Below are 57,671 nucleotides of genomic sequence, written 5' to 3'. Positions count from 1 at the left end.
ATACCGCAGATTTTTATGTGCATAGTCTGCCTCCTTGCATCGTAATACTTTTCAAATCCTTCACATCTGTTAGTGTTGTTCTATTATAATTCCAATCCGCTCCTATCTTCCATCAAACAACAACCGTCAGGTCCTGAAAACTTTCCTCCAGGCTACCGCTCGTCATTAAACTTTCGCCTACCAGGATGCCACGGGCGCCTGCTTCCTTTACCCGGATAACATCATTCCGTGTCTTAATACCACTCTCACTGATGAAAAATACGCCGGAATTCTGTAAAAGACGGCCGATTCTTTCAGTGGTCCCCAAATCCACTTCAAAGGTTTTCAGGTCACGATTATTAGCCCCGATAATTCTCGCTCCCACCTTTTGGGCGGCTTCTAATTCGGCTTCACTATGAACTTCCACCAAAACATCCAAACCTTTATCCCTCGCATAGCGGTATAGCATATTCAAGCGTTCCTCCGTAAGGGCTGCGACGATCAAAAGCACTACATCCGCACCGGCTTGTTTAGCCAGGTCAATTTGTATCTCATCGATGATAAAATCCTTGCACAGAATCGGCAGATTTACATGAGGCCTAACCTCTGCTAAATCAGTAAACGACCCTTTAAAGAATGTTTCATCTGTTAAAACTGATATTGCGGCTGCGCCATTTTTTTCATAAAGCGCTGCCTGCAAGTAAGGAATCACAAGTGGATTAATATCCCCTTTAGAAGGGGAAGCCCTTTTAATTTCAGCAATAATACTTAGCGTTTTAGCTTTCGCCAGTTGGTTGTACAAGGAAATCGTTTTTCTGGAAGCTATATTAATAGAAGGAAAACCGCCTTTTTTCAATTTTTCTACTTCTCTTTGTTTTTGATGAATTATTTTATCCAGTATAGTCACCATTTACATTACCGCCTTTACTTTTTTGCTGTAACCAATGAGGTATTCCAGTTTGGATAATGCTTTACCTGTATCAAGGCTTTCTTGTGCCAGCCTGATGCCTTCCTGAATGGTAGATGCCCTTCCATTAGCAAAAATTCCAAGCCCGGCATTTAACAGGACGGTATCCCGATGGGCCCCTTTTTTCCCCTTTAATACACCAAGCATAATTTCCGCATTTTCTGCAGCAGTTCCCCCACGGATCGCTTCATTCGAATAAACAGGCAACCCCGCCTCTTCCGGATGTAAAGAAATCATCTTTATCTCTCCATCCTTTAGCAGCGCGAGGGAATTGCTTCCCTGCAGGCTCGCTTCATCCATAAAGCCGGCCCCATTAACAACGACTGCCCTTTTTCTGCCGAGTCTTTGAAGAACGGAAGCAAATAACTCCAGCATATCTCTTCTATAAATTCCAAGAAGCTGTGTTTCAAGATTTACCGGATTGGTAAGCGGGCCGATTAGGTTGAAAATAGTTGAAATCTTTAAATCTCTTCTTACCTTCATAATTCTTGAAATCATCGGATGAACATTTGGGGCAAATAAGAAGGCGATGCCGTTTTCATGCAGCAGCTCTTCTGTTTGTGATGCATCCAATGATAATGAAACTCCCAGTATTTCGAGGACATCAGCACTGCCTGTTTTACTTGAAACACTTCTGTTTCCATGCTTGGCAATCTTTATCCCCGCTCCCGCAATAACAAAAGCAGAAGTGGTGCTGATATTAAAGCTGTTTGAACCGTCACCCCCGGTTCCGCAATTATCCATCACATCGGCCAGCCCTGGTTTCACCGGAAGAGCTTTTTCCCGCAAAACCTTAACCAGGCCTGCAATTTCTTCTGCCGTTTCACCCTTGAATTTAAGGGCAACCAAAAAAGCGGCAATTTCACTGTCAGTAATAACTTCAGAAAAAAGATATTGTGCCGCCTCTTCCATCTCAGTTTCAGATAAAGCATGGTTTTCAGCTAATTTTTGCAGAAATGTCTTCATTAAACTTCTCTCCCTTCACTTGTTGAACAAATTGCTTTAGCAATTTTTTACCTGTAATTGTTCCGATTGATTCCGGATGAAACTGAAGCCCATACAGCGGGTAGCCCCGATGCTTCATTGCCATGATTTCACCGTCATCCATGGAAGTGGCCAGGATTTCAAACTCTTCCGGGACCGTTGCTAGGTCGACAACAAGTGAATGATATCTCATGACCTCAAGGGGCTGGGGCAAATATTGAAACAACTCTGTCCCTTTATGCGTAATAAGCGAGGTTTTTCCGTGTTTAATTGTTGCTGCACCGACAATCCTTGCCCCAAAAGCAGCGCCAATTGCTTGATGACCGAGGCAAATTCCGAGGATCGGAACTTTATTGCAAAAATACTTGATTGCTTCAATTGAAATGCCTGCATTTTCAGGGCTTCCGGGTCCAGGTGAAATAACAATTCCCTCAGGTGCAAGTTTTTCAATTTCAGGGATTGAAATTTTATCATTGCGGACTACCATAATATCCACATCGAATTCACTTAGATATTGATAAAGGTTATATGTAAAAGAATCATAGTTATCAATAAGGAGAATCATCCGCTTACCTCCAGCAAGGCCTTAGCCTTATTTAATGTTTCTTCAAATTCGGTTTCAGGAACAGAGTCGTAAACTATCCCTGCACCCGCCTGCACAAATGCCGTGTTATCCTTTATTACCATCGTGCGGATTGCAAGTGCGAAGTCTAAGTCTCCATTAAAGGAAACGTAGCCTACAGCCCCAGAGTAAACGCCCCGTTTACTGTCCTCGAGCTCACTGATCAAGCTCATTGCGCGGATCTTCGGAGCCCCGGAAACCGTACCAGCCGGAAGGCAGGCAGCAAGTGCATCCAGCCCGCTCATATTTTTTGTCAACATTCCGGATACCTCTGAAACGATATGCATCACATATTTATACCGTTCAATTTTCATATAGACAGGAATTTCGATGGAACCTACCTCACAAACCCGCCCGAGATCATTTCGCCCAAGGTCAACTAGCATTTTATGTTCTGCAAGCTCCTTCTCATCTTCCAGCAAATTGGTTTCAAGGCACATATCCTCTTCCTTCGTCTCCCCCCGTTTTCTTGTGCCGGCAATCGGGTTTGTTATTACTTCTCTATTTTTTACTTTGATCAGACTTTCGGGGGATGACCCGAGAACAACATAATCCGCAAAATCGATATAAAACATATAAGGCGAGGGGTTAGAAAGCCTAAGCTTTCTGTAAATTATAAACGGGTCTGAGTGATAATCCGCCTTAAGACGCTGTGACAGCACTACCTGAAAGATCTCTCCAGCAATGATCGCCTCCTTCGCCTTTTCCACCATTTGCTCAAATCGATGTTGAGAAATTGAAGGTTTGAATTCCAGCCTCTCAAGCTTCAACGGCTCTTCACCCGAAGAGTTTCCAAGAATTTGCTTCTTTTTTTCAGCAATTCGTGCGAGTAAATCTTCCTTCTGTTCATTCCTAGTTTTAAGTGCGATAATATAGACGCTTTGTTCAGCATGGTCATAGCAGATGATATCCCGGTAGAACATAAAATGCGCCTCAGGCATTTGCAGCTCATCAGCTGATACACTGCCGATTTCTTCATATTGGCGAATCACATCATAGCCTAGGTATCCTACCGCTCCGCCAAAAAAGGGAAGCTGTACGTCAGGGATTTCAGCTTCGTCTAGCATCCCCTTCAATACGTCAAGAACCCGGCCTTCCTTTACTGTTTGCTCTCCGGTTTCCAAATCATCGATCACAGCGTCCTTTCCCATTGATGTGACCTGCTTGTATGGATCAGCCCCAATAAAAGAATAACGCCCCTTTTCTTCATGCTTTAATGAGCTTTCAAGCAGGAACTTTTTTTGCCCTTGTATTCTTTGAAAAATAGCGATAGGTGTCAAAGTATCACCCTCCAGCTTCGCTATTTCAACTAATGCACTGCTTTTTACTGCGACCATGGTGTTTCCCCCTTTTTAAGAATAAAAAAATCCTCTGCAAACACAGCAATTGTGCTTGCAGAGGACGATTATTGGACCGCGGTGCCACCTCAGGTTGGACGGGCAAATAACGTTAACCCTTCCCACTTTTAAGTAAAGTACATATTAAGTACCATACACTCCCTTTAACGGTGGAATCCGGATCCCCCTACTATTGTTCAAGGAATCTCTCGTAAGCCCATTCCTCTCCTTCACCGTACCGGGTTCACAGCTTCTCCGGCTCTCTGGAACGGCTTTAAGAGAGTACTATTCTTACTCAGCGATTTTGCCTGTTCAATTTAGAAATTTCGTTTGTACCGAATGAAAAAACACAAAAAGGGCCCTCATCCAAAGGACGAGGAACCCGTGGTACCACCTTAATTAGCTTTAAAAGCTCACTTTACAGTACCCCGATAAGCGGAATACCTGTCTCAGATAACGATGAGACCATCGCCAAAGCCTACTCCATTAGTTTCGGTTTGGGGCTCAGAAGTCCATTCACATAAATTCCCACACCGATTTGCACCAACCATCGGCTCTCTGCAGTGTTCCCTTAAGCTACTTCTCTTCTTCATAGCCATATTTTAAATAATTCGATTTCTTGTTAGATTTCTTGTTACTCATAATAATATGGGACAGGAAGGAAAGTCAACTATAAATAATTATAAATTTTAGAAAACCCAGTCCCAGCTACTAATAAGGGGATCAAATATTTTATCACCATATATTTTTGAGACAGATTATTAACAAAAACCATGTTCAAAATAAACGGGTAAATCTCATTTGCTGCAAAAAGCTTTTCACATGGCACTCAAGAAGAAATAATCCTTTTTAAGCTGCCGACCGGTATGAATTATTTTTTCCCTGCTGACAGAGATATCATTTCACCGTCATCGCTGTCTTTCGCTTTTTTAATAGCAAGATAAGCAGAATAGCCGCTAATTTCCTCAAATTCGTCTGTAAGTTTTTTTTCATCTGCCTTGCCGGGTACAACCTTTTTAAAGCGGCGGTAAGCCTCCATAAGTTCATTTTTGCTGATTTTTTGTTCGTATGCTTTTTCAATGCACTCATAAAACTGGATTACATCTACCGTTTCTTCAGTAGACCAATCATAATCAATTGGGTATTGATATTCCATTACAGTCACCTGCTTTGTTTATTTTGGGCCGTTTTATTTTGTCCATTTTCCGGCAATTTGTTCCGAATCTTTGATCATACGTTCAAATAGCTCCTGCACTGGCGGCACATCTGAAATAAGCCCCATTACCTGGCCAGCCCAAGCAAAGCCTTCAGCTTCTTTCCCTTCATGGATAAAGCGCTTATTTGCCTCGCCGCTTATGTATTCCTTCAATGATTCATATGTTCCTTGTTGTGCTTCCAGCTCCAATATCCTGTCGGTCCATGTATTGGAAATCACCCGCGCAGGTGCGCCGATGGAACGTTTAATCACGGAAGTACCAGTCTCCTCACCATTAATTAATGCCTTTTTATAAGCTTCGTGAGCATGAACGCATTCTTTTGTAGCAATGAAGCGGGTTCCCATTTCAATACCTTCTGCACCAAGGGCCAATGCTGCCATAAAACCCCTTCCGTCCCCAATACCACCTGAAGCAATGACCGGGATGCTTACAGAGTCGACAACCTGGGGAATGAGCACCATCGTGCCAATATCACCCCTGCCAAGGTGCCCGCCTCCTTCCTGGCCGACAACCATTACCGCATCTGCACCAAGTTCCTCTGCCTTTTCAGCCTGTCTCTTGGCTGCAACAAGAACCAATTTCTTAACATCTGTTCCTTTCAGCATTTCAAAAAAAGGAGCCGGATTTCCTCCTGTAATAGACATAACCTTTACATTTTCGTTAAGGGCTGCTTCCACATAGTGCTCAAATTTTCGTCCATGCTGACCAATCGCAAAATTGACTCCGAAGGGTTTATTAGTCAAGCTCTTTGTTTTACGGATTTCACTGACTAATTCTTCAGGGGTATTAAGGGACATTGCCGTAACCTGCCCCAGCCCGCCTGCATTTGACACCGCTGATGCCAATTCGGAATAAGCAAGATGGGCCAGCCCGCCCTGTATAATCGGATATTTAATGCCAAGAAGTTTTGTCACTCTTGTTTCCCACTTCATAAATTAGTTCCTCCTCTTTTTAAAAATCTCTCTTTAACATTTATTTTATCTTACTTTCCCCCACTGGTAAAACTTGCTTGTCAATGCCCATAAGCATGCTAATTGTTGGTACCTGAATAATTCATACATTTATTTTTATTTCCCGGGCAAAATGAGCAGCGTAAAATGTACTGGCTAATAACAATGAACTGGCATACTATGCAAAGAGTGCCAAAAATGCTATAATGCATTTGTTTTATGTCCTTAAAACTAACTACTTATTGATAAAGAGGTGTGAGGGAATATTGTCACAGAATGAAACACCCTTGTTCACAGGCCTTCTGGAACACGCTAAAAAGAATCCAATTCAATTTCATATACCCGGCCATAAAAAAGGCAGGGGCATTGACCCGGAATTTCGGGAATTCATAGGTGAAAATGCTTTATCTATTGATTTGATTAATATTGCACCTCTGGATGATCTTCACCAGCCAAAAGGAATGATCAAGAAAGCACAGGATCTGGCAGCGGAAGCATTTGGTGCCGACCATACATTTTTCTCTGTACAAGGAACAAGCGGAGCGATTATGACAATGGTCATGGCTGTCTGCGGACCTGGGGATAAAATTATCGTCCCCCGCAATGTCCATAAATCAGTTATGTCAGCAATCGTATTTTCCGGTGCAGTTCCAATTTTTATCCATCCTGAAATTGATAAAAATCTCGGAATCAGCCATGGGATTACAACCAGTTCAGTCGAAAAGGCACTGGAACAGCATCCTGATGCAAAAGGACTTTTAGTCATTAATCCTACTTATTTTGGGGTTGCTGCAGATCTTCAAAAAATTGTGGAAATTGCTCATTCCTACAAGGTTCCAGTACTCGTTGATGAGGCACATGGAGTCCATATTCATTTTCATGAAAAGCTTCCTATGTCTGCAATGCAGGCGGGTGCTGACATGGCTGCAACCTCAGTGCACAAACTTGGAGGTTCGATGACCCAGAGCTCCGTATTAAATGTTCGGGAAGGTCTTGTTTCCCATGAGCGTGTCCAGTCGATCCTGAGTATGCTGACAACAACCTCAACCTCCTACTTGCTTCTTGCCTCCCTTGATGTTGCGAGAAAAAGGCTAGCGACAGAAGGACGAGAATTGGCAGAACAAGCAATTAATCTCGCCAATTATATAAGGGATGAAGTAAACCGTATAGAAAATATTGTTTGCATCGGTAAAGAAATTCTCGCAAGTAAAGCAACATATGACTATGATCCAACGAAATTGATCATTACCGTTAAACAGCTTGGAATTACGGGTTACGATGCTGAAAAGTGGCTTCGTGAAACATATAATATTGAAGTAGAGATGTCTGATTTGTATAACATTCTTTGCCTGGTCACTCCAGGAGACACAAAGAATGAAGCTGATATTCTGATATCTGCTTTAAAAGAAATGAGCGAAGCTTTCAAGCATTATAAAGAAGAGCATGATTCTAATCTAGAGGTGTTATTGCCAAACATTCCAGTTCTGGCTCTTTCACCGCGCGATGCGTTTTATGCTAAAACAGAAGTGGTGCCGATTGAAGAAAGTGTAGGCAGAATTATTGCTGAATTCGTAATGGTGTACCCTCCAGGCATTCCTATTTTCATCCCTGGTGAAATCATTACAAAGGAAAACATTGTTTATATTAATAAGAACATTGAAGTCGGACTGCCAGTCCAGGGACCTGAAGACAGCGAATTAAAATATCTTCGTGTCATAAAAGAACAGAAAGCAATTATATAAGTAAAGCGTAAGCGCCCTGACAAAAGGAACGTCGACTATGTCCCTTTTATCAGGGCGCTTTGTCTTCCGAAGCTATCGGCTTATGTCCAAGGCTTTATCTATACGTGGTCCTGCTAAGATCTCAAGTTTGCAGGATAACCTTTTCCCTGCCTCCTTCGCCTTGCGGCTGCGCTGAACTAGTACGTACTCCATAGTATTTCTGGTCCTATTCGTAGAGGCTTTACTTTTTCTGTGGAAAAGGGGCGGTGCTGCGCCGATTGTTCTCCGTAAATCATTAATTAAATTAATAAGTAAAATCTCTTAGGAAGTTGTATAGTGCAGCCTCGCTCACACCGCCTTTATTGAGTGAGCATGTGCAAACTACATATGCTTATTTTCCAGGGATAGGCTGGAGTTAAAACTCATGAATGTTTTCTGCGTAAAAAAATGACTTGGTGCTGGATCCAGATATCTGGACTTCACCTAAAAAAACTGCAAAAGAAAACCTTGCTGTCTTCAATCTTCAGCAAGGTTATTTGGTGTATAAACAAATATTCTAACAGCTTTCCATAAGAAAGGTGAAACTGTCCTATTAAGGCTCGCTAATCGCGAGTTTTCTAATGTCCAGCCTTTTAAGCGCTATCGAGATTAACAGATTAGCGTTTATTCTTCGTCAGATTGGCCGGAATGACATCCATCACATTTAGAGTAAATTACGTGTACCTTCTCATTCTCGTAATGTTCGATTGTACTGTTGCATGATTGACATACAATTGTTCCCATCATTCAAGCTCCTTTTCTGTTGGTTTTTTGTAAGCGTTTTATCTTATGGTTTTATAATAATATAACACAATTAAAAAATCAAGCCTAAACTGTATGTAACATTTATTCTATTTTTTGTTTAGCTAGCATATATGGGCGCATTTAAAATCGGTAATTAGTATAACACTATTTTTCATCACACCAAAAAAAGAGCCTGTTTAAAGGCTCTCCTATTCTACTCATATTCCGCCTGAAATGGAGTTTCAGGCAGTGTTTCAAAGAAAAATTCCGCCAGGTCTGATGCGTGTTTTCTTTCACGCAATTTAAATACAGACATTAAATGCTCAATATCTTCTAAGTCCTTTTGTTCAAGGAGGGTTGATCTGCCCGTTTGCATACAAATCACCAAAGGCTTCCCAAAGAACATATTCGTATAAACAATGCCAAAATCAAATCGGATCTCACCTGTTGTAAAACCAACAAAACGGACCTTGACTTTTTCCTGCTCATCATAAAATTTATCGAACAGTTCCATACTTTTTCCTCCTTTGAATATTCTGAATATTATTATAATTGAAAATTCAAGACCATTCAAGTTGTATGCATTCTACACTGAATTAAGTTGTATGTTACTTTGTGAAAATGCTAGAATAAAATGAATGATGGGCCTATGGTAATTAGGAATACATAGAAAAAGATTTTAAGACTGTGTAAGGGGGATGAAAGGATGTCTGAAAGCGCTTATATTAAATTAGTTCCTGGTTCATCACAGGAAACGATCACTATCGATGAGATCAAAGAGCTTTTTGCTTATTATAAAAAAATTACTGTAAAAACCGGCGATCAGCTTGACTGGGATTACGGAAGTAATGCATTTCCATATGATATTATGGAAACGGCGGAAGGCAAAGGCAAATGGATATATTTTCAATCAAAAGCCGATCGTTATAATGTAATCTTGCTTGGTGTTGATCAGGAAAAAATTGTCGACAGCGATCTAAGTGAACGAATCCAAACCTACATTCAATTAACATTACCGGAAGCTTCCACATATGGGGATAAAGGAAAGGCAAACGAATTCTGTAAATTCCTCGCGAAAAAGCTGAAAGGCGAATTACATCTTTTCAATAACCGCATTATGTATTTTTATCCAAGAAAATAATAAGGAAAGCGCAAGTGTCTTTGAAAAAGGAACGTCGACTAATTCTGGCACGTCCTGTGCCAAACTTGGAGATAAAAAACTGCTTTTTTCATAATACGATTTATTTTACCTTTTTATTACAAAATTTTTTACAAAGGCAAAAGGCAACCCTGAGGTGCCTTTTGCCTTCCTTCTCTTAATTTGCCGTTGTCTCTATTAATGCTGGGTCCAGCATCTCAAAGCCTTTAGCCTGGAGGCCTTTTATGATTTGCGGCATGGCCTGGCTTGTCCAAGCCCGGTCATGCATAAGCAAATTTGCACCACTCGTTAAATACGGACTGTTTACCATAATATTTTCCAAAGCCGCTTTGTTTTGATATTCTTTTTCCCAGTCATATCCATACGTCCAATTCATCAAAAGCATTTTTTCATCTGCCACCACTTTCCGGGAATAATCAGTATTAATCCCAAAGGGTGCCCTGAAGAACTTTGGCCTTTTCCCGATAATTTGTTCAACAGTATCATTTAATTTAACAATTTCATCATATTGCTCTTGATCTGTTAATTCTTTCAAAGTTTTATGATTATATGTATGATTGCCAATCATAAAACCCATTTGATCAATTTGCTTTAGAACCAGTTTTTCCTCTTCAGAATCAATAAAATGGCCGTTTACAAAGAAAATGGCCTTTACGTTCAGGGATTTTAGCGTCTTTGCGATTTGAAGTGAATTCTTATCCGGGGCGTCATCAATTGTAAGAAGAGCTACCTTTGGATTTTGCCCAGCAATTGGCTTTAATGACCAGTTTGCAGTATTTAACCGATAGGCAGGCATGAGAGGAAGAGCTGTTTCTTCTGCAGGCTCCTCTTTCTGAACTGCCTCTTTTTTCGGTTCTCCGTTCTTACCTTCATTGCTTGCTGTTTCATTTACTGCCTGGGGTGTTTTTGTTTTTTGGGGATTTGCGCTTTCCTCATTGGTGCCACACCCGGCAAGCAGAAAAAAAGCTGCTGCAGCTGTTAATGTCTTCAGTTTCAATAGAGGTCCTCCTTGATGCATTGAATAGTTACCTGGCACTGCTACATTTGTCTTTTCCTATGATAACGCTACCTATCCGGTTTTAGCAATTAATTTGGAAGAAATGTACGAAACAGGAAATGCATCCCTGCATAGCTTATTAAGCTAATAATTGTAATGTAAACCGTCTTCTTTCCCGATTTAAGTATCGCTTTTCCAGTAAAAACAGCAAGGTATGAAAAAACTAGGAACATGCCTGCATTAAAGAATAATCTATCGTGATCAGACATCCATTCCACTACAGAATACCCGCTCCATATCATCAATTGAAACAAGAAAACGATATAGCTCTTCACAACGGCCATCTCCTTACATTTCTCTAGTAAATTGAATTATATGTACAGGCATGGCTTTTAATGTTAAATAAATTGGAATACAAAAAAAGCCGGCCGCAGAATCCACAATTTGTGGTCTCGACCGACTGGTACAGATTATATTATTTTACGATGTGAATAGGATTGCCAAGTGCAACTTCAGCAGCTTCCATCGTGATTTCACCCAATGTTGGGTGAGCATGAATGGTCATAGCGATATCTTCAGCTGTCATGCCCGCTTCAATTGCCAAGCCTAGCTCAGCAATCATATCAGAAGCGCCTGGTCCGGCGATTTGGGCACCAATTACCAACCCGTCTTCTTTACGGGTAACAAGCTTCATAAATCCGTCTGTCATGTTTAAGGACAGTGCACGGCCATTTGCTGCAAACGGGAATTTAGAAGCTTTTGCATCGATTCCTTCATCTTTTGCCTGCTTTTCAGTATATCCTACAGAAGCGAGTTCAGGCTCTGAGAATACGACAGCCGGGATTGCCAGATAGTCGATTTCAGAAGAATGGCCTGCAATCGCTTCAGCAGCAATCTTACCTTCATAAGATGCTTTGTGTGCCAACGGGGGGCCTTGCACGATATCACCGATTGCATAAATATTGCTGACGCTTGTGCGGCATTGCTTGTCGATTTCAATTATGCCCCGGTCAGACAATTTAACGCCTACCTGCTCAAGGCCTAGTTCGTCAGTGTTTGGACGGCGTCCAACAGTAACTAGTACATAATCAGCTTCTACCTTTATCTCTTCACCTTTTGCTTCATACGTAACAACTACGCCATTTTCTGTTTCCTCAACACTCTTGGCTGAAGCCTTTGTAATAATTTCAGCACCTTTTTTCTTCAGATTACGCTTTACCAGTGCTGACATTTGCTTTTCAAAACCGGATAGAATATCATCCATGCCCTCTAAAATAGTAACTTTTGTTCCAAAGTTGGCATATGCTCCGCCGAGCTCTGTACCAATATACCCTCCGCCTATAACAACCATTGATGACGGAATTTCCTGAAGGGCAAGGGCACCTGTTGAATTGATCACACGCTTGCTGTATTTAAATGCAGGCAACTCAATAGGAGTGCTGCCTGTTGCGATAATTGCATTTTTAAACGTGTAAGTCTGTGCTGAGTTTTCAGTCATAACGCGGACAGAGTTTGCATCAACAAAGTAAGCTTCACCACTGACGATGTCTACTTTGTTTCCTTTCAATAAACCTTCCACTCCGCCTGTCAGCTTCTTAACTACAGTACCTTTCCAGGCTTGTACTTTTGAAAAGTCTACAGTCACGTTTTCAGCAGTGATACCCATATCGTCGGAATGCTTAGCATGCTCATAACGATGGCCTGCAGAAATCAAAGCCTTTGAAGGGATACATCCGACATTTAGACAAACCCCTCCAAGTGTGCCTTTTTCAACGATAGTTACTTTTTGCCCAAGCTGTGCAGCACGAATGGCAGCTACATATCCGCCAGGACCTGCACCTATGACAAGAGTGTCTGTTTCAATTGGAAAATCTCCTACTACCATGAATTATCCCTCCATTAACAAAAGATCTGGATCGTTTAACAAACGCTTGATGTGGTTCATTGCGTTCTGTGCAGTTGCACCGTCAATCATACGGTGGTCAAAGCTTAATGAAAGAGCCAATACAGGAGCTGCTACAATTTCGCCATTTTTCACGATGGCTTTTTCAGCAATGCGCCCGATTCCAAGAATCGCTACTTCCGGATGGTTGATGACAGGAGTAAACCATTGTCCGCCTGCAGATCCGATGTTTGAAATTGTGCAGGAAGCACCTTTCATTTCATCAGGAGCAAGTTTGCCGTCACGTGCTTTTCCAGCCAATTCGTTGATTTCATTGGAAATATTGAATACTGATTTACGGTCTGCATCCTTTACTACAGGAACTAATAGGCCTTTTTCAGTATCTGCAGCAATGCCGATATTGTAGTAATGCTTATGAATGATTTCACTGGTTGCGTCATCAAGTGAAGTATTCAAAGCAGGGAACTCACGCAATGCGCTTGTTAATGCTTTTACCACATAAGGAAGGAATGTAAGCTTGATTCCTTTTTGTGCAGCAACATCCTTGAATTGCTTGCGGTGGGCAACAAGCTTTGTCACTTCCACTTCATCCATCAAGGTAACATGCGGAGCAGTGTGCTTGGAGTTAACCATAGCCTTGGCGATTGCTTTACGAATCCCGCTCATTTTTTCACGAGTTTCAGGATATTGTCCAGCTGGAATAGCTGCTGCTGCCGGCGCTTTGGTTTCCTTTGCTTCTGCTGCCGGTGCTGCTGCTTTTTGCTGAGCAGGAGCAGGAGCTGCTGAAGCTTGTCCGCCTCCAGCTGCAAATGCCTCGATATCTTCTTTCATAACACGTCCGTTGTCACCTGAACCTGCAACCAGACGGATATCAACACCTTTATCACGCGCAAATTTACGGACAGAAGGCATAGCGATAATTCTTCGGTTAGGGTCCGCTTCAGCCTGCGGCTGTGCACCAGCACCGGTAGCTGCCGGCTGCTCTGCAGCTTGTACTGCTTCTTTTTGAACATCCTGGCCAGCTTCTAGTGTAGATTGCACTTGTGCTTCCGTCTTTTTCTCGCCTTCTTCATGATCGCCTTTAAATTGAAGATCTTCATAGCCAGGTGCGTCGAATTTAACAAGAACATCCCCTACTATTGCGACTGTGCCTTCTTCCACAAGAATCTCTTCTACTGTTCCGGCAACAGGAGATGGTATTTCAACTACCGCTTTATCGTTTTGGACTTCACAAAGGACGTCATCTTCTTGTACTTTATCTCCTGGCTTCACGAACCACTTAACAATTTCACCCTCATGGATACCTTCACCGATATCAGGGAGTCTAAATTGGAATGACATGGATTCAACCTCCTATTAAAAATCGTTAAAATTTAAGTACTTTAGTAGCCGTTTCAATAACGTCTTTATAATTTGGAAGCCATACAGACTCAGCCTGGGAGAACGGGAACACAGTATCAGCTGCTGCTACACGCAATACTGGGGCTTCAAGGCTAAGGATTGCACGCTCATTAATTTCTGCCACAACTGAAGCTGCGATACCAGACTGGCGCTGCGCTTCCTGTACAACGATTGCACGCCCTGTCTTTTCAACAGAAGCTATGATTGTATCGATATCTAGTGGAGCGATTGTCCGCAGATCAACCACTTCTACAGAATAACCTTCTTTTTCCAGCTCCTCGGCAGCTTTAATGGATTCTTGCACCATTGCACCGTAAGTAATGATTGAAAGATCGCTTCCTTCTCGTTTTACGTCCGCTTTCCCGATAGGAATTGTGTATTCGCCTTCAGGAACTTCCTGGCGGAAAGAACGGTAAAGCTTCATATGCTCCAGGAATATAACCGGGTCATTATCACGGATGGCAGAAATAAGCAACCCTTTTGCATCATAAGGAGTTGACGGGATAACTACTTTAAGACCTGGAGACTGAGCCATTAACCCTTCAAGATTATCAGCATGCATTTCAGGTGTATGAACACCGCCGCCAAAAGGAGAGCGGATAGTTACAGGTGAGTTATAGCGTCCGCCTGAACGATAGCGCATACGCGCCATTTGTCCTGCGACGGAGTCCATAACTTCAAAAATAAACCCAAAGAACTGAAGTTCCATTACAGGTCTAAAACCTTGAAGTCCAAGACCAATTGCGAGTCCGCCGATTCCAGATTCAGCCAATGGAGTATCAAACACTCGTTCTTCACCGAATTCATTTTGCAAGCCTTCTGTCGCACGGAATACCCCGCCGTTTACACCTACGTCTTCACCGAAAACAAGAACCTTTTCATCCTTGCGCATTTCAGTACGCATTGCGTCCGTAATTGCTTGAATCATTGTCATTTGAGCCATGGCTTACTTCGACTCCTTTTCTCTATAAATTTCATATTGCTCTTTTAGGTTGTGAGGCATATCTTCATACATAATATCCATAAGGTCAGTAACCTTTTGCTTTGGTGTTTCATCAGCTTTTTTGATCGCTTCTTTAATATCATCCTTAGCCTGTTCGATAACTTTTGTTTCCATTTCCTCGTTCCAGATTCCTTTCTTTTCAAGGAATTTACGGAAACGGACAAGCGGATCCTTTTGTTCCCACTCATTATCAAGTTCAGATGTGCGGTATCGGGTCGGATCGTCTCCGGCCATAGTGTGCGGGCCATATCTGTATGTTAACGTTTCGATGAGTGTAGGGCCTTCACCGTTTACAGCGCGTTCACGAGCTTCACTAACAGCCTTGTATACTGCCAACGGATCCATTCCATCTACCTGAATGCCTGGGATACCAGCTGCAACTGCCTTCTGGGCGATCGTTTTGGCAGCAGATTGTTTTTCAACAGGTGTTGAAATTGCAAAACGGTTATTTTGCACAACAAAAATAGCTGGAGCTTTGAATGCACCTGCAAAGTTGATCCCTTCATAGAAGTCACCTTGAGAAGCGCCTCCGTCACCTGTGTAAGTTATTGCTACAGTCTTTTTACCGTTTTTCTTCATCCCTAAAGCAACACCAGCAGCTTGTATGTACTGGGCACCAATGATAATTTGCGGAGAAATTACGTTCACGCCTTCAGGTATCTGGTTACCCTGGAAATGACCGCGTGAGAATAAGAATGCCTGGTGTAATGGAAGGCCATGCCAGATAATCTGTGGAACATCCCGATAACCTGGTAAAATGAAATCTTCTTTTTCCAGCGCGAATTGTGATGCCAATTGAGAAGCTTCCTGTCCTGCAGTAGGCGCATAAAAGCCAAGGCGCCCCTGGCGGTTAAGAGAAATAGACCGCTGGTCAAGAATACGGGTATACACCATGCGTCTCATTAATTCCTGCATTTGCTCGTCTGATAGTTCAGGCATAGCTGCTTCATTTACAACTTCGCCTTCTTCATTTAAAATTTGCAAGGTTTTAAATTGTTCACTTACATTTTCAAGCTGAGTCTTGACGTCAAATTGAGCTTTTTGTTCTTTAGAAGCCATCTCTAGCCACCTCTTCCTTTCAATAAAAAGGTTATATTTTGCGATAAAGCATTTTCACTTCCAGTTAAAAACGCAGAAAACCAACCAAATGACGAGCGTATCAAGCCAGTCAGAGGTAAAATTGAGGCACATACAATGTTCTCCAATAGAGCAAGCTGTTACGGGTTAGGTCACAGCCCGGTGCACAGATCTGTATATGTTTTTACGGGTTGAAGTCAAATATATTTATATTTTCCTTTCCACAAAAAAACAAGCCATAGGTTATTTTCCACGCTAACCAGCACTGAAACATGTTTATTCTTTGCACCATCCAGGCTATGCATTCTGTACTAATAAAATTGTTTGCTAAAATGATACAATGCTTTATTCCATTTTTAAGTTTACCTAACAACATATTTTAAGTCAAATACTACGTATTACAATTTTATAGCATTAAAACAAGAATATTTTTTTTAACATTACCATCCCCTTTTCCCTTCTGTTACATAATAGTATGGATAACTGTACTATAACTAAATAAATACTTTGGTCATCATCTCTGCTGTTAAAAAACAATAATCCGCTTACGGTTTATCTTTCCTATATTCGGCTATTTTTACACTTGCCAATTTTGTTTTTATACATTTGTTGGCAAAAGCCTTAATTTTACATATTTTACTCTTTAATTATTACCAAAAAAAGCCGTTTTAAGGAACTGATACCACTCGGAAATCCCGCGGCAGTCCCTAAAACGGCTTTTAGCTGTTTCTTATTAATTTGTTGGCTGCATACGCGTCTGTTTCTTTTGTTAAGACACTTTTAGCCCAGCACTTTTATAAAACTCTATTTTCTCTTGATTGTATTCTTCTGTCAGCTTGTTGAACTTATCATTTTCTTTCATTACTTTATCATAGGCTTTATTTACTTTATCAATTTGCTTTTGAAGGTCCTCCATTTTTAAATCCTTTTGTTTAAATAAACCATAAAGCTCCCGGTCTATTTTCATGCTTTCAATATATGCCTTATAAAGAGTTTCGTGGGCATCAAAACGATCATTCATTGTGTTATTTAAGTTTATTGCCTTATTCCTGATATCTTCCTTTTCTATTTCCTTGACTATATCCTCAACTTTTTCGAATTCCTTCTTTGCTTCGGCAATACTATCGTGTTCTTTTTTTATATGTTCTTCCCGTTTGTCGATATTTTGAAGAGCTTCATCTGAAAGAGAAACAATTTTATCATAATCCTTTATTCCAAGCTTTATGATTTGAGAATAGATGTCTGCTTCTTTCTTTTCCAAATCAACAAGTGGTGTCTGCTGATCCTTGAATCCATTTTCTTTGTCTACTACATCCTCCAGAATGGTATACATTTGTTCTTCCGGAGACCCGTTCAGGCAGCCTGTCAGTATTGCGGCTGAAAATAGGATTAGTGCTAAAGGCATTAGATGTTTATACACTGGCCATTCCCCCTAAAATACTATATCTACTATAACGGCTTCTCAACCATTTGACAATATTAAACCATCCATATCGCCGGCTCCAGCCGAGCATGTCCGACAATCAGAATTTATGTAAACCATTATATTCAGCAGGCTAATCATTTATGATTAGGCATCCGCCTACACATACCCCATAGACTGGGCATAGGCTATAAAGAAAGCCTTACGGCAGGGCAGGCTGGAAATGCAACGAACTTTTTGCACAGTTATGGAAAGCATGATTGTGGTTATCCCTCCCTTATGTACCAAGCGAACAGATCTACTTTTGATTTCATACTCAAAATATTGCTTCATCCTGCTGATCATTGAAGGCAGATTCTATTGTTATTAACTACAAAGCTTAATGACAAAGAAGATATACCCTTAAAACTCCCTCTCAAAAACTCGTTTTGAAACTGAGGCCTCTATCCTATTAAACGAGAAGAAAGATGTGGTTCTTGCAAATCGCAGAAAATTATATTTAAATATCCTCTGATTTTGGTAATTAACATTTTACCTGCATTTTGTTAGACTAAATCATATGAATTCTGATGGAACTTATACTGAGGTGAAAATAATGATTACAATGAAGGATATTATTAAAGAAGGGCACCCGACGCTTAGGAAGGTTGCAGCGGAAGTCCATCTGCCTGCATCAGATGAAGATAAAAAAATACTGACGAGCCTTATGGAATACGTTCAAAATAGTCAGGATCCGGAAATTTCCGAAAAATATGGGCTTCGCCCCGGTATCGGTCTGGCCGCACCGCAAATTGACGTGGCTAAACGGATGATCGCTGTCCATTTAACAGATGAAAAGGGCAATTTAGTCAGCTATGCACTATTTAATCCTAAGATTGTCAGCCATTCAGTCGAGAAAGCCTATTTAACAGCAGGTGAAGGCTGCTTGTCTGTAGACAGGGCAGTTCCCGGCTATGTGCCAAGGTATTCCAGGGTAACAGTATCTGGAACAACCCTTGAAGGTGAAAATGTTAAAATTCGTTTAAGAGGACTTCCAGCCATTGTTTTTCAGCATGAAATCGACCATTTGAATGGGGTAATGTTTTACGATCATATACAAGAAAATGATCCTTTTGCTGTGCCGGAAAACGCCTCAGCTGTTGAACGCTAATTAAGAAGTATGTCAATAAAAATAAAAACCTTGCTGTCGGCCTATTCCAGTCATCAGCAAGGTTTTCGTTTTTTATAAAATTGTCTCTTGTACACAGCTTATCTTTTAATAAAAGCATACACGCTTTTTGCGAACTTCCTTTACTTGATCAGCTTCATTTCTTTTAATCCGTGCAGGATGCCGTCTTCTCCTACGTCCTTCGTTACATAATAAGCATGTTCCTTTACCTCTTCTCCTGCATTTCCCATTGCAATGCCGTACCCTACAGCCTTAAGCATTTCAATATCATTTAAGCCATCACCAAAGGCATAAACATCCTCTAGCTTAAAGCCCACTCTTTCCATCAGAATTTTAATTCCCTCTGCCTTGGATCCGCCTTTTGGCAGCACATCAATGGAATATGGATGCCAGCGGATAAAATGAAATTCCGGAAAAACATCCGTATATCCTTTTTCTTCATCATCGGTGCAAAATAAAAGCGATTGGAAGATGTCTCTGTTTTTATAAAATTCTTCGTCCTGTTCCGGATGAGGAAACCTTAGTGACGCCAATGATTCCTCAATCCGTTCGCTTCCCCGGACGGTCGCTTTCATAGTCGCCTCATTCATATACACGAGCGGGGTGCCCCGTTTCTTTGCTTGAACGGCGAGCCTTCCGATCGCATTCTCCGAAAGCGGATTTCTGTATACCACCTCATCCTCAAAGACCACATATTGTCCGTTAAAGCTTACAAAGGTGTCAATATCCAGCTGTTTTCTCAGCGGTTCAAACATAAAAGGTGCCCGGCCGGTGGCAATAGCAACAAATACCCCATTTTCCTGAAGCTCCTTTATCGCAATACGCGTTGAATCTGGCAGTTTTTTATCCTGGTCGAGTAGCGTACCGTCAATATCAAAGAAAACAATTTTCTTATCCAACCGTTTCACATCCTATTTGATAATTTGTAATTCTGATTCGGTTTCATTATTCTGCTACAATTAAAAGCCCAGTTCAACTTGATGTCAAGAAGCGCGGTTTTCTTTGATTCTTTCTCCTTTATTATTTCCAGAAAACGCCATGAAATAGTTTGTACCAATTGTCATATCCTATTATCAAAGAACTTATTACTAGAATAGGCATTATAGCGTATATACTTCCTGGCAGCCAGCAAATTCCATAATGATAATGTCACTTTCAGCAGTTTTATGTATCATAAAAAGAAATTACCCGTAAAGACATATTTACATTCTGCAATAATGGTATAAAATATAATCAAAGGGAGTGATCAGCCATGTTAAAAAAGCTGCGCAAGAAGCTGCTTAAACAATGGAATGATCTTTTAAGAAAAAAAACAATTGCATAATTTATGCTAAAAAAAGCCCTTCAAAACTTGCGAAGGGCTTCTTCTTTATTGTAAAGTTTTCAAGTATCTATCTTTTTCCAAATCAATTAATTTTTACATAAAATTAACTGGATGTTGTAAAACATGAAATAATTGTGTTTTTTATATATAATGAAAAAAGCAATTACTATAAGTGAGGGGCGATACTAATGATTTTTAAGGTATACTATCAAGAAAATGCAGCACAAGTGCCAGTTCGTGAAAACACAAAAACTATTTATGTAGAGGCTGAAACGGAACGAGAAGTCCGCTTGAAAATTAAGCATGAGCCTTACAACATTGAATTCATCCAGCCAGTAACTGGTGATCATTTGGAATATGAGAAACAGAATAATGAAGATTTTAAAGTATTGGAGCAATGATAATTTATGAAATTTGTTAAAAATGACCAAACAGCTGTTTTCGCCCTTGGCGGACTTGGCGAAATAGGGAAGAACACTTATGGTGTACAGTTCCAGGATGAAATTATCCTGATTGACGCAGGAATTAAATTTCCGGAGGATGAACTTCTCGGTATTGATTATGTTATACCTGATTATTCATACCTAGTAAAAAACGTTGATAAAATTAAGGGGTTATTTATTACACACGGCCATGAGGATCATATCGGAGGAATTCCATATCTGCTCCGGGAAGTGAATATACCTGTATATGGCGGAAAACTTGCACTTGGCCTCTTGCGGAACAAACTGGAAGAGCATGGACTGCTTCGCCAGACAAAAATGATAGAAATCCAGGAAGACGATATCATTAAATTCCGAAAAACTTCGGTTACCTTCTTCCGGACTACTCACAGTATTCCAGATTCGTATGGTATTGTAGTCAAAACTCCTCCTGGACAGATTGTCCATACCGGAGATTTTAAATTTGATTTCACTCCAGTCGGTGAACCTGCCAACTTGATTAAAATGGCTGAAATCGGAAAAGAAGGCGTTCTTTGCCTGCTTTCTGACAGCACAAACAGCGAAGTACCTAATTTCACAATGTCCGAAAGCCGTGTTGGGGAAAGCATCCAAGATATTTTTAGGAAAGTGGACGGCCGTGTGATATTTGCTACCTTCGCTTCTAACATTCATCGCTTGCAGCAGGTTACAGAAGCAGCAGTCCAAAACGGACGTAAAATAGCCGTTTTTGGAAGAAGCATGGAAGCCGCTATCACAATAGGCCAGGAGCTTGGCTATATTCGCGCTCCTAAGGAGACATTTATTGAGGCAAATCAAATCAACCGCCTGCCTGCAAACAGAGTTACGATTCTTTGTACCGGAAGCCAGGGTGAACCAATGGCAGCCCTGTCCAGGATTGCAAATGGTACTCACAGGCAGATTCAGATTATACCTGGTGATACTGTAGTATTTTCTTCTTCTCCTATTCCAGGAAATACAATTTCTGTAAGCAGAACCATCAATATGCTTTTCAAGGCAGGCGCTGAAGTTATCCATGGAAAGCTTAGCGATATCCATACCTCTGGTCACGGCGGTCAAGAAGAGCAAAAGCTTATGCTTCGCCTTATGAATCCAAAGTTTTTCATGCCGATCCACGGGGAATACCGGATGCAGATGATGCATGCCCGCCATGCGGTTGATTGCGGCGTCCCTGAAGAAAATTGCTTTATCATGGATAATGGCGAAGTACTGGCGCTAAGCGAGAGCACTGCCCAAGTCGCAGGAAAGATTCCATCAGGATCAGTGTACATTGATGGAAGCGGTATCGGGGATATCGGAAATATTGTTCTTCGCGACCGCCGCATTCTTTCTGAAGAAGGTCTTGTAGTGGTAGTTGTAAGCATTAATATGAAAGATTTCAAAATTGCAGCAGGGCCGGATATCATTTCCCGCGGATTTGTCTATATGCGTGAATCTGGTGACCTGATTAATGATGCCCAGACACTGATCACTAAACACCTCAACAAAGTCATGGAAAGACGTACAACTCAGTGGTCTGAAATCAAAAATGAAATCACTGACACACTTTCTCCTTTCCTTTATGAAAAAACTAAACGCCGCCCTATGATCCTGCCGATTATCATGGAGGTTTAATAACGCTTGTTTGGGACAACCTGTCGTAAACAACAAAAAAAGTGCTCTTCCTTTCCAGAAGAGCACTTTTTTTGATAAAGCAACGCTATAGTACTTGTCTTTACACCTCTGGTGTTGCTGCAGACGTTTAAGTAATATTATTAATACAAGAAGAAATGCCGCACCCATTTAGGGAGCGGCATTTCTATTTGTTCGTTATGAAAAGGTTTTTGTTATTCAACTATCCGTTTTTCAAAACGGTTGATGTCTGTATCGGCACCAATGACAATCAGAATGTCACCTGTTTTAATTATTTCATTGGCCTGGGGTGAAACAATAATATCCTGGCCACGTTTAATGGCAACGATATTGATTCCATATTTTGCACGAATATCGAGGTCGATGATTGAATTACCATCCATTTTTCTGCTTGCGACAATTTCTACGATGGAATGTTCTTCAGAAAGCTCCAAATAGTCTAGAACATTATTGGAAACGACTTTGTTGGCAATTCTTCGGCCCATATCCCTCTCTGGATGCACAACATGGTCGGCACCAATTTTACGAAGCACCTTTTCATGATAATCATTTTGTGCCTTTACCGTAATATTATTGACACCCAGCTCTTTAAGCATCAAAGTAGTTAGGATGCTGGACTGAATATTATCGCCGATTGCTACTATAACATGATCGAAATTACGGATTCCCAGGCTTTTTAAAACATTTTCATCCGTTGTATCACCTACAACGGCGTGCGAGGCAATCATTGCGTATTCGTTTACTCTGTCTTCATTATTATCGATTGCCAGTACTTCCATCCCTTGCTCGGCAAGAGCCTTGCAAATGCTTCCTCCAAAACGGCCCAAGCCAATAACTACAAATTCTTTTTTCACTCAAAATTCCTCCACAAATGCTTGCTATAAGCTTTAGTAGTAATTGCGGCAAAAAGGACAACTTTCACTAAGGATATCCCTGAAGCACTTATCTACTTTTGAACTTAGATCCTTAATTGTATTGTATCACGATAAGCAAGGAACTCACACTGAAGTCTACTGTTGCTTAGGGCTCTCTTTTACTAATTCTGCATGCACAGTAAAGCTCGCAAACTTTTGCTGGCTTACCGTAACATCAATGCGATATCTGCCTTCCTTATCAAATCCAAACTTGGCGCCGCTTTGGGCATCAGCATTTATCAATGGATTCATATTGCTTGCAATCTCCCATTCATAAAGCTGGGCGCTCTCTCCTGTCACTTCGTGGGTAGCTATCATTTTATATTTCTTTCCTATCAAAGCATCTTTTTCACCCCAGAAATAAGTCACATAATGACCACCTCTTGACCCCGCTGGAAATTCAGGATCATTACTGCCATTCATTTTTCTGATTGCAAACTTATTTTTAATGCCGTAAAAGGTTTCACCATTTATCTTAAAGGATTCATTTAGATCAGTCTGCTGCGTGATTTCACCTTGTTTCTGCTGAATTTGAGTATCTTTTATTGCCGTAACAGAGAGTAGCAGAAACAGACCCAATGCAGCGGCAGCTGCGAAAACTCCGATAACGCTTCTTTTAACATCACCTTTTCTTCTCGAAGATATTTCTTTAGAATTCTCCTTTTCAAGTAAATGGTACATTTCATTTCTTTTTTGATTATTTAACTCCGGAAGAGGCATAGACGCTAGTTTTCTATCCAACTTATTACTCTTCATCGAACAACCCTCCCAATTGTTGATTTAATGCCTTGCGCGCCCTATGGTAGGTCGAGCGTACCTTTTTTTCACCCCAGTCAAGTGCAAGTGCTGCTTCAGTTACCGAAAGCCCCTTAATGCCCCTAAGGATAAGTACTTCACGATAACTTGGTCTTAGAGACTGAATAGCTAGAAATAAACTTCTGTTTTCTTCATTTACCAGCAAAATTTCCTCAGGTGATTTACAGCCGATTGGATAAACCTCCGATTTTAATCGGATTTTTTTCTTCCAAAATCTATTCCTTTTTCTGACTTCATCTGCGGCTACATTACGGGCGATACTGTATAGCCAAGTTTTTGGATTGGATTTCTCTTGGTAGGAGTTTTGCCCTTTAATGGCTTTTAAAAATACCTCTTGCACAAGGTCTTCTACATCCGCAGATCCAACACGATAGAACAAGAACTGATATATATCATCGCTGTATAATTCAAACCATTCCAAAATGTCCGCATTGTTCAATCCGTCTCCCCCCTCTTTTTTGATCTATATACTTAATTAGACGTTCTTGTTTTCGTTTTATCGCACGTTAATTAAGATTTTAATAAATAGCTCTGTTATAGATACAGTATTAATTTGTTCTTTTTATCCTAAAGAGGCATAAAAAATAGCCAGGCAGATTGCCTGGCTATCCTTATAATATAATTATTGTGCTGCTTCGGTTTCATCCAAAACTCGGTTCACACGCTTTTCAAGCATTTTCATACCGCTTCCGCCAGCCTGGAAGTGACGTAGCTTTCCTTCCTTATCAAACACATAGTATGCGGGTACATACTGATTTTCGAAAGCATCATTAAGCTTTAACTCACTGTCAACGAAGATTGGCTGAGTTATTCCATGCTCTGCAGCCGTCTTCTTTATGTCTTCCATATTTAAATCCTCTTCCGAACGAGGCATATGGACAGCTACAACGTTAAGCTTGCCTTGGTATTTGTCCCTGAATTCATTAACCTGCGGCATAGCTTCTTTACATAAATAACAGCTTACTGACCAGAAATGGATAAGCGTTGGTCTTTCGCCAACCAGCTCTTCTTTTGTTACTTGGCCATTTAACCAATCAGTTGCTCCCTGTAATTCAGGCATTTGTTCACGTAATTTCATTTTGCACCTCCGATGTTTTTTTCAATTCTTATCCAAAAAGAGACTATCCCATAGAGGGACGGCTTGGCAGACAGATCCTGGCGAGGACTCCCTCGCCTTACTCTTGTCTTTATAAGCAGCACAAACCCTTATGGAACAGCCTCAATCAGTTCAAATCTGGACGATTAAGCGTTAAGAGTAGCTTGTCCAGGTCTCCAGTTAGCCGGACAAAGTCCGCCGGTTTGAAGAGCTTGAAGAACGCGAAGTGTTTCGTCAACGTCACGTCCAATATTGTTGTGGTTAACAACAGAGTACATTAACTCACCTTCAGGACTGATGATGTATAGACCGCGAAGAGCAACACCTTCTTCTTCGATCAATACGCCATAATCACGTGAAACGACATGGTTTGTATCTGCAGCAAGTGCATAGTTAAGGTCGCCTAAGCCGTTTTCTTTACGGTCAGTGTTTATCCAAGCTAAATGTGTATGGATTGTATCAGTAGATACACCAATTACAACAGCATCTAGATCATCGAATTCGTCATTACGGTCAGACATAGCAGTGATTTCTGTCGGACATACAAAAGTGAAGTCCATTGGATAGAAGAAAAGAACTGTCCATTTGTCATTCTTCATGTTTTCTTCAAGACTAACTTTACCAAATTCCTTGTTTGCTAAAACAGCATCCATTTCGAAACGAGGTGCTTGTTTTCCTACCATACGTTCTGGCATGAATAAATCCCTCCAAAATTAAATTTTAATTGAGAAAAATAGAATATATTTCTCATTAGTTTTTTTAACACAACATTTATTATAGACAAGTCAGGTATTACCGTCAACACTTAATTAAAATTAATTTAAAGAAGTATTGATTATTAATAAAACAAAGTCTGCCTTTATAAGGTTGCCCTTGACTAAAAAATTCTAAACAAAAAAACAAGGTTTTTTTCTTCTCCAACATATACCAGTTTACCACTGTTCTTTTTCTTAACAAAATAATACGCTTTTAATTAGGCAAAATTTTTGGACATTTGTGAAGCGTTTATTCTATAGGACAAAAGAGAAAGGTTTTAGGTCATGAAATCCATTTTCAAAAAAAAATCCCTGAAAGACAGAGTCTTACAGAGACTATATTCATTAATAAGATTCATTCCCTTTGAAGCTTAAATACGGGATAAGGAGGCTGATAGCTGTTTCAATAGCTGATTCATCAGGATTGATTTTAGAGTGGTGCAGGCCATATCCTGAATTCGCCCCAAGCCAAAACATAAACCCAGGGATTTCTTTAAGCATAAAGCCAAAGTCCTCACCGGTCATTTGCTCGCTGCATTCAAATACAGTTATGTCCTCATGGCGGTCTGCAAACTCCATGAACTCACGGGTTAAGGAACTCTCATTATTAACCTCATGGTACATGCAGCCAAAGTCTATCGCTGCTTCACATTGATAACCGATTTCCACACCTTTGATTAACTCCTGAACCCTTTGTTTCACTTTTTTCATGCTATTAACTGAAAGAGTCCGGATGGTTCCTTCCAGTCGTGCATTTTCAGCAATAATATTTTGTACAGTTCCGCCCGTAATTTTCCCGATTGTAATTACAGCCGAATCAAGCGGGTCGACATTTCTTGAAACCACAGTCTGAAGCTGTCCGACAAGCGAGCAGGCCGCAATCACCATATCGTTCGTCTGATGCGGATAGGCAGCATGGCCACCTTTCCCCTTCAGATCAATAAATAGCTCAGAGGTATTGGCAAACAGCAGGCCTTCTTTAACGGCAATCGTACCAACCGGATATTCTGGAGCAATATGGAGGGCGACAATCATGTCGGGCTTCCATTTTTGCATTATATCCGTTTTCATTAATGGTTCCGCTCCGCCCGGCCCTTCTTCCGCAGGCTGAAAAATAAACAATAAGTTATCAGCGGCTGGCTGTTTAGCAAAATGCGTCAAAACGCCAAGAGCTATACTCATATGGATATCATGGCCGCAGGCATGCATCTGCTCAGGATGCTCCGACTTAAATGGAAGTCCCGTTTCTTCAATAATAGGAAGGCCGTCCATGTCTGCCCTGTAGCCGATTGTCTTGGCAGGATTCCCGCCCTTTACCCTTACTAAAACTGCTGTCTTCCATGTTTCTATTTCTATGTGGTCCTGAGGCAGGCTGTCAATATAATCTAAAATATAGCGCTGCGTTTTAAATTCCCGAAAACCCAGCTCTGGAATCTTGTGCAAATCACGCCGGACTGCAATAAATGGATTTATGCTCACTCTTATCCTCCTAATTAGAAAAGTGCAAGCGCCCTGGGGCGGAGTCGCCACTGATGCGTCCTATCTGCCGGGGCTTATTCCCCCAAGAAAAAAATGCTGCTGGGCGCTAAAGCAAGACATCTGTTTTGTTTTACGAGCTTTTCTTGTAAATGCATTGTATTTAGATTTAATAAAGGGGCCGGATCAAATAATGACCGGTCCCCTAATTTCCAGCAGAAACTTTTGCTTATAGCTGGCGAAGCTCCTGCATGATTTCAGTCTTTGATTTTGTTTTTTCATCAATTTGCTTAATGACTTTAGCTGGGGTACCTGCTGCGACTGAGTATGGAGGAACATCCTTAGTTACGATTGCACCTGCCGCAACAACTGATCCTGTGCCGACGGTTACACCTTCCAGTACAACTGCATTTGCACCTATTAAAACATCATCTTCAATGATTACCGGTTTAGCTGATGGCGGCTCAATAACTCCCGCCAGGACTGCACCTGCACCAATGTGGCAATTCTTGCCTACAGTGGCTCTCCCGCCAAGAACAGCATTCATATCAATCATTGTCTTCTCGCCGATAACTGCCCCGATATTAATGGAAGCTCCCATCATGATAACGGCGTTTTCTCCGATTTCCACCTGGTCACGGATAATCGCACCCGGCTCAATGCGAGCTTTGATTCCTTTCATATCAAGCAGAGGGATTGCTGAATTGCGGCGGTCATTCTCAACTACAAAATCTACAATGCGGGCTGAATTGGCTGTTAGCGCTTCATTGATCTCATCCCATTCACCAAAAACGACTCCGGTGCTGCCATTAATGAATGCCTTCGCATTTTCTCCGAAGCTGATTCCTTCCAGATCTCCTTTAATGTATACCTTCACAGGGGTAGCTTTCTTGCTATTTTGTATAAAAGCAATAATTTCGTTTGCGTCCATTTTATTCATAATTCCATGTCCTCCTCTTATGTATTGAATATAAAAAATACTTTATCAGACAAAAGCATGTTAGACAAGCGTCCTGACCAGAAATATTATCTGTGGCCCCTCGTACCATGCTCATGAAGAAATTCATCTAACAATTCAGAAAAAGCACGTACCTGTTTGAGTTCAAAAGCGGATTCGTAGCCTACTAGCCAGGTATCCCGCTTTATTGGTTCGTTGTGTTCATCCAGGAGCGGCAGCTTAAAATAATTTGGGTCCTGATCGTTTAAGGTGATAGCCGGCAGAATGGCATAGCCTATGCCATTGAATGCCATTTGCTTGCACGTTTCGATTTGGTCGACAACAATTGTCCTTTTTGGAACAGTCTGAAACTGTCTATGCCACCAATCCTGAATTTCCTGATAGTAGTTCGAATCGCTTTTAAATTGGATAAATGGCCGGTCAGTTCCCAGCACCTGTTCCATTTTATTCATTTCTGTATCGACCAAATACAGCATATCTTTAAATAGATGCTTTTTCACACCTTTCCAGTCAGGTGTACCTCTGATAATGCCAATATGGACCTGGCCATCGTACAGAGATTTCAAAATTTCGCTGCTCCAGCCGGTGATTAATGAAATCTTCGCATGAGGATACCGCTGTAAATATCGTTTCAAAATTTGCGGCAGCCAGTTTTGTCCGACAATAGACGCACAGGCAATTTTCAGTGTCCCGTGAACCTCGGATTCCATCGATTCAATTTCCTCTCTCACCTTCTCCTCCTTTTCGAGCATCTCTCTTGCGAATTTAACCACCAGTTCACCTGCAGACGTTAAAGCTAGCCCTTTTTGCGAACGGAGGAACAGCTTGCTCCCCCATTCTTTTTCTATAGTCTGCAGCCTCTGTGAAAGTGCTGGCTGGGAAACAAACAATCTCTCTGCTGCCTTTCTCATATTCATTTCCTGTGCAAGTACCGATATTAATTGAAATTCTGAAAAGCCCATATTCACCATCCTATTTGATAAGAATTTCTTATGGATAAATCTAACAAATTACAGATTTCATTATCACTGTAAAAGAAATATAATACAAGAGCAGATCTAAAAACTTTCTGTAACCGGTATTTAGGAGAGTGACTTATATGACAGAAATTCTGCTAATTTTAATTGGATTTTGCGCATCATTTATTGGAACACTGGCAGGCAGCGGAGGGTTAATCGGCATGCCGTCCCTGCTCTTAATCGGGATTCCAATACATAGTGTAATAGCGACAGCGAAATTTTCAAACGTCTTTTCTTCTTTTTCAAGCTTTTATATTTTATTGAAACAAAAAGAACTATCTTGGCGGGACGCCGCTACATTAATCCCGTTTGCATTGGGGGGCGGGATGGCTGGAGGACTGCTCGCCAACTCTTTTTCTGAAAAGACTATGACAGTACTTGCTGTTTTTTTGTTATCAGGGGCTCTAGCCATGAATTTTTTGAAGAAGCCCAAAGGTGATAGTGAAGGGATTTGGAAGCTCGAAAAGAAAGCTTATCCAACCTTATTTGGTATCAGTGTATATGATGGGATGTTTGGACCGGGCCAGTCTACGCTGCTGATGTATGCTTTTCTGCACCAGGGAGCATCCTATCTGAAAGCACTGGCACTTACACGGGCCCAGACTTTCATCAGCTGTGCAGCAGCATTTGCTACTTACTTATTTGCTGGAAATTTCAAATGGGAAATTGCGATTTACTACGCCCTGGGAGGAATTTTCGGCGCGCAGTTTGCAGTTAGGGTAGCACGCCGTCTCTCAAAGGAGCACTTAAAGGTTATATTGCACCTGGTAACTGTTGCCCTTATTGTCCAGCTATTAATCAGATTATGGTATTAACAAAAACAGATCCTAAAAAAAAGAATATAAGCTACTTTTCAAAAATCCCTGCCGGCAATATTCCGGCAGGGATTTCAAATGTCCTATATATGCTTTTCTAATTCCTTTAGTATAGCTCTCCGGGTAATAATCCCTTCAAAGACCCCATCTTCGTCCTCCACGCAAACAAATGGATGATCGATCAGCATCTCAAGTCCTTTTTTTATTCTATCGCCGATAAATAACCTCGGAATATCTGTCTTCATTACTTCAGAGACCTTTTTATTTTCAAGCTCCTCAAATTCGATTCGCTGGAGTCCCATGATCGCATCAAGGATAACAGGGGTGCTGATCAAACCCTGCAGCTTATACATGGGGTCAAGCACCGGGATAGCCGTATAGCCGCTTCTCGTTAAAACTAAAAGTGCATGCTCTAGGTTATTGGCTACCTGGACGTGTGCGACTCTTTCTGAAGAAATAAGCATATCTTTTACTTTTGCCTCCAGAATTCCCCCGTTAAAGTTACTGAACATTCGAATTGCTCCCTACCGTATGTTAATTCTTACTCCTTTAGTTTACCATAGGCAGGCAAATCTTTCCCGTTCTATATTAATACAAAACGAAGAATAGATACTTGACAAGAACTGGCTGCAGAACAAACATTTGTTACCCTTTTTTAGTCTCTATATTTCTTTGGATAAAATTACATTCCGGACAGATAAAAATGACATTTTGGTTGGATTGTGCGATTAACAAATTACCAATTTCCTTTTCTGCAAGGCAGTTTGGGCATCTTACAACCGGATTCAAACATGCCACCTCCTTTTTACTTTAGAATTTGGCAACAGCGTTCATTTCATTCTTCAACTTTATCTGGATCCTTTATAAAACTGCAAAAAGCCCCGCCGTAATTATAAACGGCAGGGCTTTTGCAGGTTGTTTCTACGACTGCAGCAGGTCAAATATTTCTATCGTTATCATATCAATATTATCAAACTGATATTTGGATGGTTTTCCTTTTTCATTGAAAACCTCTAGTTCGAACATTTCAGTCTTAATGAAATATGTAACCTGGCATTTCTTCACGCCATCAATCTCAAAGAAACGCTGAGCCGACTCAGATTCCTTCGCTTGGTCCTGAAGATTTTTCAATCTGGTAAGGATGCCCTGTAATTGAGACATACTCCCTCTCCTTTCTAAATAGAAACCTTTACTAACAGGATTCACTATAACATAGTTTTCTATCCAATAACCACACTATATTAAATTCTGAATTTTCCTTAAGTTTCTTTACATGCTTATATTTACAGAATAAAATAAGGAGAGTGATTTGTATATCATTATCTATTAATGGAGGGGAAAAGTTTGTGGCTACCAAATCTATAGATAGAATCTCATTAATTGATGGAAACGATTTAAATAGAAAAAACCGGACTGGCATTTATGTTCTGAACGAATCAAAGAAAACTTTAATCGAAACCTCCTCCAGCCCTTCCGTCCCTTTCATTTTAGAAGGCTTAGCGTCACTTGGAATTGATCCTCTAGAGATAGAATATATTATCTTGACGCATATCCATCTTGATCATGCAGGCGGCACAGGCCTGCTGCTGGAACACTGCAAGAACGCTAAGGTTATCGTACATAAAAAAGGGGCTCGCCATCTTGAGGATCCTTCAAGGCTTATCAAGGGGGCACGTGCTGTCTATGGAGATGACTTTGACCGGCTTTTTGATCCAATTCTGCCTATCCCTCCAGAAAAAATTATCATCAAAGAAAATGGTGATACCCTGCAGATCTCTGACACAACAACACTGACTTTTTTTGATACTCCAGGCCATGCAAACCATCATCTTAGTATTTATGATCCAGTTTCCAACGGAATGTTTACCGGAGATACGATAGGCATCTATTATCGGGAGCTTGACGAGGCTCGTATTGAATTATTTTTGCCCTCTACCTCACCAAATCAATTTAATCCAGATAAAATGCTTAGCGCTCTTTCCATGATGCAAGAAAGAAATCTTGATGTCATCTATTTTGGCCATTATGGCTATAGCCGCAGCACAACTGAAATTTATAAGCAAATCCGTCATTGGGTTCCAATATTTACTGATTATGCCAAGGAAGCCTTTGCTCTTGCAGAATCTTTCGAAGAGAGAGTAGAAAAAACATGTACAATGATATTAAACCGTATAACCGAACATCTTGCTGGACTCGGGATACACGAAAGCCATCCCGTTTTCGAAATACTAAAGCTGGATATTAAAGTCAGCTCAATGGGACTAATAGATTACTTAGCGAAACAAGAACAAAGAGTTGGGTAGAATAATTTCCCGCGGAATATAAGAAAAGCGCACGCCCTGGTCAGAGGAAGAACGGCTAAAGTTGCCAGTGGTGTAACAAAAACTATGTTACAGCCTCCGTTCTGCAACATCGCCGTTTCTGATCCACATCCTCACAAAACTGCCGCTTTGTTTCGTGCGATGTACCGCTGCCAAAACATTTCTTGTCCTGTCGCGTCGGGGCTGGGCTCTGAAGCTAGACATCTGTATTTGTTAATAAAGCTGCACTTTCTTACCTTAAATTAAAAGGCCAGTATGAAAGCTCATGAACAACAGCTTTCACACTGGCTTTTTTATCTCCCAAAAGGTTAAAGCAGCAGCTGTCCAATGGCAGCAGAAAACAAAACTAGTATCCATGGAGGGATCCGCCAGAAGGCAAGCAAGGCAAAATTAATAAGTACAATGATAAAATGAAAATTCGAATTAATTGTCCCTATCCACATTGGATCAAAGAGGACGGCGAGCAGGATACCGACCACTGCAGCATTTATCCCCAGGAGAGCACTCTGGACTCCTTTTTTCTTTCTTATGGAATGCCAGTACGGCATGATCCCAGGGACAAGCAAGAACGACGGCAAAAATATTAAAACTGTCGCAATGAGCGCTCCCTTTATCCCTAATGTTTCTGCACCGATAAAGGTCGAAAAGGTAAAGAGCGGGCCAGGGACAGCCTGGGTTATTCCGTACCCCGCAAGGAACCGGTCATGGGCCATAAGGTCATTTCCAACAAATTCATCCTCCAGCAAAGGCAGGACTACATGCCCTCCTCCAAAAACGAGAGAACCTGCACGACACATCCCGTCTGCAAGCCGAACACTTCGATCCTCCGTATGATCAGCTGCAAGCGGAAGTACGATTAATTAAATGAAAAACGCGGAAATATAAAATAGGCCTCTTTTAGATGATTGTTTGCTCATCCCCTGGCTCCTGTTAACCGATTCTTCTATTTTTCTATCCTTTAAGAAAAGAAATCCGGCAGCCCCACTTAAAATGATGGCGAGAATTTGTGTCTGAATTGATGGGAACAGAAGCGAAGCTACAGCAGATACTATCACAAATGCTGTTCTGATTTTATCGGGAGCAAGCTTTGTCCACATTTCATATACAGCCAAAGCAACTACAGCTGCGGCCACGGTTTTCAGGCCGCTTAGCCAGCCTTCTGTCCCTTCCTGTCCTCCTTTAAAAAGAATGGAGAAGATCGCCAGGAAAAGAGCGCTTGGCAGGGTAAAGCCTAACCAGGCAAGGATACTTCCTGCTATTCCACCCCTTAAATACCCTATGGCCATGCCGGTCTGGCTGCTCGCTGGGCCTGGCAGAAATTGGCACAGCGCGATTAAGTCAGCAAATGTTTGATCATCCAGCCATTTACGATTTTTTTACATATTCATTCTGGAAATAACCAAGATGTGCTGAAGGAGCGCCAAAAGAGGGTAAACCAAGCTGGAGTGCTGTGAAAAATATCTCTCTCAGCGAATTTTTATCGGAATATTGTTCAGGCATTTTTCTCTCCTTTTAGGTTTTCTTTTATTATAATAATGTTAGAGTCAATTCAAAAACCTATTTATTCGCTTCAAAGATTTTAAACTAAAAGGTGGTTAAACAAATGGCAGAAATAATTGTATACTCCCAGCCGGATTGTCCTCCCTGTAAAATAATGAAGATGTTCCTTGATGAATATGGAATTTCATACACCGAAAAAAACATTAAGACTGATAAGCAAGCGATGAAGGAATTGACAAAGAATCATAAGTCCTATTCAACGCCGACGATCGTAATTGATGGAAAAGTTATTATCGGATTTGATCAGGCAATTCTGAAAAATGAATTGAATATCCATGACTAAAAAACCTTGCAATACTGCAAGGTTTCGGTCCTAACTAGTTCAGTAGCCCTCTAAATTTCGGCTGTGTTTTAAAATAGGAAGGATGTTCCTCCAGTCCAGGAATTCTCTGTACTCGATTGAAATGATTTCACCATTTCTTCTTGTAGTGCACCGGCACTTAAACCTGTTCCAATAGCCGTTTTCCGAGGACTTTTGAGAAAGTCACTAAAATTAAATTTTTCTATCTTGTCAGGCTTATCCATTTTTACAGCTGAAGTTGATAAAGTGCTGACAGGCTGGATGGCTGCTGCATTTTCCATTTCTTTACTGTTATATGAAATTTCATCAATTTTCCATATGCCATTTTCTTTAATTAAGGTAATTGTTTCAAAACGGGAGTTCTCATTAATCGGCCCGCCTTCTGTTTTTTTAAATTTTTCCTGAACATAAAGCTTTTCAGAAGTTTTATCCTGGATTACTTTTGTTCTATCACTGTAACTGAAATAAGGAATATAGCCGCCTGCAAAATCCGAACCGGGTACTGCATACCCGCCCTCAAACTCCATAATATTTCCCTTCATAAATTCGGCAGTAAAATTCTTCGTAAAATATGGGTCCAGCATTCCTTCTATATCCTCCCATGATCTAGGTTTATCACTAAGTGCAAGCTGTACAAGGAAGGCCTCCTCCAGCTTGCTGAAAATAGAATCATTATGTATCCCTTCCGCCCCGGCTGGCATTCCAAAGGAAATGAACAATAGACACGCTATAAGAAAACTAATAACGAATGTTTTCAATCTGATCTCCCCCGAATTTCCATAAAGATGTAATCATATTTTAACAGTTACAATATGAGTCCAGTACTTAATTCGTCCACAAAAATCCATCAGCATTTGACAGCATATTACTGTATTTTTCTTTTCCCTCAGGATGTACTTACAAACTAACATTTTAGCTGGTAAATAAATGCAAAGACCCTGACTGGACAGGTTGATTTACCTGTCTCGATCAGGGCTACAAGGGCAGTGCCAAACTTCGGCATTATGGTTAAGTTTTTTCATGAACTTTAGCTAGGATTCTAATATTTAAACGAATAGTAGGCAATAAACAGGATAAACACCAGCGCCAGAATTAAAAACGAAAGGAAAACAGGATTTCGGATGTATGGATGTGACTGTACTTTTTGATCAATGCTGGAATCCAATTCTCCTTTTAGAAGCCGCTGATTCTTGGCAATAATAAAGGTATAAGCAAGGGAGAATCCGATAATTACAACTGAAATCAGAATTAAAACGACAATAAATTCGCTCAACGGACGTACCTCCAAGGATCTTTTCCTTAGATTTGCACAGAAGTGACGTTTTATGTATTTAGCTATAAAAGATCTTCGTTTTCATATAAATATGAATACGACAGATCGATAAACAGATAATCCCCATTAAGAAGAGGATAAGAGAACGTTCGAATCGTTTCTCCTGTCTCAATATCACTGTATAGATCAGACAGTATCCCTTTTTTCTCGTTTCGCATTTTGACAATCGTTTCTAAAAAATAAGGTCGCCAGCTCCAATTTTTGCCGTAATAATCCTGCTGGACTGACCACCCCCCCTGATTTTGAAAAACATTCGGGGATTGCTGAAATCCATCGCTGTCACATACATACAGCCGAAAACATTTATCCTTCAGCTCTTCTGCAAGAGCCTGAAGCAATTCAGGGTACTTCTCATACCGCTTATACTTTGAAAGCAGCAATGAAATACCGTTATTATATTGCATGGTTTTACTGTATATTGCTTCCAGCTTCTTTTTTTCAAACACTATAAAACCATGACACTCATTCTTAAATTTTACCCGAAGCAAATCTTTGTCAATGAAATCAGCACCAGGCTTAGCGAGATAAAAGCCTTGATAATACCTGCCCCCATTTTTCCAGGCAAATTGCAGCTGATATACCGTTTCAATGTTCTCAAATAAAAGGTTTGCTCCAATCTTCCTCGCCATCATCCCCAGCGAGTAAAGGAACTCTCTGTACGAGCCCCCTGATTGCCGGATCATATCAAGATTCACCTTTAGAATTTGCGGTGATAATTGTGCAATCCGGTCTAAGTGGCTTTCCTGTCCTATGTGGTCAATCGCTATTTTGATTCCATAGGTTTTATAATATTCAAGTAAATGCAGCAGCGGGTTTAATTCTCCGTTGTATATCGTCTCGGATAACTCTAACACAACCCTGTTTAACTGCTCTGTTTTTAACGAGCTTTTTAAGATTGCCAAAAACTCTTCTCCATGATCCAGCATAAGAAGGTTTGGGTCACGGTTGATGAACAGCCAAGAGTCATTGCCTTCTTGTTCTTCGGCTTTTTCAAGGGCTTTTTTCAAAATAAGATTATCAACCTCAACCCGGTATTCTTCCGGAATTGTTTCATCCTGCAAAAATGACCCCAGGCTGATACACCCTTCGTCTATCCTGAATCTCCCAAGCACTTCATAACCAATTACCCGATGCTCATCTGCACTGAATATTGGCTGAAAAAACGGAAATACCCGTTCAAGATCTGATAAAATTTCTAGTGCATCCACGTTGATTCCCCCCAATCAGTGTCATGATTTATTATATCACCGAAATCAGCTCTGCGAGTACGGAAAAAAAACAGGTAAATAGAAAAGCGAAAGCGCCCTTTTCAGAGGGAGAATCGCTAAGTACACCAGTGTTGTAACTAAAACCATGTTACAACCTTCGTCCTGTGGCAACGCTGTTCTGACCCAAGTCCTCCCAAAGCTACCGCTTTATTTCGTGCATTGAATCGCTGCCGGAGTATTCCTTGTCCTGTGCGTCGAGGCTTTATTTTCCTGCGAAAAAAAAGTTGCTGGGCGCTGGAGCTGGACATCTGCACTTGTTAAAAAAGTTATATTTCCTTTTCATGCAAAAAAGCCCTGCCAATAAAGCAGGACCCTGAAATAATTCAATATTATGGTTATTGAGCTTAAAACGGATGGCTGTTCAGCCACTGCCCTCCATCCATTGTAATACATTCACCGTTAATATATCCGGCATGCTCAGAGAATAGGAAGTAAGCAAGCTCAGCTATCTCCTCAGGAGTCCCAAGCCTCCTGAGCGGAACGCTGTTTAAAGTTCGATTTGCCGCTTCCTCTGATTCCCAAAGCTTGTCAGCGCCTCCTGTCCGTTCAATCGGGCCTGGAGCGATGGCATTGACCCGGATGCCATATTTACTGCCCCATTCGACAGCCAGTGTCCTGGTCATTGACAGGACACCTGCTTTCGCACTCGCCGAGTGAATCACCCCAGCTCCTGCATTCCACGCATATGTAGCAACCATGTTGATGATGCTTCCTTTAATGCCTTTTTCGATCCAGTATTTGCCGACTTCGCTGCTGCAATAGAACGTTCCATTCAAAACGATATCTATAACCGATTTCCAGCCATTCGGGCTAAGCTTTTCTGCTGGACAAATGAAATTCCCCGCAGCATTATTGACTAGAAAATCAATTTTGCCGAACGCTTCAACAGCCGCAGCTACCATTGCCTTTACATGTTCAATTTCCCTGACGTCCATCTGAAATGGCAGGACTTGGCCAGAAAATGTTTCGATCTCTTCTTTGGCAGTCTGGAGCCGTTCAAGATCCCTGCCTGTAATGACTACATTCGCTCCCTCGCTCGCAAACTTCTTCGCCATGAACTTGCCCATCCCGCTTGATCCGCCGGTTATTATCACAACTTGCCCTTTCATTCGGCTTCCCCCTATTAAGAAAATGAATACTCATTCACATTCTAACACAAAACACAAAATTTTCTAACAAATATGAACAAAAAAAAAGGCTGCCCTATCAGGAGCCTTTTTACTATGGTGTTCTGGCTATTAACCTATTAAGCATAAGAAAAGATTTTATCGTTGTAGCCTTCTTATCATTTCCCCTTCTTTTTACCATTAAATCATTCAATATAATAATTACTTCTCCCCCGGAAACTGACTCTTCAAAACCATGAATATAGATCTTTACCAAGCCTAGATTAGAGGGGATAAATATTAACTCCATTGCCCGAGATTGTTTTTTCACAGCAATCCCCTCTCCTTCAGGTTATTTATTAGTGATCGCCCTCTTGCATACCGGGCATTAAAAAGGGAAAAAAAGCGGAATAACAGCAATCATAATGGCACCGATAAATAATTGCAGCCAAAAGCCTGTCTTGACAAAATCCTTATACTGATATCCCCCAGCACTCATAACAAGTGAGTTTGCGGGAGCGGCTACCGGTGTGGAAAAGGCCATTGAGGAAGCGATTGCCACGCAAATTAAGAACGGATACGGGCTTAGATTCAGACTGACAGCTGAAGTAATCGCAATAGGCGCGAACATAATAGCAGCCGCTGCATTACTGATAAATTGGCTAAGAACCATTGTTAACAAATAATATAGGGTCAGAATAAAATATGGGCTGTTGCCATCAAATATTTGCAGGAACAGGTCGCTTATATATTTCGCTCCCCCTGTTGTTTCAAAAGCTATTGCCATAGGCAGCATAGCCGCGACCATTACAATAGATTCCCAATTGATCCTTTGGTACGCCTCATCCATGGAGCGAAGGCAGCCAGTTATGATCATTAATAAGGCAGCAACAGATACTGAAAGTACAGGCTCAACAATATTAACTGCAAGGGAGACCAGCATCAGGATCATGATTGCAGCGGCATAGGGAGCCTTATGGTCTGTTGATGCTTCATCTGCAGGCTTTGGGCTGCCAATGACCACCATATCCTGCCGGTCAGAGGAAAGTCTTTCAATGTTTTCCCATTTCCCATGAACAAGGAGAGAGTCTCCTGGTTTTAAGAATTCTGTTCCGACATCCGCCTGGATATATTCTCCCTTCCTGTTAATGGCAAGAGCATTACATTGGTATTTCTCTCGGAAATGAATATCCCGCAGTGTCCGGTTTTCGTACTCTGAGTTGGGAACAATCAGAATTTCTGTAAGACCGAATTTGCGGCTCAGAAAATGCTTTTTAATTTCCACCATATTTAGCGGCATTTTCTCCAGTTCATAATCCTCCACAGAGGAAGCAATACATCCTTCTTCCCCGAATACCAAAATCAGGTCATCGGGATGCAGCACTTCATCAGCCTTTGCCAAAATGGTTTGCTGAGTCTGGCGGATACCAATCGTTTTGTCTTTCTCAGTCCGCTTTATTGCAATGACAGTAATCTCATATTTAATTGGCAAGCTAAGGTCCATAAGCCTTTCACCGACAATTTCCGAATGGGCGGGTATTTGCAAATAGGATAGCCTGTCATAAATTTTGTACATGCCTGCAAGTTCATTTGCAGAAAGGCCCTTCTCCCCTGAAAATTCATTTTCCGAAGTATCAGGCAGCAGCTTGCGGCCGATTGTCATCATGAACAGCACACCTGCCGACAAAGCGATTAAACCAATTGGAGTAATATCCAGCAGTGACAGGGACTGAAAGCCATTTTCGGAAAGAAGGCTGCTAATTATTAAATTCGGGGGCGTTCCAATAATAGTGAGCACGCCGCCGAGGCTGCTTGCATAAGCAAGAGGAATTAAAAACTTGGACGGTGATATTTTGAGCTGTATCGCCATGCTTACAACTACGGGCAGAAGAATAGCCACAGTTCCTGTATTGCTTAAAAGTCCGCTCATCAAAGCTACTGTAAGCATAATGATGAACAGCAGCCATGTTTCATTCTTTCCTCCAATCAACAGCAGCTTATTTCCAATTCTCCCTGCCAAACCCGTATTAAAAACTCCAGCACCGACAATATACAATCCGGCAAGCATAATAACAACCGGGTTAGAAAAACCTGACAAAGCCTCCTCGGGAGTAACTATTCCCAGCAGGGTAAGTGCAAGTAAGGAAGCACCCGCTGTTAAGTCGTTCCTAATTTTCCCCTGTATAAATAAAGCTGTCATAATAGCTAGTATGATGAATGTAAGTAATATAGGCTGCGTCATTCATTTACCTCCATAAAAAATCATTGGAACCGACATGCAGCAGCTTGTTAGCATGCGCCTGTGCAGCCGAGGCTCTTTAGCCTAAGGCTATTTTCTCACAAAGGGATACAATTGGCTATATAGCAAGAAATAGAAGTATATTCCTTTAACCCTTTTTGCAATATCCGCTTCTTTTTATAAAGATATTTTGATAGTATGATGAAGTACTATTTAATGAGAATAAAATGTTAGGTTGATATGAATGAAAAAAAAAATATCAAGAAGGTCATTTATTAAAAGAAGCCTTGGTACGCTGCTCACTTTTACCGGCTTTGGCGTTGGCGGCCGGTTTTATGCCAAGCATGTGGAACCTCATTGGTTTGAAACCACAGAGTACACTATAACACATGATCTAATTCCGCAGGGGTTTAATGATTTCAAAATTGTTCAATTCAGTGATACTCATCTCGGATTCCAGTTTCAGCTGGAAGAACTAAAGGGGATAATAAAGAAAATAAATAACCTGCAGCCTGATGCTGTTTTTTTCACTGGCGATCTTATGGATGAACCCAATAAATATCCCCAGCCAGGACAGATTATCAGCGTCCTTAAACAGCTAAAGGCCCCCATGGGAAAGTTTTGCGTCTATGGAAATCACGACCACGGCGGAAATGGATCCCGGCTATATGAAGAGATCATGTCCAGGTCTGATTTTACGATCCTGCGTAACACAAATACTTCAATATCACTTTTAAACGGCGACAGTCTTTACATTGCTGGCATTGATGAACCTATGCTTGGAAATCCGGATATATCGGCCGCCCTTAATGGTCTTCCGGCAAATGTGTATAAGATCCTGTTATCCCATGCCCCTGATTTCGCCGATCAGATTTCCGGCGATAGCGTGCAGCTTCAGTTAAGCGGTCACAGCCACGGAGGACAGATCCAGATTCCATTTTTCGGCGCCCTTGTTACACCGCCTTATGGACAAAAGTATCATGAAGGCATGTATGAATTAGAATCTTTAGAATTATACGTAAATAGGGGGCTGGGTACAACCCGGCTGCCATTCAGATTTTTATCTCGTCCCGAGATAACAGTCTTTAATCTCTCATCCACAAAAAGTGCAAGTGTTCACTAGGACATTACCGAACTGATAAAAAAGGAATTCTATTTCCTCCGCGGGAAGAGGCCTGCTGAAAAAGTTTCCTTGCGCTTTTTGGCAATTTTCGGCACACAGGAAATCTGCTTGCTCTTCCTTCTCAATTCCTGCAGCAATTACTTCCCGTCCAAGATAACGCTGCCTTCAGAAAACTGCAGTTCTTGTTTTAACGCTCGCTTCAAACATTTCATTTAATCAGCACCCTGTAATCCTTCCCAAGTTAGGAATAGTATTGCAGTCTTCAATCGAATCCCTGCTCTTGCTGCGATTACAACTGATGGACAGTCATGAAGCAACATTTGCCCTACATTTTAGCTAGCAAGCTATCTTTCTGATTTTTATTATAAAAGATATGGAGACAAATAAACACCTGTTAAATAATAGGCTATAGAATTCTCTTACACCATTATTTCGTTAATGGATACTGGCATTGGCCAGAGCACGGGTTGTTCCCGCAAGCTATGCATTTAAATTTAGAGCAGACTATATTGCGGCCGGCATGCTTTGCTGAATACAAGGCACTGTCAGCCTGTATAATCAGATCATCTGAGCTAAAAACTGTTTCATCCAAAGTAGCCGCTCCAATGGAGATGGTTATTTGGATTTTTAATGTATAGTCATAATGAAAAATAGTTTCTTCAATCGATTGCCGCAGTGCTTCAGCCACTTGTAAGGCTTTTGCATGATCATAGCCTGGCAGCATTACGGCAAATTCTTCACCGCCATTCCGTGAAAGGAAATCTCCGCTGCTTAATTTGTTAGTTAAAACTTTTGCTGCTTCCTTCAGGACAAAGTCGCCTGTTATATGGCCGTACGTGTCATTGATTTTTTTAAAGTGATCGATATCTATTAGCAGAAGGGATAGAGGTTCGTTACGAAGCAATGCTGATTTTACGAAGCTGTTTAAGCTCCTGTCAAATTGGCGTACATTTTGGACACCTGTCAGAAAATCGGTTGTTGCTTCCTTTTGGTAACTCCTGAATAATTCCACATCCTTTCTTGAGAAGTGATGAATAAAGTAAGCATGAATTCCCCCAGCGACGGAATAAAAAAAAGCTTCAAAAGACATATCCTGAGCTCCATGCTGGGATAATCCTGTATATATTGCCGATCCGCCTAATATAGCCAAAATGAAATAGACCCTTTCTGAAAATCTAAACTGAATCAATGACACCAAAAAGACCGTCAAGACTGACAGGCTAATTATTTCATTGCCGGAAATACTTTCAGCAATCATAAGCTGATAAAGAAACATAATGAAGAATGTAATACAAAGGCTGACAGCCCTCCCATTCCATGCAGCCAATAAGGCTGCCACGTATGCTATGTCTATTGCGCCGCCTTCGGGCAAGGAAAAGGCAAACAGTGTTAATCCTCCTCCAAGTAAGCCATAAACAACACCAAACTGCACCTGTTTATATACAGTTAAACCGCTCCCATATCTCCCAGCCTTCTGAACATGTCCTGCTGCCAGTATAAATGCAACTATTAGCCCTAAACAGCCAATATAATCTTTTATCATTATCACAACTCCTAAACGGCTGAAATGTTCCGCATTAACAATATATGCGAATAGCCGGAGACCCATGATGGGGAGCAGTCGTAACTTATTTTCCGTTTTGCTTTCATTGCAGAAAGTTAATGATATAATATATAACTATATTGTTAGTAAAACCTGCAAAATCCATAGCTATTTAATTTGAAAGGAGCTGCATTATGGACCAAACTAACAAGAAACCAAAACTTCAAAAAGTTAATTCCGGGCTTCTTGAACAGGCGATTTTTATAGTGAACAAACATGCGAAAACCGCTCCATCTCCAAAATCTCTCTATGAGCTTAAACGGTTATCGCTCCAAAAGCTCGTGGATGAGGGAAAAGCCACTAAAATAGGCCTTCACTTTTCCGATAATCCAAGGCTGTCCTGCCAGCAATCCGACGTTATTATTAAATGTGGAGAATATATCTTCCATCTGCCACCTTCCAAGGAGGACCTAAAAACACTTCCTCACCTGGGCAGCCGTGCTTCCTCACTTCGCAATCCTAAAGCTTCACTGTCGCTTTCTAAAGCTAAGCAAATTCTTGAAGCCTATATTGGGAAAATGCCTGAGCATGCCCCTAAAAGCCCAAATTCACTTAAGCAAAACCGGCCGAGCAAAAAGTCTATCGATAAATTCCACAATCCATTCCCTTCTACCTTTCTTGGCAAAGGGTATAAATATTGATTGAATTTACTCCATTCTGGTTTCTCCACAAACCTTAAGCTTCGTTAAATGGACGTCCATCCGTTTTGAAATTGAGCTTTTTGTACAAGGATTGAGCATTAATAAGATTTCAGCGTCCTTCCAAGAACCGTCATCCAATATTTGCTGCCTAAGCCTTGTTATAAGGCATCAACAAAAAGCTCTATAAAGCAAAAGACCTTGGCAGCAAAAGTATGATGCCAAGGTCTTTTGTATTAAGGGATCCAAGTATTAAACATTTTAGAAAATATATAAAAACATCAATAAATAATACATGTAAAACCGAATGTTCTTCAATCGGCGTCGGTATATTTCTGCCGCTATTCCAAAGGTGACATCCAATTATCCAGATACTGTCTTACTTCAGCAGAATAGCTGTTTTCGGCAAGCCTTGACACCAGATAGGCCCCCAAACATTTCCCTTTAAACACAATAAGAGTTTTAGAGATAAGTACTTTATTTCAAGATAATCATGGCTGAAAACGCAAGATATCCCGGTTTGCTCCAGTATGTTTTTAACATCCTGTATGAGTGCACGTTTGGCAGGCAAATCGAGGGCTGAAAATGGTTCATCCAGAAATAATAGTTTTGGCTCGATAACAAAAGCTCTTGCCAAGGCATGGTCGGAGGATCAGGAACATACTGCCTATCAGGTTTTAATTAAATGATGGTATGCTATCTATTATTCTAAGATTATTATTTATGTCTTTGAACTAGCGTAAACGCCCAGGCTCCGCTGTCTGCAAAAACAGCCGAATAGCTACAGGATATGAGAGTCTATCAGCCTGATAAGCTCTGCAATTTCAGGTTTACTGACCTGCCCGTCCGCCCCGACCATTTTCCCTTTATGCCGAAGATCATCAGTAATCAGTGATGAGAAGATTACAACAGGGAGTTTTCCAAGTTCATTATGCTCTTTTATCCTTTTTGTTAAATGGTGGCCGTCCATTTGCGGCATCTCAATATCCGTAATAACCATTTGCACCTCGGAAGTTATGTTCTTTCCAGATTCATAAATACCCTCCAGGTATCCTAAGGCATCCCGGCCGTTTTCAAAGAATTCAAGATATTGGAATCCTGCTTCTGAAAGTGTATCATAAAGGAGTTTCCGCAATAGCGCAGAGTCCTCGGCCACTACTATCCTTTTTTCAGAGCGTTCGCGTTTTCCAAGCTTTTGAACCTGCTGAACATTAATTCCTGACTCCGGATTGATCTCTACTACAATCTTTTCAAAATCCAGCAGAAGTATCATTTCTCCGTTCAATTTAATCACACCGATAATTTGGCTTTCAGCTCCCTGGTACATGTCCGATGGCTTTTCAATTTGTGTCCAGGAAATCCTATGGATCTGCGTAACGCTATGAACATGAAAGACGATCTTTTGTTTATTGAATTCCGCAACAATGAATTTATCCAGATGAGGCGTTTCAGAAGGCGGGAATCCCAGTGCGGTCGCCACGTTTACTATTGGAAGCACCTCACCCCTTAGCTCAATGATCCCCTCTACATTAGGATGTGCCTGGGGAACAATCGTAATGGGAACGGGATTGATAATCTCTTTTACTTTAATAACATTTATTCCAAACTTATTGCTGCCAATACCGAACTCGACGATTTCAAGTTCGTTTGTGCCGCTTTCAAGGAGAATTCCTTTTCTATTATCCATACATAACTCGCCCTTCCTAAAAAAATGCAGTATATAGTCTAAATATACCATGATTTTCTGGATGTACGACGTGTAATTCATAATATTTAGTGAAAATCTGACTAAAGGGAATTATTGCTTAAATGGCTTTTTCTTTCATTAACTCCGGTAGATTATGTTTTTTTCTGAGAGGTCGCACCTTCTCATCGTCATCACTCACAAACATCTTACTTTTATTATTTTAGCAATAATACTGAAAGACCTAATTCATTCCTAGTTAAACTTGCCAGTGATTTCTGCTCTAGTGGCGGCCCGGGTGCCTCCTAGACCGTAACCGCTGCGGGGTCTCCCGTGCTCCTCTTCTCCCGGGTATACTATTATTGAAAAAGTTGTTGATTTTGTATCATAGCATCCACCCATTGGAAACTTCCATCATACAAAAAAGGCATAACCTCCTCACTAAAGGAGGTGCTATGCCTTTTTCTCTTACTTTATGAAAGCTCTTTGTGGAATTCGAACTAAGTTTGATTGGAGTGACAGGCGCAAGACTCCTGCAGAAAAAGCGTGTCAAGGGGAGCCAGCGGAAAGCGAGCGACTGAAGCGGAAATGAACGGCCTAGTTTAACAAGAGCATTTTCTTAAAACGGGGTGAACTTTTCAGTGCTCTCCCGCAAATGGATAGGGTTTTTGAAAACGTACATTCTTTTCATTCCTAATAAATTAGGATTTTACAACAATCGTTCCTGCAATCATATCATGCAGCGATTGCTTTCTTTCGGTAAAAGCAGCCATAATATAGCCGATATAGAAAATCCCTGACAGAAAACTCATGGCGACTATTCGGCCGAGCGCTCTCCAAAATGAGATTCGGTTCCCGTGCAAATCCGTAACCTTAAGGCCCAGCAGCTTTTTTCCCACTGTAGCCTGCCATTTTGAAGAATGAAGAATGGAATAATATAAAAAGCCTATTAGTGCAGCAAGTAAAACAAAGACCGCATATCCTCCTGCAAAGGCAAGCAGTTCTGCCTCTGTCGGCTGATAATTTGGATCCATCGCAACTCCCTCAAAAAAGAATACACCAGCCATTGAGATGATAAAGATGGGAACTCCGAGAATAATTGAATCAATTAAGTTTGCCGCAAAACGAATCCAGAAACCTGCATATTCCCTTTTCTCAACTGGCGTGTGATCCCAGGCAGCCTCATTTTCCATACATATTCTCCTCCTTAACTTTCATTTTAAGACGCAGTTTGCATGCATTTTTTTCTTGCGCCATCCTGTTTTTGATACTTTTGTGAACTTATTCAAAATTGACTGAACTTCTCCTATTGTTAAGAATACAATACAAAGTGAATTTACTCCAATTAAACAAAGAGGTGCTTGACTCTTGAAAGGAACTGCATCCTATTCCTTGAAAATTATAATGTAACATTTTTAGAAGATGTTGATTATTCTATTTTTGATGAAATCAGGGAACAATGTGGCTGTGAGCATCACAATTGCAAACTTGAAAACAAACTGATTGATTTTGGAAATGTCTCCCCGGTATTTTGGCAGGAAGAAGAAATTGATTGGGACTACGGATATTAATATATATAAAGCCAGATGCTTCTTTATACCTGAATGGCCTGCCCTATTTCCGGGGCAGGCTTTTCTTTTTCTGTGGAAAGGGGACGGAGCTGCATCGATTGTTCGGAATAAGAAAAATTAATTATCTTAAAATGCATGGGTTGACAGTAAACTGATGATTGTTTTTATTGATTTACCTCCACACAGCAGCCAATGCTCAACGCTGCTTGTAGTCCATAAATGCCCGAGTGCTTTGCAGCCGCCGCCTGCGTCTTGGCTTTCGGCCGAAGTGGAGCCATCCCTTTTTTAAAAAATATAAAAGCATTAACAAGGCGATAACAGTCATGAACCCTATTACAGCAAAATACCCATATTTCCAATCCAGTTCAGGCATATTTTTAAAATTCATGCCGTATACCCCAGCTACAAAGGTTAAAGGCATAAAAATGGTCGTAATGACAGTGAGTGTCATCATAATTGTATTCATTGTATTGGAATTCATCGATAAATAGCTGTCACGGATATCAGAAGAAAAATCCCTGTAAAGTTCAAGCATCTCCACCAGCTTCAGCAAATGATCATGGACATCATTGAAATACAGCTGCTGTTCCTTTAAGTAATTCAGCCGGTCTGAATGGATAATGCGGTATAAAAGATCTCTCATAGGCAAAATGGACCTTCGTATCCCTGATAAATCAGCTCTCACATCAAAAACTCTTTCCATCAATTCGCTGATGCTTTCATCGTCTGCATTATCCTCTAGGGAGTTCAATTCCCCCTCCAGCTTGTACATAAGAGGAAAATAATCATCAACAAGCTTATCAATAATAGCATGCATTAAGAAGAAAGGACCCTTTTGGAAATATTCATAGGTTTTTGTTCTTTCCCATAGAAGGTCAAGCTGCGAGACTTTTTGGTTATGAAATGTAACGAGAAAGTCTTCGCCGATAAATAAATCCACTTCAACAGGATGCAGATGCTCTACACTCAAAGCATGTAAAACAATAAACTGATAATCATCATAGAAATCAAGCTTAGGGCGCTGATTAAGACTGTCAAGGCAATCTTCTATCGCAAGCGGATGAAAATGGAAATGATCGGAAAGAAATCTTACCTCCTTCTCGTTTGCATTACAAAAATCTGCCCAGTACCATTTCGGCTCCATTTCCTTGATGTCCTTTAACGGGACATCGTAAATCATTTGATCATCTTTAGTTACAACACAGGTTTTAATCATATTTTTTAAATCTCCGCCAATAAGTCATTAAGTATTCACAATAAATATATAACCTTTTTGTAAGCAAAATAATCTCGCATTTCCTTCGTGCGGTGTTCTCTCAGGATGGCATAATAGAATTATCTATCGATTTTTCCTTCCTGTTATACTATAGTACATAGTAAAGCCATTTAGAGGAGGCCGACAAATCTTGGAGCATTTAATTAATTCCCAGGTAAAGAATATTGAAATATCGGGAATCAGAAAATTTTTCAATTCAGTTTCTCATATTAAAGACATGATATCATTAACCATCGGCCAGCCGGACTTCCCGACGCCGGAGCATATTAAGGAAGCGGCGAAATCAGCCATTGATGAAAATTTTACAGTATATACCCATAATGCAGGTTATTTAGAGCTAAGGCAAGCTGCCGCAGAATATATGAAACAGAAATACTGCTTATCCTATAATGCAGACGAAGAAGTGATTGTAACGACTGGAGCCAGTGAGGCTATTGATATTTCGTTCCGGACGATTTTGTCCCCAGGCTGTGAAGTGATCCTTCCAGGTCCAGTGTATCCAGGTTACGAACCACTTATCAAGCTGTGCGGCGCAATACCGGTTTATGCGGACACGACAAAAAACGGGTTCCGGCTAACAGCGGATATTCTGAAAACCTACATAACAGAAAAAACCAGGTGCATCGTTCTGCCTTATCCTTCCAACCCTACTGGCGTGACTCTAACAGCCGGTGAATTGCAGGAAATCGCGGAACTCCTCAGCGGCAAGGATATTTTCATCCTATCAGATGAAATATACAGTGAGCTTGTTTTCGATCAGAAGCATACCTCGATTGCTTCTTATTTACGGGAACAAACTATTGTGATTAACGGTTTATCCAAGTCCCATTCGATGACAGGCTGGAGAATTGGTTTTGTCTTTGCTCCCGTTTCCATTTCACGGCACCTAATAAAAGTGCATCAATATAATGTTTCCTGTGCGTCCTCAATATCCCAAAAGGCCGCATTTGCAGCGGTGACTGCCGGAATGAATGATGCGATTCCCATGAAAGAAGCCTATGCCAAGCGCCGGGATTATGTCTATGGACGCCTCGTCAGTATGGGACTTGACGTTGTAAAGCCTGATGGAGCCTTTTACTTTTTTGTCAGGCTGCCCCAGCCATACACTGACTCGCTTCAATTCGCCCTGGACATGGCTAAGCAAGTAAAAGTAGCCGTAGTCCCAGGCAATGCATTTTCACCTATGGGAGAAGGTTTTTTCCGTTTATCCTATGCATGCTCTGTGGAGATGCTTGAATCTGCACTTGACCGGATGGAGCAATTCTTAACAGTTTAGATAAAAGAAAAGCGAAAGCGGCATGTAAAGAGGAAGAACCGCTAAAGTCGCCAGTGTTGTAACTTTATCTGTATTATAACCTTCGTCCTGTGGCAACGCCGTTCACCTCCCAAAGCTGCGTCCTTGTTACGTACGAGGTAGCATTCCTTATCCCGTGGGCTCCCGACTTTGGATTCCGATGGCCTTGATCGCAATAAAAGGTTGTGACAGCATTTGGTCATAACACTCGAGGCCGGCTTAAAATGCCACACCCTGTATGTCGGACTATTTTCCAAAGGAAAAAAAGTTGCTTTATTTTACTTCTTAAAAAAAGTTGCTTTATTTTACTTCGTAAAAAAATTGCTTGGCGCTGAAGATAGACATCCGTACTTCTTAAAAAAGTAATCTTGCCAAAAAGACCGATGCCAATGGCCGATCGGTCTTTTCATGTTTTCCGGTTAAACTAGTTTACAGCCCTTTGGCAACTTAATCATTAATCCTAATACAGCTTGCGAAGGAACTTAACCTCACGGTAGCCTTCTTCTTTGTTTGTGGTAGTAACGCTTACCTCTACGATCGCCCCTCTAAGGCTGTTCAGAATTTCCTCAAACTCTTCTGCTGAACCGGGTTTGGAATAACCAAGATTTTTTAATTCCCTAAGTAATATTTGAAAGCCGGCATTTGTTTCTACATGGCTGAATTTAGCAGGAAGCTGTGCGCTATAGTCATTCATAAGAGAGAGTTCCCAGCGGATAGGATTACTGTTGCGGATTGTTTTATCCCTCTTGAACCCTTCCACTCGGACAACATACCTGCCATCCTCTAACTCATTGAATTTTTCTTTGATATCCTCAAATAATCCCATAATAAATGCCCCTTTCAACTATCCTTTTATTTCAAGGATATTCACGAAATGAGACACCTATGTTTTTTATGATAAGCAGCAAAAGAACAAAATATGGACGCACAGGCTTTTCCCACTAGATAAGAAGTATAACTTTTTTTAACAGGTATGGTTGTCTTGCTCTAGCTCCCAGCCCCGACGCACAGGATAAGTAACGATACGGCAGCGACCCATCACACAAAACAAAGCGGCAGCTTTTGAGGATGTGCTGGCGTCGACGTTTGGCACAGAACCGCCAGATTTTAGTCGACGTTCCTAATATCAGGGCGCTTCCGCTTTTCTTATTTCCAGTACTTATAGATTGCTTGTGTTCCGCTGTTTTCTTCCCCTGATTGCGCCATCTCCTCGTACAATGATTTAGAAAGCGACAATCCAGGAACTTCCATACCCATTTTTTCGGCTTCTTCCAAGGCGATCTTCATATCTTTAATAAAATGCTTTATGTAAAAGCCAGGGGAAAAATCTCCTTTGATCATTCGAGGAGCAAGATTGGAAAGAGACCAGCTCCCCGCTGCGCCTGAACTGATGCTTTTAAGAACCTGATCCTGGTCCAATCCGGCTTTTTTGGCATAGACCATTGCTTCACTTACTGCAATCATATTTCCGGCAATGGCAATCTGGTTGCACATTTTCGTATGCTGCCCTGCACCTGCAGGACCCTGATGGACGATATTTGTTCCCATCAGCTCTAAAATGCCCTTTACCGCATTAAAATCCTTCTCATCGCCGCCAACCATAATTGTCAGCCTGGCTTCCTTTGCACCGATATCCCCGCCAGAAACCGGAGCATCAATGGCTCCGATCCCTTTTTCTTTGGCTGTACTGTAAATTTTTTCAGCCAGGGATGGAGTTGATGTCGTCATATCGATAAGGAGTGTTCCTTCAGAACCATACTTTATGATTCCTTCCTCTCCTAGATATATTTCCTCCACATCAGAAGGATACCCAACCATCGTAATAATAACATTTGCCTTGCCGGCCAGCTCCTTGGGTGATTCAGCCCACTCAGCACCTGCATCAAGCAATTGCTGTGCTTTTTCCATTGTTCTGGTATAAACGGAAAGCTTGTAGCCGCCCTTCAACAAATGGCCTGCCATGCTTTTTCCCATTACGCCAGTCCCAATAAAACCTATTGTTGTATTTTCTTTCGAAAGAGCCATTTTCTCCACCCCATTTACAAAATAAGAAAACACGCTTCCGCTTCCCTGCTATATCGATCTAACCAGACCGCCATCAACTAAATAGGCTCCACCGGTCATATATGTATTGGCATCCGATGCAAAAAAGACAATTGCCCTAGCAAACTCTTCCGGTGTTCCGTAGCGGCCAAGCGGAATCTTGCGTTTCATGTTTTCTTCAACTTCTTCACGGCTGAGCCCGTGTTTTTCAGCATTTACGTCATCCAAATGACGAACTCGGTCGGTCGCGATCCGTCCCGGCCCCACCGTGTTCACCAAAATATTAAATGGTGCCAGCTCCTCTGCCAGGGTTTTAGATAAACCAACAATGGCTGTACGGAATGTATTGGATAAAATCAATCCAGGGATCGGTTCTTTTATGGAAGAGGATGCTATGTTTATGATTTTACCACCATTCACTTTTAAGTGTGGCAGTGCTTTTCGAATAATTCGTATATAGCTTAATAAATTCAATTCAAATGAAGTTTGCCACTGTTCGTCCGTCATCTGCTCAAAACCGCCCGCAGGTGGTCCACCGGCATTGTTCACCAAAATATCTATGCCGCCAAATTCCCCAATCATCTTTTCAATTAATGAATCAATATCTTCTGTTTTTGTTATATCGGCCGCAATATAAGCAGTTCTTCCCGGACCTGCTTCATTAAGCTGCGCACTTACCTTTTTCAGTTTTTCATCATTCCGGCTTACAAGCAGCACATTAGCTCCTTCTTTCACCAGCTCGCGGGCTGTTGCTTCACCAAGTCCCTGGCTCGATGCAATTACCAAAGCATTTTTTCCTGTTAATCCTGTTTCCATTTTACAGTCCCCCTTTTTTATTATCTATTTCATTATATCTCTTCCAGATACTTTTTGAAAAATATGAAACTTTAGAACTTTTCTAAAATTAATAACAAAAAAGGCCGGCCTGAGTTTATGCCCAAGCCGGCTAAAAAGGGGGAAATGAGAATGTCAGCTGCTTTAATGAGCTAACAAATTGTGCATACTTACTTTTACCCGTGTATAACCGATTAAAACTTATTTTTGTAAATATTTTTTTATTTTTCAGTCACCCATCGAAAAATGTTTCCATTATTTATTTTATACTTCCCGAAGTTCTGCAATAGCTACATCACTCGGATCATTCGGACGGCCTCTTAGGTGCACACGGGCAGTACGTCCATCCTCGTTAAGAGAATTAATCCACACATTCGCCCCATTGTACTCGACAGTAATATCCGCAGATGAGGATAGAATTTGTTTTACACGATTTGCGTCCATTTTCCCACTCCTAACTTTAAATGTACTATTAGGATTTGAAGCAGAAGCACATTTTATCCAAATAAATACACCTTGTCCAAAAGAAAATGGACAAGGTGTATGTTTAAAATCTAGAGATTTTCTATAGCTTTTTTGACAGCATCCATAACATCCTGATTTGTTTCCATAGTCAGTACGGATTGAGCTAAGCTCTTCATTTCTTCCTGTGAAAGCTTCCTGATCAGCGAACGGGCTTTAAGGATGGAAGTTGCGCTCATTGAAAATTCATCAAGCCCAAGACCTACCAGAACAGGAATCGCGATTTCGTCACCGGCCATTTCGCCGCACATTCCAGCCCATTTGCCTTCCTTATGAGCAGCATCAATAACCATTTTAACGAGGCGCAGTATCGCCGGGTTGTACGGCTGATACAAATATGAAATCCGTTCATTCATCCGGTCAGCAGCCATGGTATATTGAATCAGATCATTCGTTCCGATACTGAAGAAATCAACTTCTTTTGCAAAAGTATCAGCCATAACAGCAGTCGAAGGAATTTCCACCATTATGCCGACTTCTATCTGCTCAGCAACCTTAGTGCCTGCAGCTATAAGCTTTTGCTTTTCATCTAAAAGGATGGATTTTGCTTCACGGAACTCACCAAGCGTTGCAATCATCGGGAACATGATTTTCAAGTTTCCGTATTGGCTCGCACGAAGGAGTGCGCGAAGCTGTGTACGGAAAATATCCTGCTCTTCAAGACAAAGGCGAATTGCACGATATCCCAGGAAAGGATTCATTTCTTTTGGCAAGCTAAGATATGGAAGTTCTTTGTCTCCGCCAATATCAAGCGTACGGACAACAACAGGTTTACCATCCATGCCTTCCAGAACAGCTTTATATGCTTCAAATTGTTCATCCTCTGTAGGCAGCTGGTCTCTTCCCATGTACAGGAATTCAGTTCGGTAAAGCCCGACACCTTCCCCGCCATTACTGATAACGCCCTTCAGATCCTTTGGCGTCCCAATATTAGCTGCCAACTCTACATGATGACCGTCAGCTGAAACTGTTTTTTCATTAACAAGCTTAGCCCATTCTGCTTTTTGAGCTTCATAAGCTACTTGTTTCTGTTCGTATTCTTTAACTAGCTCTGGAGTTGGGTTTATATGGACTTGTCCTGTCAATCCGTCAACAATGACAAGATCTCCATTATCAATTGTTTCAGTAGCTTCCTTTGTTCCAACTACCGCCGGAATCTCCATTGAACGGGCCATAATAGCCGAATGGGATGTCCTGCCTCCAATATCAGTAGTGAAACCCTTCACATAATTACGGTTTAACTGAGCCGTATCAGAAGGTGTAAGATCCTCAGCAATAATGATTACTTCTTCTGCAATCATGCTTGGGTTAGGAATCCTGACATTAAGCAAATGCGCCAGCACGCGTTTTGTGACATCGCGGATATCAGCAGCACGCTCTTTCATATATTCATTATCCATTTGTTCGAACATCGCAACAAAAACATCCGCTGTTTCCTTTAGAGCAAATTCAGCGTTCACTTGTTCGTTTTGAATTTTGTCTTCTATCGGGCCTAAAAGCTCAGGGTCGCTTAATACAAGAAGATGAGCATCAAAAATGGCTGCTTTATCCGCACCCAATTCTTTTTCAGCACGATCCCTTATGGACTGCAATTCCGACTTGGAAGTTGAAACTGCTTCCTGGAATCGTACCGTTTCATCTTCTGGTGCCCCGATTGTTTTTTTGACAACAGTTAAATCCGGCTCTATCAAACGGTATGCCCTGGCAATCGCAATACCGCTTGAAGCCGCTATCCCTTGCAGCATTGTAGACATTACTCTGCTAAGCCTTCTTTTTTCAAAGTTTCTTCTAGAGTGTTAAGCGCATCCTGCTCATCGCTGCCGTCTGCAGTAATTGTAATATCTGAACCCTGACCGATACCTAAAGACATAACGCCCATAATAGATTTAAGATTTACTTTCTTGCCTTTATATTCAAGATTAATGTCTGAATCGAACTTGCCTGCAGATTGTACGAGCAAAGTCGCCGGACGTGCATGAATTCCTGTTTCAGCTGTAACTTTAAATGTTTTTTCTACCATGAGAACCATTCTCCTTTAAAAATAATCTAAAAAAGTAAACATACTTTTTTGCCGTCTTTGAAGTATCATTCTAATAATACCCATTTAAGGATAAAGTATGTTTGGAAATACAAAATTGATGTCTTGTTGTAAAACAACCGTTATGTAGATGTCAGACAACTGACAACATCTATCATAATAGCATTTACTACGCAGACAAACAATGCCGCATTGCCTTTTTTTATACCAAAATCGTACAGAAAATCTTTCCTAAAATCAAATAATATATCTGAACTAAAAAACATAATCCCGCCTGTTACATCGGCTATTTTCAAGGATCAGCAGGAAACTTATATTCTGCCTGTTTTAGTCTCTGGCTAATCAACCTTTTTAAAAACCAAAATACACACGATTCCAAAGCTACAAATACTCTTTTCACCGTTTATGCCATTTTTTAATATAGCTGAGTTTTCACAAGTAATGAAGAATATTTAACTTTAGGATTTTTCTTTCACAAAAAATCATCATGATTTATCCTCCCAGCCGATATATAGAAATAAGATAAGCAGTTAGCATTGCTAACAAAATAATGGCGATGAGCGAGGCTAAACGTTACAAGTTCCTCAGGGTACATTTTAATTAGTTTTTCTCTTCCCCAGCAATCGGCGCAGCTCCGCCCTTTTTCCATAAAAAAAGACCGGCTTGGCCAGTCTTCGCTAAAGAATAAATTCTTTTACTAAATCTTCCTTATTGTTTATTGTATCCTTTTCGATTATTTTCATGGCATTTACAGCAATCCTCATTTGGGTAACAGCCGCTTTTAGAGCCGGCTCCTGGTTAGTACCCTCATTTAATAACACTTCTACAAGATTATTTATCACTCTGGAGTTCCATTCGGCAGCCTGCTTTAGCGTATGAAGTTCAAAGTTCCCGCCTTCCGTAACTATTTCCCTTAAGATCATGTTATTAAGCACCTTCAGCCTTAGCAGCAAGCTTTGGTCTTTAATAGGCCATCCCTCCATTTTTTTTATTTATTCCCATCCTATGATTTAGGCGCAAAAAAAAAGAACTTAAATCATTTTTTGAAAGTAGCAAAGTCAAAAAATTGTAATAAACCTTTTGGTATAGGCACTTGAAAAATTCCATATTTCACAGGAAAATGGAAGTTAGTTACAATTTATCCGGTGGAGGATTCAAATGAAATATAAACGGGAAGAGTCATTCCGCTTTTCTTTTCCAGTTCCAGTTCCTGGCCATTTTTTTATAACAAAAATTAATGGGGAGCAAGGGGTAAGCAAAAAGGGAGTAATGGAGCTACTGGATATTAGCCCAAAAGGGGCAAAATTCCGGTCAGTCCTAAATTTCCCTCTAAACCCTGACTTAGAGCTTACTCTTTCCTTTCAGTTAAACTCTTCGGCCATCAACTTGTCCGGATCGATTGTATGGCAAAAAATACAGACTGGAAAGTACCTGTACGGCTTTTCTATTAAGCAGACTGAAGATGCGCAAGCAACGCTGATCAAGGAATTAAAACTGTACCGGAAGAATCAAAAAGGCAATCAGCACAATACATTTTTTCAGTAAAACTGCTGGCACCTTGCCAATTCATAAAACAGACCAAATCATAGGAGATTTGGTCTTTCTTTTGCTATTCATATATCATTTTTCTTGTCATTCCTCCATCTATTACAATGTTCTCTCCATTGATAAAATCATTGCCTTCTTCGCATAGATACTTGCATGCTCTTGCAATATCTGAAGGTTTACCCACACGGCCTGACCAATGCTGCAGATGGTCTCCCTCCTTCAGATTTTCGTAGTCCGTATTTTGGATCCATCCAGGACTAATCGAGTTGACTCTTATTCGCTTTTCGCTTAGGGATGCTGCCAAAGCATGGGTTAATGCGTATATTCCCCCTTTTGATGCTGCATAAGCTTCTGAATCAGGTTCGGACATAAACGCTCTGGTAGATGAAATATTAATTATACTGCTGCCCGGCTTCATGATTCTGGCTGCTTCCCTGGAAGCAAGGAACGCACTTCTAAGATTAGAAGCAATGATATCGTCCCATTCCATAGCTGACAGTTCAAAGAGCGGCTTGAATGAAGAAACACCTGCATTGTTGATCAATACATCAATTTTCCCAAAATACTTTACTGTATCCTGAATCATTGTTTTGATATCGAACTCTTTCCGGACATCCGTTTGGATAAACAATGAATTACCGCCGGACGCCTTAATAAGGTTTACCGTTTCCTCCCCGGCAGCCTCATCTTTATCCGCCGCGATTACATTCTCCCCATCTGCGGCAAATCTTTTGGCAATTTCCCTTCCGATTCCGTTTCCGGCACCAGTTATGATCACTACTCTGCTATTGTATTCTGACAATGTTTGTTCACCTCATTTAGCATTAGATAAGAATGATAACACCCAATCTTAATTAGAATTTCTCACATCTTACACTGTATGCAATCAGTTCCTTTTCATCTGGAATTATGGATTTGCAGTCATTCCTATATATACCAACATAATAAGTATTTAATACTCAACACATTATGGAATCCGTAAAGTAGTGAAGGAATAAGTTAAAAACGGCTGTTTGTATATTTCACAATATATCAGGCAATCTATGTTCAGGAGGTGAATTACAATGGAGCCGCAAAAGCCCGGCAGCAAAAATATGCCTGATTTTAAAGAACTGGAAGACCGAATGTTAGAACCGCGCAACCCCCAGCCTACCCTGGTGATTAAAACAAATCTTGATCCGGAAAATCCCGAAGAATACAATCCATATGTACAAAATGCAACCACTAACCACAAAGAAAAATTCAATAAATTTTTCGAGGAGTAGAGCTTTTCACTCCTCATTTTTACGTGAAAAGGAGCCTATATTGTTTTCAACTTTTCATGTAGTTTGATTGATTAATCAATGGAAATATAATGTAAAAAATAATAGAAACATTATATCAAATTTGCATTAACTTCTTCCTTCCAAATA

60 protein-coding genes, 1 pseudogene and 2 other annotated features (1 of these 63 only partly in view) are annotated in these 57,671 nt (G+C 41.0%); of the genes and pseudogenes, 14 read left to right on the top strand and 47 right to left on the bottom strand.

Features of this window, described 5'->3' with window-relative positions; genetic code table 11:
* From CVD28_RS15715 to CVD28_RS15685, 7 genes are all read right to left on the bottom strand, one after another.
* Positions 1–23: the beginning of a phosphoribosylanthranilate isomerase gene (locus CVD28_RS15715; RefSeq protein WP_101593448.1), read on the bottom strand. Its footprint begins 634 nt before the window's first position; only the first 23 of its 657 coding nucleotides appear in the window; it begins with the start codon at positions 21–23; its stop codon lies beyond the left edge, outside the window.
* Between the two features lie 89 nt (positions 24–112).
* Positions 113–889: an indole-3-glycerol phosphate synthase TrpC gene (gene trpC / locus CVD28_RS15710; RefSeq protein WP_180954186.1), complete on the bottom strand. Its 777-nt coding sequence runs from the start codon at positions 887–889 to the stop codon at positions 113–115.
* Positions 890–1,912: an anthranilate phosphoribosyltransferase gene (gene trpD / locus CVD28_RS15705; RefSeq protein WP_101593446.1), complete on the bottom strand. Its 1,023-nt coding sequence runs from the start codon at positions 1,910–1,912 to the stop codon at positions 890–892.
* Positions 1,884–2,495, bottom strand: a complete 612-nt coding sequence (locus tag CVD28_RS15700) for an anthranilate synthase component II (protein ID WP_101593444.1) — start codon at positions 2,493–2,495, stop codon at positions 1,884–1,886. Before CVD28_RS15700 ends, trpD begins: the two co-directional genes overlap by 29 nt.
* Complete coding sequence (gene trpE, locus CVD28_RS15695; protein ID WP_101593441.1) at positions 2,492–3,889, bottom strand: anthranilate synthase component I; 1,398 nt, start codon at positions 3,887–3,889, stop codon at positions 2,492–2,494. The genes CVD28_RS15700 and trpE overlap by 4 nt, the downstream gene beginning before the upstream one ends.
* Before the next feature lie 57 nt (positions 3,890–3,946).
* Positions 3,947–4,197, bottom strand: a binding site (T-box leader).
* Positions 4,198–4,255: 58 nt separating this feature from the next.
* Positions 4,256–4,491 (bottom strand) — a binding site (T-box leader).
* Positions 4,492–4,760: 269 nt separating this feature from the next.
* Entirely contained in the window at positions 4,761–5,045 is a 285-nt protein-coding gene (locus CVD28_RS15690) for a UPF0223 family protein (RefSeq protein ID WP_101593439.1), read from the bottom strand.
* A gap of 33 nt (positions 5,046–5,078) precedes the next feature.
* Positions 5,079–6,038: an NAD(P)H-dependent flavin oxidoreductase gene (locus tag CVD28_RS15685; RefSeq protein ID WP_101593436.1), complete on the bottom strand. Its 960-nt coding sequence runs from the start codon at positions 6,036–6,038 to the stop codon at positions 5,079–5,081.
* A gap of 284 nt (positions 6,039–6,322) precedes the next feature.
* Here CVD28_RS15685 and CVD28_RS15680 point away from each other — a divergent pair, with 284 nt between their 5' ends.
* Complete coding sequence (locus CVD28_RS15680) at positions 6,323–7,798, top strand: aminotransferase class I/II-fold pyridoxal phosphate-dependent enzyme (protein ID WP_101593433.1); 1,476 nt, start codon at positions 6,323–6,325, stop codon at positions 7,796–7,798.
* A gap of 642 nt (positions 7,799–8,440) precedes the next feature.
* Here CVD28_RS15680 and CVD28_RS15675 read toward each other — a convergent pair.
* Entirely contained in the window at positions 8,441–8,560 is a 120-nt protein-coding gene (locus CVD28_RS15675; protein ID WP_101593430.1) for a GapA-binding peptide SR1P, read from the bottom strand.
* A gap of 214 nt (positions 8,561–8,774) precedes the next feature.
* A complete protein-coding gene (locus tag CVD28_RS15670; RefSeq protein WP_101593427.1) occupies positions 8,775–9,074 on the bottom strand; it encodes a DUF3055 domain-containing protein in 300 nt (99 codons plus the stop codon).
* 192 nt (positions 9,075–9,266) lie between these two features.
* Between CVD28_RS15670 and CVD28_RS15665 the strand changes: the two genes are divergently transcribed.
* Positions 9,267–9,701, top strand: a complete 435-nt coding sequence (locus CVD28_RS15665) for a DUF1885 family protein (protein WP_101593424.1) — start codon at positions 9,267–9,269, stop codon at positions 9,699–9,701.
* A gap of 175 nt (positions 9,702–9,876) precedes the next feature.
* On the opposite strand, the gene CVD28_RS15660 is transcribed toward CVD28_RS15665, so the two are convergent.
* From CVD28_RS15660 to CVD28_RS15630, 7 genes are all read right to left on the bottom strand, one after another.
* Positions 9,877–10,716, bottom strand: a complete 840-nt coding sequence (locus CVD28_RS15660; RefSeq protein ID WP_257985885.1) for a polysaccharide deacetylase family protein — start codon at positions 10,714–10,716, stop codon at positions 9,877–9,879.
* Positions 10,717–10,805: 89 nt separating this feature from the next.
* Positions 10,806–11,051 (bottom strand): hypothetical protein, encoded by a 246-nt coding sequence (locus tag CVD28_RS15655; protein WP_101593419.1) that lies wholly within the window; start codon positions 11,049–11,051, stop codon positions 10,806–10,808.
* Between the two features lie 140 nt (positions 11,052–11,191).
* Positions 11,192–12,601 carry a dihydrolipoyl dehydrogenase gene (gene lpdA / locus CVD28_RS15650; RefSeq protein ID WP_101593417.1) on the bottom strand — a complete coding sequence of 470 codons (1,410 nt, stop codon included), beginning with the start codon at positions 12,599–12,601 and terminating at the stop codon, positions 11,192–11,194.
* A 3-nt stretch (positions 12,602–12,604) separates the two neighbouring features.
* Positions 12,605–13,960, bottom strand: a complete 1,356-nt coding sequence (locus tag CVD28_RS15645; RefSeq protein ID WP_101593414.1) for a dihydrolipoamide acetyltransferase family protein — start codon at positions 13,958–13,960, stop codon at positions 12,605–12,607.
* Positions 13,961–13,985: 25 nt separating this feature from the next.
* Positions 13,986–14,963 (bottom strand): alpha-ketoacid dehydrogenase subunit beta, encoded by a 978-nt coding sequence (locus tag CVD28_RS15640; RefSeq protein ID WP_101593411.1) that lies wholly within the window; start codon positions 14,961–14,963, stop codon positions 13,986–13,988.
* A 3-nt stretch (positions 14,964–14,966) separates the two neighbouring features.
* Positions 14,967–16,082: a pyruvate dehydrogenase (acetyl-transferring) E1 component subunit alpha gene (gene pdhA, locus CVD28_RS15635; protein ID WP_101593408.1), complete on the bottom strand. Its 1,116-nt coding sequence runs from the start codon at positions 16,080–16,082 to the stop codon at positions 14,967–14,969.
* A 787-nt stretch (positions 16,083–16,869) separates the two neighbouring features.
* Positions 16,870–17,520 carry a YkyA family protein gene (locus CVD28_RS15630; RefSeq protein WP_257985884.1) on the bottom strand — a complete coding sequence of 217 codons (651 nt, stop codon included), beginning with the start codon at positions 17,518–17,520 and terminating at the stop codon, positions 16,870–16,872.
* Positions 17,521–18,118: 598 nt separating this feature from the next.
* Between CVD28_RS15630 and def the strand changes: the two genes are divergently transcribed.
* Positions 18,119–18,673, top strand: coding sequence for a peptide deformylase (def, locus tag CVD28_RS15625; RefSeq protein WP_101593405.1), 555 nt, complete (start codon positions 18,119–18,121; stop codon positions 18,671–18,673).
* 140 nt (positions 18,674–18,813) lie between these two features.
* Here the strand turns inward: def and CVD28_RS15620 are convergent, their stop codons facing one another.
* Complete coding sequence (locus tag CVD28_RS15620) at positions 18,814–19,590, bottom strand: Cof-type HAD-IIB family hydrolase (RefSeq protein WP_101593403.1); 777 nt, start codon at positions 19,588–19,590, stop codon at positions 18,814–18,816.
* A 613-nt stretch (positions 19,591–20,203) separates the two neighbouring features.
* On the opposite strand from CVD28_RS15620, the gene CVD28_RS15615 reads away from it, so the two are divergent.
* Positions 20,204–20,416, top strand: a complete 213-nt coding sequence (locus tag CVD28_RS15615; protein ID WP_101593400.1) for a DNA-dependent RNA polymerase subunit epsilon — start codon at positions 20,204–20,206, stop codon at positions 20,414–20,416.
* A 6-nt stretch (positions 20,417–20,422) separates the two neighbouring features.
* A complete protein-coding gene (rnjA, locus tag CVD28_RS15610) occupies positions 20,423–22,090 on the top strand; it encodes a ribonuclease J1 (RefSeq protein WP_101593398.1) in 1,668 nt (555 codons plus the stop codon).
* 212 nt (positions 22,091–22,302) lie between these two features.
* On the opposite strand, the gene CVD28_RS15605 is transcribed toward rnjA, so the two are convergent.
* From CVD28_RS15605 to CVD28_RS15570, 8 genes are all read right to left on the bottom strand, one after another.
* Positions 22,303–22,962 carry a potassium channel family protein gene (locus tag CVD28_RS15605; protein WP_101593395.1) on the bottom strand — a complete coding sequence of 220 codons (660 nt, stop codon included), beginning with the start codon at positions 22,960–22,962 and terminating at the stop codon, positions 22,303–22,305.
* 156 nt (positions 22,963–23,118) lie between these two features.
* Positions 23,119–23,778 (bottom strand): hypothetical protein, encoded by a 660-nt coding sequence (locus tag CVD28_RS15600; RefSeq protein ID WP_101593393.1) that lies wholly within the window; start codon positions 23,776–23,778, stop codon positions 23,119–23,121.
* A complete protein-coding gene (locus CVD28_RS15595) occupies positions 23,768–24,277 on the bottom strand; it encodes an RNA polymerase sigma factor (protein ID WP_101593390.1) in 510 nt (169 codons plus the stop codon). Before CVD28_RS15595 ends, CVD28_RS15600 begins: the two co-directional genes overlap by 11 nt.
* 183 nt (positions 24,278–24,460) lie before the next feature.
* Positions 24,461–24,916: a TlpA family protein disulfide reductase gene (locus tag CVD28_RS15590; RefSeq protein WP_101593388.1), complete on the bottom strand. Its 456-nt coding sequence runs from the start codon at positions 24,914–24,916 to the stop codon at positions 24,461–24,463.
* A gap of 164 nt (positions 24,917–25,080) precedes the next feature.
* A complete protein-coding gene (locus CVD28_RS15585) occupies positions 25,081–25,629 on the bottom strand; it encodes a peroxiredoxin (protein WP_101593386.1) in 549 nt (182 codons plus the stop codon).
* Positions 25,630–26,034: 405 nt separating this feature from the next.
* Positions 26,035–27,168, bottom strand: a complete 1,134-nt coding sequence (locus CVD28_RS15580; RefSeq protein ID WP_101593383.1) for an N-acetyldiaminopimelate deacetylase — start codon at positions 27,166–27,168, stop codon at positions 26,035–26,037.
* A 226-nt stretch (positions 27,169–27,394) separates the two neighbouring features.
* Positions 27,395–28,105: a 2,3,4,5-tetrahydropyridine-2,6-dicarboxylate N-acetyltransferase gene (dapD, locus tag CVD28_RS15575; RefSeq protein ID WP_101593381.1), complete on the bottom strand. Its 711-nt coding sequence runs from the start codon at positions 28,103–28,105 to the stop codon at positions 27,395–27,397.
* A gap of 86 nt (positions 28,106–28,191) precedes the next feature.
* The gene (locus CVD28_RS15570; protein ID WP_101593378.1) at positions 28,192–29,085 is read right to left on the bottom strand and encodes a LysR family transcriptional regulator; all 894 of its coding nucleotides are present in this window, start codon (positions 29,083–29,085) and stop codon (positions 28,192–28,194) included.
* A 137-nt stretch (positions 29,086–29,222) separates the two neighbouring features.
* On the opposite strand from CVD28_RS15570, the gene CVD28_RS15565 reads away from it, so the two are divergent.
* Positions 29,223–29,957: a sulfite exporter TauE/SafE family protein gene (locus CVD28_RS15565; protein WP_101593376.1), complete on the top strand. Its 735-nt coding sequence runs from the start codon at positions 29,223–29,225 to the stop codon at positions 29,955–29,957.
* Positions 29,958–30,040: 83 nt separating this feature from the next.
* Here CVD28_RS15565 and cbpB read toward each other — a convergent pair whose 3' ends face one another.
* The 3 genes from cbpB to CVD28_RS15555 form a co-directional block, all read right to left on the bottom strand.
* Positions 30,041–30,469, bottom strand: coding sequence for a cyclic-di-AMP-binding protein CbpB (gene cbpB, locus CVD28_RS15560; RefSeq protein ID WP_101593374.1), 429 nt, complete (start codon positions 30,467–30,469; stop codon positions 30,041–30,043).
* Positions 30,470–30,602: 133 nt separating this feature from the next.
* Positions 30,603–30,746, bottom strand: a complete 144-nt coding sequence (locus tag CVD28_RS28165; protein WP_180954185.1) for a hypothetical protein — start codon at positions 30,744–30,746, stop codon at positions 30,603–30,605.
* Positions 30,747–30,878: 132 nt separating this feature from the next.
* Positions 30,879–31,118 carry a DUF1797 family protein gene (locus CVD28_RS15555; RefSeq protein WP_101593372.1) on the bottom strand — a complete coding sequence of 80 codons (240 nt, stop codon included), beginning with the start codon at positions 31,116–31,118 and terminating at the stop codon, positions 30,879–30,881.
* A 185-nt stretch (positions 31,119–31,303) separates the two neighbouring features.
* On the opposite strand from CVD28_RS15555, the gene CVD28_RS15550 reads away from it, so the two are divergent.
* A complete protein-coding gene (locus CVD28_RS15550) occupies positions 31,304–32,260 on the top strand; it encodes an MBL fold metallo-hydrolase (protein ID WP_101593370.1) in 957 nt (318 codons plus the stop codon).
* 326 nt (positions 32,261–32,586) lie between these two features.
* On the opposite strand, the pseudogene chrA reads toward CVD28_RS15550, so the two are convergent.
* Positions 32,587–33,778: pseudogene (gene chrA, locus CVD28_RS15545) on the bottom strand (chromate efflux transporter).
* Positions 33,779–33,881: 103 nt separating this feature from the next.
* Between chrA and CVD28_RS15540 the strand changes: the two are divergent.
* Positions 33,882–34,121, top strand: coding sequence for a glutaredoxin family protein (locus CVD28_RS15540; RefSeq protein WP_101593367.1), 240 nt, complete (start codon positions 33,882–33,884; stop codon positions 34,119–34,121).
* 68 nt (positions 34,122–34,189) lie between these two features.
* Here CVD28_RS15540 and CVD28_RS15535 read toward each other — a convergent pair whose 3' ends face one another.
* The 6 genes from CVD28_RS15535 to CVD28_RS15510 form a co-directional block, all read right to left on the bottom strand.
* The gene (locus CVD28_RS15535; protein ID WP_101593365.1) at positions 34,190–34,897 is read right to left on the bottom strand and encodes a DUF3993 domain-containing protein; all 708 of its coding nucleotides are present in this window, start codon (positions 34,895–34,897) and stop codon (positions 34,190–34,192) included.
* 281 nt (positions 34,898–35,178) lie between these two features.
* Positions 35,179–35,412: a hypothetical protein gene (locus CVD28_RS15530; RefSeq protein WP_257985883.1), complete on the bottom strand. Its 234-nt coding sequence runs from the start codon at positions 35,410–35,412 to the stop codon at positions 35,179–35,181.
* A gap of 62 nt (positions 35,413–35,474) precedes the next feature.
* Positions 35,475–36,680 carry an EAL domain-containing protein gene (locus CVD28_RS15525; protein ID WP_101593363.1) on the bottom strand — a complete coding sequence of 402 codons (1,206 nt, stop codon included), beginning with the start codon at positions 36,678–36,680 and terminating at the stop codon, positions 35,475–35,477.
* 404 nt (positions 36,681–37,084) lie between these two features.
* Positions 37,085–37,849 carry a 2,4-dienoyl-CoA reductase gene (gene fadH / locus CVD28_RS15520; RefSeq protein ID WP_101593360.1) on the bottom strand — a complete coding sequence of 255 codons (765 nt, stop codon included), beginning with the start codon at positions 37,847–37,849 and terminating at the stop codon, positions 37,085–37,087.
* Between the two features lie 112 nt (positions 37,850–37,961).
* On the bottom strand, positions 37,962–38,177 hold the full coding sequence (locus CVD28_RS15515; protein WP_101593358.1) for a hypothetical protein: 216 nt from the start codon (positions 38,175–38,177) through the stop codon (positions 37,962–37,964).
* 57 nt (positions 38,178–38,234) lie between these two features.
* Positions 38,235–40,088 (bottom strand): SLC13 family permease, encoded by a 1,854-nt coding sequence (locus tag CVD28_RS15510; RefSeq protein ID WP_101593356.1) that lies wholly within the window; start codon positions 40,086–40,088, stop codon positions 38,235–38,237.
* Between the two features lie 241 nt (positions 40,089–40,329).
* Here CVD28_RS15510 and CVD28_RS15505 point away from each other — a divergent pair, with 241 nt between their 5' ends.
* Positions 40,330–41,208, top strand: coding sequence for a metallophosphoesterase (locus CVD28_RS15505; protein WP_101593354.1), 879 nt, complete (start codon positions 40,330–40,332; stop codon positions 41,206–41,208).
* Between the two features lie 427 nt (positions 41,209–41,635).
* Here the strand turns inward: CVD28_RS15505 and CVD28_RS15495 are convergent, their stop codons facing one another.
* Positions 41,636–42,751, bottom strand: a complete 1,116-nt coding sequence (locus CVD28_RS15495) for a GGDEF domain-containing protein (RefSeq protein WP_180954184.1) — start codon at positions 42,749–42,751, stop codon at positions 41,636–41,638.
* Between the two features lie 194 nt (positions 42,752–42,945).
* Here CVD28_RS15495 and CVD28_RS15490 point away from each other — a divergent pair, with 194 nt between their 5' ends.
* The gene (locus tag CVD28_RS15490) at positions 42,946–43,452 is read left to right on the top strand and encodes a YkyB family protein (RefSeq protein WP_101593350.1); all 507 of its coding nucleotides are present in this window, start codon (positions 42,946–42,948) and stop codon (positions 43,450–43,452) included.
* A 778-nt stretch (positions 43,453–44,230) separates the two neighbouring features.
* Here CVD28_RS15490 and CVD28_RS15485 read toward each other — a convergent pair.
* The gene (locus CVD28_RS15485) at positions 44,231–45,136 is read right to left on the bottom strand and encodes a chemotaxis protein (RefSeq protein WP_101593348.1); all 906 of its coding nucleotides are present in this window, start codon (positions 45,134–45,136) and stop codon (positions 44,231–44,233) included.
* 698 nt (positions 45,137–45,834) lie between these two features.
* The gene (locus CVD28_RS15480) at positions 45,835–46,326 is read right to left on the bottom strand and encodes an RDD family protein (RefSeq protein WP_101593346.1); all 492 of its coding nucleotides are present in this window, start codon (positions 46,324–46,326) and stop codon (positions 45,835–45,837) included.
* Positions 46,327–46,494: 168 nt separating this feature from the next.
* On the opposite strand from CVD28_RS15480, the gene CVD28_RS15475 reads away from it, so the two are divergent.
* Positions 46,495–46,704 (top strand): hypothetical protein, encoded by a 210-nt coding sequence (locus tag CVD28_RS15475; RefSeq protein ID WP_101593344.1) that lies wholly within the window; start codon positions 46,495–46,497, stop codon positions 46,702–46,704.
* 196 nt (positions 46,705–46,900) lie between these two features.
* Here CVD28_RS15475 and corA read toward each other — a convergent pair whose 3' ends face one another.
* Positions 46,901–47,920 (bottom strand): magnesium/cobalt transporter CorA, encoded by a 1,020-nt coding sequence (corA, locus tag CVD28_RS15470; RefSeq protein ID WP_101593341.1) that lies wholly within the window; start codon positions 47,918–47,920, stop codon positions 46,901–46,903.
* Positions 47,921–48,110: 190 nt separating this feature from the next.
* Between corA and CVD28_RS15465 the strand changes: the two genes are divergently transcribed.
* Complete coding sequence (locus tag CVD28_RS15465) at positions 48,111–49,256, top strand: aminotransferase A (protein WP_101593339.1); 1,146 nt, start codon at positions 48,111–48,113, stop codon at positions 49,254–49,256.
* A gap of 478 nt (positions 49,257–49,734) precedes the next feature.
* Here CVD28_RS15465 and CVD28_RS15460 read toward each other — a convergent pair whose 3' ends face one another.
* From CVD28_RS15460 to CVD28_RS15430, 7 genes are all read right to left on the bottom strand, one after another.
* Positions 49,735–50,100 (bottom strand): hypothetical protein, encoded by a 366-nt coding sequence (locus tag CVD28_RS15460; RefSeq protein ID WP_101593337.1) that lies wholly within the window; start codon positions 50,098–50,100, stop codon positions 49,735–49,737.
* Between the two features lie 320 nt (positions 50,101–50,420).
* Positions 50,421–51,299 carry an NAD(P)-dependent oxidoreductase gene (locus tag CVD28_RS15455; protein ID WP_101594193.1) on the bottom strand — a complete coding sequence of 293 codons (879 nt, stop codon included), beginning with the start codon at positions 51,297–51,299 and terminating at the stop codon, positions 50,421–50,423.
* A 48-nt stretch (positions 51,300–51,347) separates the two neighbouring features.
* Complete coding sequence (locus CVD28_RS15450) at positions 51,348–52,133, bottom strand: SDR family oxidoreductase (RefSeq protein ID WP_101593334.1); 786 nt, start codon at positions 52,131–52,133, stop codon at positions 51,348–51,350.
* A gap of 282 nt (positions 52,134–52,415) precedes the next feature.
* Positions 52,416–52,595: an H-type small acid-soluble spore protein gene (locus CVD28_RS15445; protein ID WP_101593331.1), complete on the bottom strand. Its 180-nt coding sequence runs from the start codon at positions 52,593–52,595 to the stop codon at positions 52,416–52,418.
* Between the two features lie 110 nt (positions 52,596–52,705).
* Positions 52,706–54,427 carry a phosphoenolpyruvate--protein phosphotransferase gene (gene ptsP, locus CVD28_RS15440; protein WP_101593328.1) on the bottom strand — a complete coding sequence of 574 codons (1,722 nt, stop codon included), beginning with the start codon at positions 54,425–54,427 and terminating at the stop codon, positions 52,706–52,708.
* Positions 54,427–54,693, bottom strand: a complete 267-nt coding sequence (locus tag CVD28_RS15435; RefSeq protein WP_101593327.1) for a phosphocarrier protein HPr — start codon at positions 54,691–54,693, stop codon at positions 54,427–54,429. The genes ptsP and CVD28_RS15435 overlap by 1 nt, the downstream gene beginning before the upstream one ends.
* A 695-nt stretch (positions 54,694–55,388) precedes the next feature.
* Positions 55,389–55,694 carry a hypothetical protein gene (locus CVD28_RS15430; RefSeq protein WP_101593325.1) on the bottom strand — a complete coding sequence of 102 codons (306 nt, stop codon included), beginning with the start codon at positions 55,692–55,694 and terminating at the stop codon, positions 55,389–55,391.
* Between the two features lie 175 nt (positions 55,695–55,869).
* Here CVD28_RS15430 and CVD28_RS15425 point away from each other — a divergent pair, with 175 nt between their 5' ends.
* Positions 55,870–56,256 (top strand): PilZ domain-containing protein, encoded by a 387-nt coding sequence (locus CVD28_RS15425; protein ID WP_101593323.1) that lies wholly within the window; start codon positions 55,870–55,872, stop codon positions 56,254–56,256.
* Positions 56,257–56,320: 64 nt separating this feature from the next.
* Here CVD28_RS15425 and CVD28_RS15420 read toward each other — a convergent pair whose 3' ends face one another.
* Entirely contained in the window at positions 56,321–57,061 is a 741-nt protein-coding gene (locus tag CVD28_RS15420) for an SDR family oxidoreductase (RefSeq protein WP_101593321.1), read from the bottom strand.
* A 262-nt stretch (positions 57,062–57,323) separates the two neighbouring features.
* Between CVD28_RS15420 and CVD28_RS15415 the strand changes: the two genes are divergently transcribed.
* Positions 57,324–57,524, top strand: coding sequence for a hypothetical protein (locus CVD28_RS15415; RefSeq protein WP_101593318.1), 201 nt, complete (start codon positions 57,324–57,326; stop codon positions 57,522–57,524).
* Positions 57,525–57,671: the final 147 nt, after the last annotated feature.

The organism is Bacillus sp. M6-12 (assembly GCF_002860285.1).
GTDB lineage: Bacteria > Bacillota > Bacilli > Bacillales > DSM-1321 > Peribacillus.
This window is presented reverse-complemented; position numbering and strand designations above follow the sequence as displayed.

Coding starts and splice junctions, on each gene's coding strand:
- trpC (WP_180954186.1), bottom strand. CDS start 889: ATGGTGACTATACTGGATAAAATAATTCATCAAAAACAAAGAGAAGTA.
- trpD (WP_101593446.1), bottom strand. CDS start 1,912: ATGAAGACATTTCTGCAAAAATTAGCTGAAAACCATGCTTTATCTGAA.
- CVD28_RS15700 (WP_101593444.1), bottom strand. CDS start 2,495: ATGATTCTCCTTATTGATAACTATGATTCTTTTACATATAACCTTTAT.
- trpE (WP_101593441.1), bottom strand. CDS start 3,889: ATGGTCGCAGTAAAAAGCAGTGCATTAGTTGAAATAGCGAAGCTGGAG.
- CVD28_RS15690 (WP_101593439.1), bottom strand. CDS start 5,045: ATGGAATATCAATACCCAATTGATTATGATTGGTCTACTGAAGAAACG.
- CVD28_RS15685 (WP_101593436.1), bottom strand. CDS start 6,038: ATGAAGTGGGAAACAAGAGTGACAAAACTTCTTGGCATTAAATATCCG.
- CVD28_RS15675 (WP_101593430.1), bottom strand. CDS start 8,560: ATGGGAACAATTGTATGTCAATCATGCAACAGTACAATCGAACATTAC.
- CVD28_RS15670 (WP_101593427.1), bottom strand. CDS start 9,074: ATGGAACTGTTCGATAAATTTTATGATGAGCAGGAAAAAGTCAAGGTC.
- CVD28_RS15665 (WP_101593424.1), top strand. CDS start 9,267: ATGTCTGAAAGCGCTTATATTAAATTAGTTCCTGGTTCATCACAGGAA.
- lpdA (WP_101593417.1), bottom strand. CDS start 12,601: ATGGTAGTAGGAGATTTTCCAATTGAAACAGACACTCTTGTCATAGGT.
- CVD28_RS15645 (WP_101593414.1), bottom strand. CDS start 13,960: ATGTCATTCCAATTTAGACTCCCTGATATCGGTGAAGGTATCCATGAG.
- CVD28_RS15640 (WP_101593411.1), bottom strand. CDS start 14,963: ATGGCTCAAATGACAATGATTCAAGCAATTACGGACGCAATGCGTACT.
- pdhA (WP_101593408.1), bottom strand. CDS start 16,082: ATGGCTTCTAAAGAACAAAAAGCTCAATTTGACGTCAAGACTCAGCTT.
- def (WP_101593405.1), top strand. CDS start 18,119: ATGATTACAATGAAGGATATTATTAAAGAAGGGCACCCGACGCTTAGG.
- CVD28_RS15615 (WP_101593400.1), top strand. CDS start 20,204: ATGATTTTTAAGGTATACTATCAAGAAAATGCAGCACAAGTGCCAGTT.
- rnjA (WP_101593398.1), top strand. CDS start 20,423: ATGAAATTTGTTAAAAATGACCAAACAGCTGTTTTCGCCCTTGGCGGA.
- CVD28_RS15600 (WP_101593393.1), bottom strand. CDS start 23,778: ATGAAGAGTAATAAGTTGGATAGAAAACTAGCGTCTATGCCTCTTCCG.
- CVD28_RS15590 (WP_101593388.1), bottom strand. CDS start 24,916: ATGAAATTACGTGAACAAATGCCTGAATTACAGGGAGCAACTGATTGG.
- CVD28_RS15585 (WP_101593386.1), bottom strand. CDS start 25,629: ATGCCAGAACGTATGGTAGGAAAACAAGCACCTCGTTTCGAAATGGAT.
- dapD (WP_101593381.1), bottom strand. CDS start 28,105: ATGAATAAAATGGACGCAAACGAAATTATTGCTTTTATACAAAATAGC.
- CVD28_RS15570 (WP_101593378.1), bottom strand. CDS start 29,085: ATGGGCTTTTCAGAATTTCAATTAATATCGGTACTTGCACAGGAAATG.
- CVD28_RS15565 (WP_101593376.1), top strand. CDS start 29,223: ATGACAGAAATTCTGCTAATTTTAATTGGATTTTGCGCATCATTTATT.
- cbpB (WP_101593374.1), bottom strand. CDS start 30,469: ATGTTCAGTAACTTTAACGGGGGAATTCTGGAGGCAAAAGTAAAAGAT.
- CVD28_RS15555 (WP_101593372.1), bottom strand. CDS start 31,118: ATGTCTCAATTACAGGGCATCCTTACCAGATTGAAAAATCTTCAGGAC.
- CVD28_RS15540 (WP_101593367.1), top strand. CDS start 33,882: ATGGCAGAAATAATTGTATACTCCCAGCCGGATTGTCCTCCCTGTAAA.
- fadH (WP_101593360.1), bottom strand. CDS start 37,849: ATGAAAGGGCAAGTTGTGATAATAACCGGCGGATCAAGCGGGATGGGC.
- CVD28_RS15510 (WP_101593356.1), bottom strand. CDS start 40,088: ATGACGCAGCCTATATTACTTACATTCATCATACTAGCTATTATGACA.
- CVD28_RS15505 (WP_101593354.1), top strand. CDS start 40,330: ATGAAAAAAAAAATATCAAGAAGGTCATTTATTAAAAGAAGCCTTGGT.
- CVD28_RS15495 (WP_180954184.1), bottom strand. CDS start 42,751: ATGATAAAAGATTATATTGGCTGTTTAGGGCTAATAGTTGCATTTATA.
- CVD28_RS15490 (WP_101593350.1), top strand. CDS start 42,946: ATGGACCAAACTAACAAGAAACCAAAACTTCAAAAAGTTAATTCCGGG.
- CVD28_RS15485 (WP_101593348.1), bottom strand. CDS start 45,136: ATGGATAATAGAAAAGGAATTCTCCTTGAAAGCGGCACAAACGAACTT.
- CVD28_RS15480 (WP_101593346.1), bottom strand. CDS start 46,326: ATGGAAAATGAGGCTGCCTGGGATCACACGCCAGTTGAGAAAAGGGAA.
- corA (WP_101593341.1), bottom strand. CDS start 47,920: ATGATTAAAACCTGTGTTGTAACTAAAGATGATCAAATGATTTACGAT.
- CVD28_RS15460 (WP_101593337.1), bottom strand. CDS start 50,100: ATGGGATTATTTGAGGATATCAAAGAAAAATTCAATGAGTTAGAGGAT.
- CVD28_RS15455 (WP_101594193.1), bottom strand. CDS start 51,299: ATGGCTCTTTCGAAAGAAAATACAACAATAGGTTTTATTGGGACTGGC.
- CVD28_RS15450 (WP_101593334.1), bottom strand. CDS start 52,133: ATGGAAACAGGATTAACAGGAAAAAATGCTTTGGTAATTGCATCGAGC.
- CVD28_RS15445 (WP_101593331.1), bottom strand. CDS start 52,595: ATGGACGCAAATCGTGTAAAACAAATTCTATCCTCATCTGCGGATATT.
- ptsP (WP_101593328.1), bottom strand. CDS start 54,427: ATGTCTACAATGCTGCAAGGGATAGCGGCTTCAAGCGGTATTGCGATT.
- CVD28_RS15435 (WP_101593327.1), bottom strand. CDS start 54,693: ATGGTAGAAAAAACATTTAAAGTTACAGCTGAAACAGGAATTCATGCA.
- CVD28_RS15430 (WP_101593325.1), bottom strand. CDS start 55,694: ATGGAGGGATGGCCTATTAAAGACCAAAGCTTGCTGCTAAGGCTGAAG.
- CVD28_RS15425 (WP_101593323.1), top strand. CDS start 55,870: ATGAAATATAAACGGGAAGAGTCATTCCGCTTTTCTTTTCCAGTTCCA.
- CVD28_RS15415 (WP_101593318.1), top strand. CDS start 57,324: ATGGAGCCGCAAAAGCCCGGCAGCAAAAATATGCCTGATTTTAAAGAA.